The organism is Nocardia sp. NPDC051981 (assembly GCF_040680715.1).
In the GTDB taxonomy this organism is placed as follows: domain Bacteria; phylum Actinomycetota; class Actinomycetes; order Mycobacteriales; family Mycobacteriaceae; genus Nocardia.
Genome location: NZ_JBFAXK010000022.1, coordinates 56198 through 113138, shown reverse-complemented (window position 1 = coordinate 113138; position 56941 = coordinate 56198). Strand labels below are relative to the sequence as shown.

53 protein-coding genes, 2 tRNA genes and 2 pseudogenes (2 of these 57 cut by a window edge) are annotated in these 56941 nt (G+C 67.8%); 21 read left to right on the top strand and 36 right to left on the bottom strand.

The window, feature by feature from the left end; genetic code table 11:
* Positions 1–612 carry the 5' portion of a hypothetical protein gene (locus AB0L60_RS31115; protein WP_364621149.1) on the bottom strand. Its footprint begins 309 nt before the window's first position, so only the first 612 of its 921 coding nucleotides appear in the window; its start codon is at positions 610–612; its stop codon lies off the left edge, out of view.
* Positions 609–1649, bottom strand: coding sequence for a 3-oxoacyl-[acyl-carrier-protein] synthase III C-terminal domain-containing protein (locus tag AB0L60_RS31110; protein ID WP_354834250.1), 1041 nt, complete (start codon positions 1647–1649; stop codon positions 609–611). The genes AB0L60_RS31115 and AB0L60_RS31110 overlap by 4 nt, the downstream gene beginning before the upstream one ends.
* A gap of 392 nt (positions 1650–2041) precedes the next feature.
* Between AB0L60_RS31110 and AB0L60_RS31105 the strand changes: the two genes are divergently transcribed.
* From AB0L60_RS31105 to AB0L60_RS31095, 3 genes are read left to right on the top strand one after another with little or no spacing between them, the layout of a single operon-like run.
* Positions 2042–3415, top strand: coding sequence for a cytochrome P450 (locus AB0L60_RS31105; protein WP_364621145.1), 1374 nt, complete (start codon positions 2042–2044; stop codon positions 3413–3415).
* Positions 3416–3417: 2 nt separating this feature from the next.
* Positions 3418–5610, top strand: a complete 2193-nt coding sequence (locus AB0L60_RS31100) for an MMPL family transporter (protein WP_364621142.1) — start codon at positions 3418–3420, stop codon at positions 5608–5610.
* A 48-nt stretch (positions 5611–5658) separates the two neighbouring features.
* Entirely contained in the window at positions 5659–7134 is a 1476-nt protein-coding gene (locus AB0L60_RS31095; RefSeq protein WP_364621139.1) for an NAD(P)/FAD-dependent oxidoreductase, read from the top strand.
* Between the two features lie 193 nt (positions 7135–7327).
* Here AB0L60_RS31095 and AB0L60_RS31090 read toward each other — a convergent pair.
* Positions 7328–7403 (bottom strand) — tRNA-Lys (locus AB0L60_RS31090).
* A 321-nt stretch (positions 7404–7724) separates the two neighbouring features.
* Between AB0L60_RS31090 and AB0L60_RS31085 the strand changes: the two genes are divergently transcribed.
* Positions 7725–8927 (top strand): Ig-like domain-containing protein, encoded by a 1203-nt coding sequence (locus AB0L60_RS31085; protein WP_364621135.1) that lies wholly within the window; start codon positions 7725–7727, stop codon positions 8925–8927.
* Positions 8928–9021: 94 nt separating this feature from the next.
* On the opposite strand, the gene AB0L60_RS31080 is transcribed toward AB0L60_RS31085, so the two are convergent.
* Positions 9022–9459, bottom strand: coding sequence for a hypothetical protein (locus tag AB0L60_RS31080; RefSeq protein ID WP_364621132.1), 438 nt, complete (start codon positions 9457–9459; stop codon positions 9022–9024).
* A 135-nt stretch (positions 9460–9594) separates the two neighbouring features.
* Positions 9595–10242 carry a cyclase family protein gene (locus tag AB0L60_RS31075; RefSeq protein ID WP_364621130.1) on the bottom strand — a complete coding sequence of 216 codons (648 nt, stop codon included), beginning with the start codon at positions 10240–10242 and terminating at the stop codon, positions 9595–9597.
* 111 nt (positions 10243–10353) lie between these two features.
* Between AB0L60_RS31075 and AB0L60_RS31070 the strand changes: the two genes are divergently transcribed.
* Entirely contained in the window at positions 10354–11058 is a 705-nt protein-coding gene (locus tag AB0L60_RS31070; RefSeq protein WP_364621127.1) for a hypothetical protein, read from the top strand.
* Positions 11059–11109: 51 nt separating this feature from the next.
* On the opposite strand, the gene AB0L60_RS31065 is transcribed toward AB0L60_RS31070, so the two are convergent.
* The gene (locus AB0L60_RS31065; RefSeq protein WP_364621124.1) at positions 11110–11943 is read right to left on the bottom strand and encodes a methyltransferase domain-containing protein; all 834 of its coding nucleotides are present in this window, start codon (positions 11941–11943) and stop codon (positions 11110–11112) included.
* An 87-nt stretch (positions 11944–12030) separates the two neighbouring features.
* Here AB0L60_RS31065 and AB0L60_RS31060 point away from each other — a divergent pair, with 87 nt between their 5' ends.
* A complete protein-coding gene (locus AB0L60_RS31060; RefSeq protein ID WP_364621121.1) occupies positions 12031–12453 on the top strand; it encodes a helix-turn-helix domain-containing protein in 423 nt (140 codons plus the stop codon).
* A gap of 50 nt (positions 12454–12503) precedes the next feature.
* Here the strand turns inward: AB0L60_RS31060 and AB0L60_RS31055 are convergent, their stop codons facing one another.
* Positions 12504–12986, bottom strand: a complete 483-nt coding sequence (locus AB0L60_RS31055; RefSeq protein ID WP_364621118.1) for a MarR family transcriptional regulator — start codon at positions 12984–12986, stop codon at positions 12504–12506.
* Positions 12987–13091: 105 nt separating this feature from the next.
* On the opposite strand from AB0L60_RS31055, the gene AB0L60_RS31050 reads away from it, so the two are divergent.
* Positions 13092–13712 (top strand): DUF4386 domain-containing protein, encoded by a 621-nt coding sequence (locus AB0L60_RS31050; RefSeq protein WP_364621115.1) that lies wholly within the window; start codon positions 13092–13094, stop codon positions 13710–13712.
* A gap of 431 nt (positions 13713–14143) precedes the next feature.
* Positions 14144–14488 carry a hypothetical protein gene (locus tag AB0L60_RS31045; protein WP_364621113.1) on the top strand — a complete coding sequence of 115 codons (345 nt, stop codon included), beginning with the start codon at positions 14144–14146 and terminating at the stop codon, positions 14486–14488.
* Between the two features lie 27 nt (positions 14489–14515).
* Here the strand turns inward: AB0L60_RS31045 and bla are convergent, their stop codons facing one another.
* Together bla and AB0L60_RS31035 are read right to left on the bottom strand one after the other, a co-directional pair.
* Positions 14516–15430 carry a class A beta-lactamase gene (gene bla / locus AB0L60_RS31040; protein WP_364621110.1) on the bottom strand — a complete coding sequence of 305 codons (915 nt, stop codon included), beginning with the start codon at positions 15428–15430 and terminating at the stop codon, positions 14516–14518.
* Between the two features lie 76 nt (positions 15431–15506).
* Positions 15507–17285: a penicillin-binding transpeptidase domain-containing protein gene (locus AB0L60_RS31035; protein WP_364621108.1), complete on the bottom strand. Its 1779-nt coding sequence runs from the start codon at positions 17283–17285 to the stop codon at positions 15507–15509.
* 154 nt (positions 17286–17439) lie between these two features.
* Here AB0L60_RS31035 and AB0L60_RS31030 point away from each other — a divergent pair, with 154 nt between their 5' ends.
* Positions 17440–18345 (top strand): serine hydrolase, encoded by a 906-nt coding sequence (locus tag AB0L60_RS31030; RefSeq protein WP_364621106.1) that lies wholly within the window; start codon positions 17440–17442, stop codon positions 18343–18345.
* On the opposite strand, the gene AB0L60_RS31025 is transcribed toward AB0L60_RS31030, so the two are convergent.
* The 9 genes from AB0L60_RS31025 to AB0L60_RS30985 all read right to left on the bottom strand — a co-directional run bounded on the left by AB0L60_RS31025 (position 18294) and on the right by AB0L60_RS30985 (position 31104).
* The gene (locus AB0L60_RS31025; protein ID WP_364621103.1) at positions 18294–19247 is read right to left on the bottom strand and encodes a LysR substrate-binding domain-containing protein; all 954 of its coding nucleotides are present in this window, start codon (positions 19245–19247) and stop codon (positions 18294–18296) included. The two genes, AB0L60_RS31030 and AB0L60_RS31025, sit on opposite strands and share 52 nt — an antisense overlap.
* Positions 19248–19280: 33 nt before the next feature.
* Positions 19281–20006, bottom strand: a complete 726-nt coding sequence (locus AB0L60_RS31020; protein WP_364621233.1) for a thioesterase family protein — start codon at positions 20004–20006, stop codon at positions 19281–19283.
* Positions 20007–20272: 266 nt separating this feature from the next.
* Complete coding sequence (locus AB0L60_RS31015) at positions 20273–20755, bottom strand: adenosine-specific kinase (RefSeq protein WP_364621100.1); 483 nt, start codon at positions 20753–20755, stop codon at positions 20273–20275.
* A 110-nt stretch (positions 20756–20865) separates the two neighbouring features.
* Entirely contained in the window at positions 20866–22392 is a 1527-nt protein-coding gene (locus AB0L60_RS31010) for an amino acid permease (RefSeq protein ID WP_364621097.1), read from the bottom strand.
* A 34-nt stretch (positions 22393–22426) separates the two neighbouring features.
* Positions 22427–23497, bottom strand: coding sequence for a Glu/Leu/Phe/Val dehydrogenase dimerization domain-containing protein (locus tag AB0L60_RS31005; protein WP_364621230.1), 1071 nt, complete (start codon positions 23495–23497; stop codon positions 22427–22429).
* A 176-nt stretch (positions 23498–23673) separates the two neighbouring features.
* Positions 23674–27168: an indolepyruvate ferredoxin oxidoreductase family protein gene (locus tag AB0L60_RS31000; protein ID WP_364621094.1), complete on the bottom strand. Its 3495-nt coding sequence runs from the start codon at positions 27166–27168 to the stop codon at positions 23674–23676.
* A gap of 246 nt (positions 27169–27414) precedes the next feature.
* Positions 27415–27897, bottom strand: a complete 483-nt coding sequence (locus AB0L60_RS30995; RefSeq protein WP_354834356.1) for an Lrp/AsnC family transcriptional regulator — start codon at positions 27895–27897, stop codon at positions 27415–27417.
* A 71-nt stretch (positions 27898–27968) separates the two neighbouring features.
* Entirely contained in the window at positions 27969–29654 is a 1686-nt protein-coding gene (locus AB0L60_RS30990; protein ID WP_364621090.1) for a hypothetical protein, read from the bottom strand.
* 4 nt (positions 29655–29658) lie between these two features.
* Positions 29659–31104, bottom strand: a complete 1446-nt coding sequence (locus AB0L60_RS30985; RefSeq protein ID WP_364621087.1) for an MFS transporter — start codon at positions 31102–31104, stop codon at positions 29659–29661.
* 67 nt (positions 31105–31171) lie between these two features.
* Between AB0L60_RS30985 and AB0L60_RS30980 the strand changes: the two genes are divergently transcribed.
* From AB0L60_RS30980 to AB0L60_RS30965, 4 genes are all read left to right on the top strand, one after another.
* Entirely contained in the window at positions 31172–32203 is a 1032-nt protein-coding gene (locus tag AB0L60_RS30980; protein WP_364621084.1) for a LacI family DNA-binding transcriptional regulator, read from the top strand.
* Between the two features lie 292 nt (positions 32204–32495).
* A complete protein-coding gene (locus AB0L60_RS30975; RefSeq protein ID WP_364621082.1) occupies positions 32496–33080 on the top strand; it encodes an LppP/LprE family lipoprotein in 585 nt (194 codons plus the stop codon).
* Between the two features lie 29 nt (positions 33081–33109).
* Complete coding sequence (locus AB0L60_RS30970; RefSeq protein ID WP_364621079.1) at positions 33110–34525, top strand: glycoside hydrolase family 27 protein; 1416 nt, start codon at positions 33110–33112, stop codon at positions 34523–34525.
* A gap of 34 nt (positions 34526–34559) precedes the next feature.
* Positions 34560–35528 (top strand): SDR family NAD(P)-dependent oxidoreductase, encoded by a 969-nt coding sequence (locus AB0L60_RS30965; protein ID WP_364621076.1) that lies wholly within the window; start codon positions 34560–34562, stop codon positions 35526–35528.
* 13 nt (positions 35529–35541) lie between these two features.
* Here the strand turns inward: AB0L60_RS30965 and AB0L60_RS30960 are convergent, their stop codons facing one another.
* Genes AB0L60_RS30960 through AB0L60_RS30950 form a run of 3 tightly spaced genes read right to left on the bottom strand, consistent with a single transcriptional unit; the run spans position 35542 to position 39197 of the window.
* Positions 35542–36552 (bottom strand): SGNH/GDSL hydrolase family protein, encoded by a 1011-nt coding sequence (locus tag AB0L60_RS30960; protein WP_364621074.1) that lies wholly within the window; start codon positions 36550–36552, stop codon positions 35542–35544.
* 31 nt (positions 36553–36583) lie between these two features.
* Positions 36584–38140 carry a glycosyltransferase family 39 protein gene (locus AB0L60_RS30955; protein WP_364621071.1) on the bottom strand — a complete coding sequence of 519 codons (1557 nt, stop codon included), beginning with the start codon at positions 38138–38140 and terminating at the stop codon, positions 36584–36586.
* Positions 38141–38198: 58 nt separating this feature from the next.
* Entirely contained in the window at positions 38199–39197 is a 999-nt protein-coding gene (locus AB0L60_RS30950) for an SGNH/GDSL hydrolase family protein (protein ID WP_364621068.1), read from the bottom strand.
* Positions 39198–39575: 378 nt separating this feature from the next.
* Between AB0L60_RS30950 and AB0L60_RS30945 the strand changes: the two genes are divergently transcribed.
* The 4 genes from AB0L60_RS30945 (at position 39576) to AB0L60_RS30930 (ending at position 42003) form a co-directional block, all read left to right on the top strand.
* Positions 39576–40307, top strand: coding sequence for a DUF4143 domain-containing protein (locus AB0L60_RS30945; RefSeq protein WP_364621066.1), 732 nt, complete (start codon positions 39576–39578; stop codon positions 40305–40307).
* Complete coding sequence (locus AB0L60_RS30940) at positions 40304–40522, top strand: hypothetical protein (protein WP_364621063.1); 219 nt, start codon at positions 40304–40306, stop codon at positions 40520–40522. The genes AB0L60_RS30945 and AB0L60_RS30940 overlap by 4 nt, the downstream gene beginning before the upstream one ends.
* Before the next feature lie 75 nt (positions 40523–40597).
* Positions 40598–41248 carry a type IV toxin-antitoxin system AbiEi family antitoxin gene (locus AB0L60_RS30935; protein ID WP_364621060.1) on the top strand — a complete coding sequence of 217 codons (651 nt, stop codon included), beginning with the start codon at positions 40598–40600 and terminating at the stop codon, positions 41246–41248.
* 59 nt (positions 41249–41307) lie between these two features.
* Complete coding sequence (locus AB0L60_RS30930; RefSeq protein ID WP_364621057.1) at positions 41308–42003, top strand: nucleotidyl transferase AbiEii/AbiGii toxin family protein; 696 nt, start codon at positions 41308–41310, stop codon at positions 42001–42003.
* 63 nt (positions 42004–42066) lie between these two features.
* On the opposite strand, the gene AB0L60_RS30925 is transcribed toward AB0L60_RS30930, so the two are convergent.
* The 3 genes and pseudogenes from AB0L60_RS30925 to AB0L60_RS30915 form a co-directional block, all read right to left on the bottom strand.
* Positions 42067–42429 carry a hypothetical protein gene (locus AB0L60_RS30925; RefSeq protein WP_364621054.1) on the bottom strand — a complete coding sequence of 121 codons (363 nt, stop codon included), beginning with the start codon at positions 42427–42429 and terminating at the stop codon, positions 42067–42069.
* A 514-nt stretch (positions 42430–42943) separates the two neighbouring features.
* Positions 42944–43375: pseudogene (locus AB0L60_RS30920) on the bottom strand (cyclic GMP-AMP synthase DncV-like nucleotidyltransferase); the annotation flags it as partial.
* Positions 43372–43572 (bottom strand): hypothetical protein, encoded by a 201-nt coding sequence (locus tag AB0L60_RS30915; RefSeq protein WP_364621051.1) that lies wholly within the window; start codon positions 43570–43572, stop codon positions 43372–43374. The gene AB0L60_RS30915 and the pseudogene AB0L60_RS30920, both read right to left, overlap by 4 nt.
* On the opposite strand from AB0L60_RS30915, the pseudogene AB0L60_RS30910 reads away from it, so the two are divergent.
* Positions 43562–44311 (top strand): annotated as a pseudogene (locus AB0L60_RS30910) (AMP-binding protein); the annotation flags it as partial. The gene AB0L60_RS30915 and the pseudogene AB0L60_RS30910 overlap by 11 nt on opposite strands.
* A gap of 543 nt (positions 44312–44854) precedes the next feature.
* Here the strand turns inward: AB0L60_RS30910 and AB0L60_RS30905 are convergent.
* The 4 genes from AB0L60_RS30905 to orn form a co-directional block, all read right to left on the bottom strand.
* Positions 44855–45415 (bottom strand): PIN domain-containing protein, encoded by a 561-nt coding sequence (locus tag AB0L60_RS30905; protein ID WP_364621048.1) that lies wholly within the window; start codon positions 45413–45415, stop codon positions 44855–44857.
* A gap of 3 nt (positions 45416–45418) precedes the next feature.
* Positions 45419–45889 (bottom strand): excisionase family DNA-binding protein, encoded by a 471-nt coding sequence (locus AB0L60_RS30900; protein ID WP_364621045.1) that lies wholly within the window; start codon positions 45887–45889, stop codon positions 45419–45421.
* Between the two features lie 260 nt (positions 45890–46149).
* Positions 46150–46222: transfer RNA gene (locus AB0L60_RS30895), tRNA-His, on the bottom strand.
* A 66-nt stretch (positions 46223–46288) separates the two neighbouring features.
* Positions 46289–46912 carry an oligoribonuclease gene (gene orn, locus AB0L60_RS30890; protein WP_364621042.1) on the bottom strand — a complete coding sequence of 208 codons (624 nt, stop codon included), beginning with the start codon at positions 46910–46912 and terminating at the stop codon, positions 46289–46291.
* A 165-nt stretch (positions 46913–47077) separates the two neighbouring features.
* Between orn and AB0L60_RS30885 the strand changes: the two genes are divergently transcribed.
* Positions 47078–48841, top strand: a complete 1764-nt coding sequence (locus AB0L60_RS30885) for a helicase HerA-like domain-containing protein (RefSeq protein WP_364621039.1) — start codon at positions 47078–47080, stop codon at positions 48839–48841.
* A gap of 6 nt (positions 48842–48847) precedes the next feature.
* Here AB0L60_RS30885 and lysA read toward each other — a convergent pair whose 3' ends face one another.
* The 6 genes from lysA to AB0L60_RS30855 all read right to left on the bottom strand — a co-directional run bounded on the left by lysA (position 48848) and on the right by AB0L60_RS30855 (position 55099).
* Positions 48848–50194, bottom strand: coding sequence for a diaminopimelate decarboxylase (lysA, locus tag AB0L60_RS30880; RefSeq protein ID WP_364621037.1), 1347 nt, complete (start codon positions 50192–50194; stop codon positions 48848–48850).
* Positions 50195–50326: 132 nt separating this feature from the next.
* Positions 50327–51121 (bottom strand): mycolate reductase, encoded by a 795-nt coding sequence (gene cmrA / locus AB0L60_RS30875; protein ID WP_354834405.1) that lies wholly within the window; start codon positions 51119–51121, stop codon positions 50327–50329.
* Positions 51122–51344: 223 nt separating this feature from the next.
* Complete coding sequence (locus AB0L60_RS30870) at positions 51345–51776, bottom strand: DUF4189 domain-containing protein (RefSeq protein ID WP_364621033.1); 432 nt, start codon at positions 51774–51776, stop codon at positions 51345–51347.
* Between the two features lie 130 nt (positions 51777–51906).
* Positions 51907–52497 carry a VOC family protein gene (locus tag AB0L60_RS30865; RefSeq protein WP_364621029.1) on the bottom strand — a complete coding sequence of 197 codons (591 nt, stop codon included), beginning with the start codon at positions 52495–52497 and terminating at the stop codon, positions 51907–51909.
* A complete protein-coding gene (locus AB0L60_RS30860) occupies positions 52497–54524 on the bottom strand; it encodes an NADPH-dependent 2,4-dienoyl-CoA reductase (protein WP_364621026.1) in 2028 nt (675 codons plus the stop codon). The genes AB0L60_RS30865 and AB0L60_RS30860 overlap by 1 nt, the downstream gene beginning before the upstream one ends.
* Positions 54521–55099, bottom strand: coding sequence for a PadR family transcriptional regulator (locus AB0L60_RS30855; protein WP_364621024.1), 579 nt, complete (start codon positions 55097–55099; stop codon positions 54521–54523). The genes AB0L60_RS30860 and AB0L60_RS30855 overlap by 4 nt, the downstream gene beginning before the upstream one ends.
* A 92-nt stretch (positions 55100–55191) precedes the next feature.
* Between AB0L60_RS30855 and AB0L60_RS30850 the strand changes: the two genes are divergently transcribed.
* The gene (locus AB0L60_RS30850; protein ID WP_364621022.1) at positions 55192–55455 is read left to right on the top strand and encodes a hypothetical protein; all 264 of its coding nucleotides are present in this window, start codon (positions 55192–55194) and stop codon (positions 55453–55455) included.
* Positions 55456–55525: 70 nt separating this feature from the next.
* On the opposite strand, the gene AB0L60_RS30845 is transcribed toward AB0L60_RS30850, so the two are convergent.
* Positions 55526–55960, bottom strand: coding sequence for a flavodoxin family protein (locus tag AB0L60_RS30845; RefSeq protein ID WP_364621020.1), 435 nt, complete (start codon positions 55958–55960; stop codon positions 55526–55528).
* Between the two features lie 394 nt (positions 55961–56354).
* Here AB0L60_RS30845 and AB0L60_RS30840 point away from each other — a divergent pair, with 394 nt between their 5' ends.
* On the top strand, positions 56355–56558 hold the full coding sequence (locus tag AB0L60_RS30840) for a cold-shock protein (RefSeq protein ID WP_040813159.1): 204 nt from the start codon (positions 56355–56357) through the stop codon (positions 56556–56558).
* Between the two features lie 74 nt (positions 56559–56632).
* On the opposite strand, the gene AB0L60_RS30835 is transcribed toward AB0L60_RS30840, so the two are convergent.
* Positions 56633–56941, bottom strand: the end of a protein-coding gene (locus tag AB0L60_RS30835; RefSeq protein ID WP_364621016.1) for a hypothetical protein. It continues 435 nt past the right edge of the window; the window shows 309 of its 744 coding nt (coding positions 436–744); its start codon lies beyond the right edge, outside the window — the gene reads right to left on this strand; its stop codon occupies positions 56633–56635.

Below are 56941 nucleotides of genomic sequence, written 5' to 3'. Positions count from 1 at the left end.
GGTGATCACCGTGTCGTAGTCCGGTGCAACCTCGACCGTAATCGTCTGCTGCCCATCGTTTCCCATGGCCTTCAGGTCCAGATATCCGGCGACGCCAGGATTCGCGCCTGCCGCCCGGTCGCGCACCGGGGAAATACGTAGCGGGCCGAAACCCGTCTCGCGATCCACCCCCTTGCTCAGCAACCAGGCCGAGCCGACGGTCGCGTACCGGAAGTCGTTCGGCCGGTGCGTGATTCCGCCCGGGTGCGCATCACTGCCGACGACCAGCACCCGTTGCGCGGTGCCATTGGCCAGCAGCGCGGTCGCGGCGTGCACGGCGTTCAGCACCCCGCACGCGCCATTGCGCAGGTCGAACGAGAAGGTGGAGCGGCCCGATCCCGCCTCGTAGTCCAGGTGCATGCGCAGCCCGAGTTGGATGAGCGCGGAGTTCGCGGGCTCGACGACATTGCCGTCCCGGTAGACGCCGACATTGACCAGCACGTCGATATCGCCGGGCTCGATTCCGGCCCGCTCCAGGCATTCCCGGCCCGCGGCCACGGCATGGTCGATGGATCCCGCGGTGGCCGGGGCGGCGCTGATCGCGGATTGTTCGATGACAACAGACATGCTCATCCCACCAGAGAATCGAGAGTGGCCGACATGACGCCGAAGATCATTCCGGAGGCGGTCGGCACCACGCAGATCTTGGAACCCTTCGGTATTTCGCCGCGCGATATGTAGTCGTATATCGCGAGGAAATGCGTGCTGGCACCCGTATTCGCGTATTTGTGCACGGTCGCCAGCCGCGGCGGCATTTCCGCCTCGTGGATCTTGGCGCCGGATTCGGCCAGCTTCTCGGTGAAGGCCACCCCGAGTTGATGAAAGACGATGAAATCGAACTTCTCATCGGCGAAGGTGGTGCCGCGCTTGACGAGCCGATCGCGGTGCAGTTTCGCCCAGGTTTCTCGGCGCGGCGCCGCCTGCATGGTCATATTGTCGGTCAGCATGATCATGTTCTCGGAGGCGTCGCTGGGCTTGGCGATACACAGCGGCGAGAACTCGGCGCAGGTGATCATGTCCACGTAGTGGATGCGGTCGTGTTCGTCCTCGGCACGGTCCACGATCACCGCGACGGCGGCGTCGGCCAGGGTGAGCGCCGGGAACTGCAGATCGCGCGCGTCCTTCGCCTCGGCGAGTGCGCCCTCGGTGACCGGGGAGATGATCTCCGCCGTCACCACCATGCCGGTGCGCACCAGGCCGGCGCGAATCATGTTCTCCAGCAGGTAGATCGCGGTCATGGTGCCACCGCAGGCATTGACGACGTCGTAGCCCATGGCATGGTCCGCACCGATCCGGCGGGCGATCTCGTGGGCGGCGGCGGGCTCGAACACCATGTGGAATCCATCGTGCACCGTGGTGCCGGCGCTGATGATCACGTCGAGGTCGGTGGCCTCGTACCGCGAGCGCGCCAGGCAGTCCTGCGCGGCGCGGGCGCCGAGCGAGAGGCTGTCCTCGCCCGCGGACCGGTCCACCATGCGCCGGGTGCGGATTCCGGTGATCCGCTCGACTTCGAATTGCCCGCCGCTCGACATTCGGGCCAGTACTTCGTCGGTGGTGTATTCGCGCTGGGGGAGAGCGGCTCCCAGCGCACCGAGGCGCGCGGCACTCACAATGGTGACTCCCGATCGTAATGGGATGGATGGAACTGGCGAGTGGGCCGTCCCTGTGAATCGAACGAGGCGAACAGTGGCTCGGTTCGGATTCCACGGACGCTAGAGACGAGCGCCATACGGTGTCAAGGAGACTCGGTCCCGAGAGCGACAGACATCACCCGGAGGCGGTGTCATATCGAATGCCACTGCTCCCGGAGAACCAATAATGACAATGGATTTTGGCTCCGGAGACAAAGACGAAAGTCCGGTTGCGACGGCATCGAATTCCTGGTTACTCTGGCCGAGACCGGCACCCTTCCGGCAATCGACAGTCGGGCCATCGCCCGCAATTACCAAGAGTCCGCGCGTCGTCGCGCGATCCGGCCCGCCAGATTTGGAGCACCTTCGCGATGACATCCACCGCCACCGTTACGCCGATCGCGCATCGCGCGGCGCCCATCGCGCCCGGTGCGATCCCGCTGCTCGGCCACTGGCCGCGGTTCGGCCGCCGGCCCTACCGATTCCTGTCCACGCTCTCGTCGGTGGGACCGGTTGTGCGCGTGCGGATTCCCGGCTACGACACCTATGTCGTCACCGATCCCGAGCTGGTCCGCGAGGCGTTCGTGGCGCTGTCGGACCAGGGGCTGATGATCGAACGCGCCGAGGCGCTGCTCGGTGAGGGCGTGACCGTGCTCCAGAGCCAGCGGCATCGGCGCGAACGGCGCATGATCGCACCCGCCTTCGCGAAGTCCCGGATCGCGCGCTACGCGGCGGTCATGACACGGCTCGGGGCGGAGCGCGCCGCGTCCTGGCGCAACGGTGATTTCCTCGCGGTCAACGAGCAGATGCACGACCTGGCGCTGCGCACCGTGGCCGGATCGCTGTTCACCGGCGAACTCGGTTCCGAGACGGCCGAACACATCCACCGCCTGCTGCCGCCGGTCATGACCCTGCTCTCCCGGCGTGTCACCCGGCCCGCCTGGATCGACCGGCTGCCGCTGCCCGGCAATCGCCGGTTCGACCGCCTGGTGGTGGAGATGAAGGCGGCCACCGGCACCATCATCGCCGCGTACCGCGCCGAACTCGCCGCGGATCCGGACCTCGATCACGGTGATCTGCTCGACACGCTGCTCAAGGCCCGCGACGAATCCGGGGGTGCGCTCACCGACTCCCAGGTGCACGACGAGCTGATCAACTTCCTGGTCGGCGGCACCGAGGCCATCGGGGCGACGCTGGCCTGGGTGTTCCACGAGCTCGGGCAGAATCCCGAGGTGGAGGCCGCGCTGCACGCCGAGGTGGACGCCGTGTTGCGCACGCAGGGGGACCCGCGGGCCGCGGAGTTCGGCGACCTGGCCGAGCTCGAGCTCACCAAGCGCATTGTGCTCGAGACGCTGCGCAAGTATTCGCCGTGGCTGACGGTCCGGCACGTTTCTACCCCGTACACCCTCGGAGATATCGAAATCCCGGGTGGCAGTATGCTTTTCGTCTGCCCGGTGGCAGTGCACCGAGATCCCGCCGTGCATCCCGATCCGCAGCGTTTCGATCCGGACCGGTGGCTGCCCGAGCGGATGGCGGACATGTCCAAGGGCGCGCACATCCCGTTCGGCATGGGCGCCCGGCAGTGCCCCGGAAACGTGTTCGCGCTCACCGAGATCGCCCTGCAGGTGGCGACCATCTGCGCGCGCTGGCGGCTGCGGCCGGTGCCGGGTATTCCGGTGCGGGAGACTGTGATCGGCGCGCTGGTGCATCCGGAGAAGCTGCTCATGCGGGCGGAGGCGCGCTGACCGTGGTGCGATTCGTAGTGCGCAGGCATCGTGCGGTGCTGGTCGTCGCCGGGGTGCTGGCGGTGCTCGCCGGACTGGCGAGCACCACGCTGTTCGGCAAGCTGCAGGGTGGCGGATACTTCGACCCGAGTGCGGAATCCAGCACGGCCGCCGATGCGCTGCGGGACCACTTCGGGCAGGGCGCGCCGAACCTGGTGTTGCTCGTGGACGCCGGCAGGACCATCGATGATGCCGAATCCACGCATGCCGCAACGGAACTTGTGCGGCGTCTGCAGGCCGAGTCCGATGTCTCCGGGGTGATGTCGTACTGGACCTCGGGGCACCTGCCCGCGCTGCGCGACAAGACCGGCCGTCAGGGCCTCATCGTCGCGACGATCATGGGCGATGAGATGCGGATCGACCACCGGATCGCCGATCTGGCACCGGAATTCGGCGGTACGCACGACGGGATCGAGGTCCGGGTCGGCGGGTACGCCATGATGCTGCACGAAACCGTGCGGCAGGGACAGCGGGACGTGGCCGCCGGTGAGGCCGTGGCGTTTCCGCTGACCCTTTTCGCGCTGCTCGTGGTCTTCGGGACCGTGGTGGGCGCGGCGCTACCGCTCATCACCGGAACCGTCACCACCATGCTCACCATGGGTGTGCTCTGGCTGCTGGCCGAGTTCACCGAATTGTCCTCCACCGCGACCAATGTGGCCTCACTGCTCGGGCTGGGCCTGGCGATCGACTACAGCCTGCTGATCGTCAATCGGTATCGCGAGGAGCTCGCCACGGCCGCCGATCCGCGCGCGGCGCTGATCACGACCATGGGGTCCGCGGGGCGGACCGTGGCCTTCTCCGCGCTGACCGTGGCCGTCGCGCTGTCGTCCATGCTGATCTTCCCGCTGCTGGCGGTGCGGTCGATCGGGTATGCCGGGATCGCCGTGGCGCTCACCGCCGCCGTGGTCTCGCTGACGGTCTTGCCGGCGATTCTGCTGGTGGCGGGCGATCGCATCGACAGGTTCCGGATCGGCCGGAAACGGGTGTCCGGCAGCGACTCCCGCGCGCTGGACCAGGGCTTCTGGCATCGGCTCGCGACAATGGTCATGCGGCGGCCGATTCCGGTCGCCACCGTCACGGTGGCGTTGCTGCTCGCCCTGGGGCTGCCGTTCCTGCGCTTCCACCCCGGTTTTCCCGACTATCGGTCCATGCCGGCGGGGTCGTCCGCGCGGCAGGTGGCCGAGACGGTACAGCGCGATTTCGACGCGCCCGAACTCAGCGGACTGTTCGTGGTGCTGCCGGACAGCAAGACCGGGGTCGCCGACTACGCCGTGGCGCTGTCGTCGCTCGATGATGTCGCACGCGTGGATACCGCGACGGGCAGCTACATCAGGGGCGCGCTCGCGATACCCGCCACCGCCGCCCATCATCGGTTCGAAACCGGCGATGCCGCTTACCTTTCCGTCGTGCCCACCACCACGGACCCGAGGACGGTGGACGCCGTCATCCGCGCCGTCCGCGCCACCCCTGCACCGTCGCGGGCGCTGGTCGGCGGGGTGGACGCGGCCAATATGGACGCCATCCACGCGCTGACCACGCGAGCGCCCTTCGCGCTCGGCTTCGTGGTGATCGCCATGGCGCTGCTGCTGTTCCTGCTGACCGGCAGCGTGCTGGTGCCGGTGCTGGCGCTGATCCTGAGCGCGCTGAGCCTGACCGCCACCTTCGGCGCACTGGTGTGGATCTTCCAGGAGGGCAGGCTGTCCGGGCTGCTCGGGTTCACCCCCACGGGCGACCTGTCGGCGGTGGTGCCGGTCATGCTGTTCGCCGTCGCCTTCGGGCTGGCCATGGACTATCAGGTCTTCCTGCTGGCCCGCATCCGTGAGGAGTACGAGAACACCGGGGACGCAACGGCTTCGGTCGCGATCGGGCTGGAGCGGATCGGCCGCATCGTCACCGCGGCCGCGGTCCTCATCTCCATCGTGTTCCTGGGCTTCCTCGCCTCCGACATCACCTTCATGAAGGCATTCGGCATCGGGCTGCCGCTGGCGGTGCTGGCCGACGCCACCGTGGTGCGCGGATTCCTGCTCCCGGCGGCGCTGCGCCTGGGCGGGCGCTGGACCTGGTGGGCTCCGCGACCACTGCGCCGCTTGCACACCCGATTCGGGCTGCGCGAAAGCAGCACCGCGCCTCCCGAAGTCGCGGCCGTCTCCGCCTGACGATTCGCCGCCCGTCCCTACTTCTCATTCACGAACCGAGGTGCCCGCATGCCCGAGTCCTCCTCCGGCCCCGACCATTACGACGTTGCCATCATCGGCACCGGATTCAGCGGTCTGGCTGTGGCGATCAATCTCCGCCGTCTCGGCATGGACAACTTCGTCCTGCTGGAGCGGGCCGACGCCATCGGTGGCACCTGGCGGGACAATGTCTATCCCGGATGCGCGGTCGATGTGCCCTCGGTGCTGTATTCGTATTCGTTCGCACCGAATACGGAGTGGACGCGCTTCTACGCGCCCCAGCCCGAGCTGCGCGCATACACCGAGTCGGTGGTGGATCGCTTCGACCTGCGACGGCACGTGCAGCTGAACAGCGAAGTGGCCGCCGCGGATTTCGACGAAGCCGCCGCGGAATGGGTGATCCGGCTGAGCGACGGCCGGACGGTGCGGGCACGTGCCGTCGTCATGGGGTACTTCTCACTGCACACCGCCGCGATCCCCGACATCCCGGGCCGCACCGAATTCACCGGACCGCAAATGCATTCGAGCGCCTGGGATCGGGACTTCGAGCCGGCCGGCAAGCGCATCGCCGTGGTCGGTGCGGGCGCGAGCGCCGTGCAGATCGTGCCCGCCCTGGCGCGCACCGCCGGAGGGGTGGTGTCCTTCCAGCGCACCGCCGCCTGGGTGCTGCCCCGCGGCGATCGCCCGATCCCGCCGGCGGTGCGGACCCTGTTCCGCCACATCCCACCGCTGCGACTCGCCGCCCGCGGCTTCGTCTTCGCCTTCCTGGAGGCGCTGCACTTCGCCGAGTTCCATCCCCGCCTGGTGCGACTCTACGAGCGAATCTGCCTGGCCGCCTTGCGGCATCAGGTTCCCGATCCCGAGGTTCGCCGAAAGCTGGTCCCCGACTACCGCTTCGGCTGCAAGCGCCCGATGGTGTCCGACGAGTACTACGCCGCCTTCGCCCGGCCCACCGTCGACCTCGTCACCGAGAAGATCATCGAGATCACCCCCACCGGCCTGCGCACCGCCGACGGCGCGCACCACGAAGTCGACGCCATCGTGTGGGCCACCGGCTTCCACGTCCAGGACTCCATCGCCCGCTTCCCCGACTTCCGCACCGAAACCACGTCCACTCGAAAGAAATTCACCGAGGACGGCTTCACGGCCTACCGCGGCATAGCCTTCGCCGGCCTCCCCAACCTCTTCGCCGTCACCGGCCCCAACACCGCCCTGCCCCACACCTCCCAATTCCTGGCCATCGAACCCACCGCCCGCCTCATAGCGCGCACCATCACCCACATGCACACCCAAGCCGTCCCCCGCTACACGCCTGCGCAAGCCGCCGAACGCGCCTGGGCATCCCGCGCCCGCACTCTCCTCAGCACCCGAATCTGGTCCACCGGCGGTTGCACCAGCTACTTCGTAGACCCCGAAGGCACCAACACCCTCACCTACCCGGGCGGCACCTGGACCCTCCGCCGCGACCGGCGCCACCTCCGCCTCGAGGACTGGCAACACGACTGAGCATGACCACGCTCACCCCGGTGAGACTCCCTATCAGCCTGCCCCAGAACAGAATCTCGCGCAGCGGGCGACGATCTGGGGCAGCGAGCAGGCAGACATCTGTGGCGGTTCATAGGCTGCAGCTGAAGCTGTAGTGCTCATGAAGAAAGCCTCCCCGGATCCAGCGTTCTGTGCTGGTCGGAGAGGCTTTCTTTGGTGCGCCATCAGGGACTCGAACCCCGAACCCGCTGATTAAGAGTCAGCTGCTCTGCCAATTGAGCTAATGGCGCGTGTTACTCCCCAGGGGGCTTGGGCTTTCGCTTGGGCCGCTCTGCGGTGCGAGAAGAACATTAACAGGATGGAGTGCGGAAAGTGAAATCGGGTGTCTGAGCTGCGGGTTTGTGGAGGGTTGGGGAGTTGTTAACGCGGCGGGGGTGAACACGGATGTTTCGGGCAAAGCCCCTGTGGGCGGGACGCTTGGTTGGAAGCCGGGGTGGTTGCGACTGCCAGGGCGGGGTCTCGGCCGGATGGGGTGGTGATCGAACAGGCGTGGTCGGGGCCGGGAGTTGTGCGGTGGCCGGTTGTGCACCGAGACGTAAAGCGGGGTTGTGATGAGGGAAGGTCGGGGGCGGCGACGGCTGCTGGGTGCCGGGGTGGTGGTGTCCGTGCTGGCGTTGGCGCTGGTCGGGTGCTCGTCGGGGGGTAAGGGTCAATCCTCGACGGTGGCAATCGATTCCAATCCCATCGGCGAGCTCATGAAGCCGAAGCTGATCTCACCGGTGAAGGACGGCGACAGAGGGGTGTCGCCGGGGGAGCTGACGTTGAAGGTGGAGGATGGTCGGCTCACGACCGTGGCGCTGACCAATCCGGACGGCAAACCGATGCCGGGTGAGCTGGCGGCGGACGGCCGTTCGTGGCGGCTGACCGAGCAGTTGGCGTTCGGGCGCACCTACAAGTTGAGCGTCGACGCGATCGGCCTTGGCGGCGCGACCAATTCGACTATGAGTTTCACCACTATCTCGCCCAATAACCGCACCCACCCATACCTGTTGCCGGCGGAGAACGACGTGGTCGGTATCGGCCAGCCGGTGGCCGTGCAGTTCGACGAGAACATTCCGGATCGCCGGGCCGCCCAGGCGGCGATCCAGATCACCACCACGCCCGCGGTGGAGGGCGCTTTCTACTGGGTCAACAATCGCGAGGTGCGCTGGCGGCCGCAGAATTTCTGGGCCCCGGGCACCAAGGTCGACATCGCGGTGAACGCCTACGGCCGGGATCTCGGCAACGGCCTGGTCGGCGACAGTGACATCCATTCCAGCTTCACCGTCGGCGACGCCACCGTCTTCACCGCCGACGACGACACCAAGATGGTGACCGTCGAGCGCAACGGTCAGGTGATCAAGACCATGCCGACCTCGATGGGGAAGAGCTCCACACCCACCGACAACGGCGTCTACATCGTCGGCGACAAGTTCGACAAGATCATCATGGATTCCTCCACCTACGGCGTCCCGGTGAACTCGCCGGCCGGCTATCGCACCCCGATCGACTGGGCGACGCGGATCTCCTACTCCGGCATCTTCTTCCACTCGGCCCCGTGGTCGGTGGGCGCACAGGGCTCGGTCAACACCAGTCACGGCTGCCTGAATCTGAGCCCGGCCGACGCCAAGTGGGTGTACGACAACGTCAAGCGCGGCGACATCACCATCGTCAAGAACACCGTCGGCGGCACGCTGTCGGGCCTGGACGGGTTGGGCGATTGGAACATTCCGTGGGAGCAGTGGAAGGCCGGCAACGCCGACGACAACCGCTGATCCCCGACACCCGCTGCTGATCCCGGACACGCGGAAGGGGCATCAGCGTGTTCGCCGATGCCCCTTTGGGACGCGCTCGATCTCGGGTGGGGGGTCAGCCGATGGTCCCCGGCCCGATGCCGCCGCCGCCATTGAGGTTGCCGCAGCCCAGTCCCGCGTAGCCCGCGAGCGCCGCGGCGCTGCCGGCGACGGTACAGCCGTTCTTCGAGGAACCCGTGGTCGCCGAACCGCTCGCGCCGCCGAGCTTGATGGCGGAGGACCCGAAATCGACCTCCGACTCCATCGGGTTGCTGTCCGAGGTCGGGTCGGTCGTCGTGCCCGGAGCGGTGGCCGTGCCCGGTGTGGTGGTGCCCGGGGTGGTGGTGCCCGGGGTGGTCGTCGTGCCGGGCGTGGTGGTGCCCGGGGTGGTCGTCGTGCCGGGTGTGGTCGCGGTCTGCGAGGCGTCGGTGAGAACGATCTCCGCGGACGCGGCGGGCGCGGCGGGCAGAATGGCCGCAACGGCTAGCAGAGTGGTTACGGCATAGCGGTTCACGTGCGAAGTCCTTCGGATCGAGCATGGATCGGGGCCTCGACTCCCCGGTGTCCAGAGCAGTGTACGGAGATCGGGTGACCCGCGCCGCAAAGTGCGACACACTGGTGTTTCTGTCACACTCCGAGACGTGCTGGGTCAGTCGCCCAGAAGCGCCACGGCCCGCACCGGAGCGCCGTCCGCACCGGGCAGATTGAGCGGGAACATCGACACCTCGACCCGCTGCCCGGACTGCTGCGCCGCGAGCACCTCGCTCAATCCGGTCAGATTCTCGGCGATGACCGCGTTCGCCCCACACAGAATCCGGTGCACCGGGATCTCCTCGGTGGGCGTCGGGTCGACACTGAGCGCGTCGATCCCGACCGTCCGTACGCCGGTCGCGATCAGATACTCGGCCGCTTCCACGGTCAGATGCGGATGGTTCAGGTACGCGTGGGTGCCCCAGTGCCGCGACCAGCCGGTGGCGATGAGCACGATCTGCCCCGCCGACACCCGGTCCTCGAAGTACTCGCGCCCGATCGCCCCGCCCGCCCCGGCCGCCCGCGCGTCGATGACCACACCCGGACCGGTGAACCGGTCCAGCGGTAGCTCGTCCAGCGCCGCCAGCGAGTCGTCGATATGTCGCGGCGCGTCCACATGCGTGCCCGTCTGCGAGCCGAGATCCAGGTGCAGCACGTTCACGCCGTCGATGGTCACGGTGAGCGCGGGCCGGATGGTGACCTCCGGATCGCCGGGATACACCTGCATACCGGACCGGATCGGTACCGAAAGATCGATGATGCGCACTTTCCGCCTGCCTCCCTGTGGATTTCACGCGATGATGACAGTCAGCAAGATCGAATACAGTCGCCGATGAGGAATTCGAGAATCGCTATGTCTGCCATACATATTGCCGTGTTGAACCGCAGTACCGTACTGACCGACGCGCAGGTTTCTGCCGTGGTCCCGGCATTGCAGACGCAGGTGCACCGAGATTGGGCCCCGGTGTGGGGGAGTGACGCCGACCTGAGTTTCGTGGCGACCGGCGCGCAGCCTCCGGCCGGCGCCTGGTGGCTGGTGGTCTCCGACGACTCCGATCAGGCCGGGGCGCTCGGCTATCACGACCTCACGAATGAGGGTCTGCCGATGGGAAAGGTGTTCGCGCGCAGCGACATCGATGCCGGGCTGCAGTGGACCGTCACGGCCAGCCACGAGCTGCTGGAGATGCTCGGTGACCCCGATATCAACCTGGCCGCCTACGTGTTCTCCAGCGCCACCGCCGGACGCATCTACGCCTACGAGGTCGCCGACGCCTGTGAGGCGGACCAGTACGGGTACGCGATAGCTGGAATCCAGGTGTCGGACTTCGTGTTTCCCGCCTGGTTCGAGAACTTCCGCAAGGCGGGCAGCACCCGGTTCGACTACGGCAACCACATCAACGCGCCGTTCCAGCTGCTGCCCGGCGGATACATCGGCGTGTTCGACATCAATGGCGGCAGTGGCTGGCACCAGCTGACCGCGGAGAGCAAGCCCGCGCAGTACACCATGCGGGCCCGGGTGGGCAGCCGCCGCGAGCGCCGCCGCACGCCCCGCGACCAGTGGCTGCTCAGCGAAGTGCGATGAGATACGCCAGTTTCCAGAGGTCCGGCCGCGGCAGGGAGCTGTCGCGACCGGTCAGGGAGCCCGGGCGTCGAGCAGCCAGCAGGCGGCGGTGAAGCGGGCCTCGTCGCCGTGCACGAAGGGTTCGAAGGCCGCCCGCACGGTCTCGATGACGCGCTGCCGGGTGGTTTCGTCCACCTCGAGCAGCGCCAGGCCGACCGGTCCCAGCCGCGAGAGGTAACCGACGAGCGCAGGTTCGGGCATGACGCAGTCGACATCGAGCGGGCGGATGTCGATATCGGCCCAGCCGCTCGCCGCCAGCATCCCGGCCACGTGATCGTGGTCGGCGAGGGCGAATTGGCCTGGTGAACCGGGGATTCGGGGTTCGAGATTCGACAGCAGCGGCGCCGCGGCGCGTTCGGCCGCGGTGAAGAACGGATTCGCCTCCGGATCACGCCAGACGATGCAGCCGAGCCGGCCGCCGGGCCGGGTGGCTCGGCACAGGTTGGTGAAGGCGGCGACCGGGTCGGCGAAGAACATCACCCCGAACCGGGAGGTGATGAGGTCGTAGGCGGCGGCTTCGAAAGGCTGGGTCTGGGCGTCGGCGCGAATGAAGTCGACGGGCAGGCCTGCTCGCTCGGCGTTGGCGCGGGCGGCGGCGATCATCGGTTCGGCGATGTCGACGCCGGTGCAGTGCGCGCCGGTTTCCCGCGCGAGGGCGAGGGTGGTGCCGCCGGTGCCGCAGCCGACGTCGAGGACGTCCCGGGCCCCGGTGTCGCGCGCCAGCGTCACCAGGATGTCCTGGAGCGGTCGCATCACCTGGGCGATGAGGTCCTGGGCGTCGACCCAGGCATTGCCGGAAGCGCCGTTCCAGCGGGCGGATTGGTCATTGTCGAGCGGTGTCGTCATGGTCGCTGTCCTTCGTCGGTCGACGGGCCGGAGAGCTACACTGTCCCAATTCAAGTCGGCTCGAGGTCAAGCTCCGAGGTGAATCCCGTGAGCAGTCTGGATATCGCCGAGGTCGTTCGCCGATCGGGCGTCCCGGCCTCGACACTGCGATACTACGAAGAGCGCGGCCTGATCGCCTCGACCGGCCGGCGTGGGCTCCGTCGTCAGTTCGACGAATCCGTGCTGGAACAGCTGGCCCTGATCGCGCTCGGCCGCACCGCCGGTTTCCCCCTCGACGACATCGTCGTCGCCTTCGGTCCCCAGGGCGACCTGCGCGTGGACCGTGCCGTGCTCCTCGGCAAGGCGGACGAATTGGACCGCACCATCACGCAATTGACCGCCGTGCGCGACGGCCTGCGGCACGCTGCCGCCTGCCCGGCCCCGAGTCACGCGGAATGCCCGACCTTCCGGCACCTGCTGCGCGAGGTCATGGCGGGCCGGATCGCAACCATCGACGCGCTGACCCCGTGACAACCCCTGTGCCGCACCGCATCTGAGCGATACCCCGGCACAGCGGGGCGTCACTCCGTCTTGTAGCCCGGATGCACGCCGGGGGTCAGTCCATGGTCGGCGGCCAGGCGAACCAGCAACCCGGACAGCTGTGCTTGTTCCTCCGGCGTCAGCGACCGGCACATGTGCTCCTCGGCCTCTCGGGCGACCGCGCCCAGTTCGACGAGGGTGGTCCGTCCCTTCGCGGTCAGGAACAGCGCATGCTGCCGCCGATCGTCGGGATTGCGTTTGCGCTCGATGATTCCGCGTTCCTCGAGCTTGTCGGCGAATTGGACGAACCGGCTGGGCGGCATGCCCAGTTCGTCGGCGAGTTCGCGCTGGTTGCGGCCCGGCTGCACGATGAGCATCCGGAGCAGTCCGGCCTGCGCCGGCGTCAGGTCCAGGGTGGCCGTGCGCTCGGCGAATCGATTGGCCGCATAGGCGCCGATCTGGGCCAGCAGGAACCCGACGGCCGTCACGGCGCGCTGTGGCGCGACCTCGTCTTTCGCATCCATGTCGCAATAGTAGCAGTGGAAAAATAATAGACGATTGACAATCGTTACAGTTTGTAATCATTATTGGATCAGCACGGTTCGCCCCGAGATTGAGGATCACCGCTGATGAGCACCACCATCGCTGGCACCAACCCCGCAGTTCTCGCCCCCGTCGCCGCGTTCGCGGCACTCACCATCGGCTACGTCGCCACCAATGCCCGCACCCCGCACCCGGACGCGAGCGGTGCGGACGTGCTGGCCTACACCACCGCGCATGCCGGGCTCATCGATGCCGGAGCGCTGCTGCTGGTGTTGTCCGCCGCGGCGCTGGCCATTGCCGCCGGGCTGATCCAGCGGGTGCTGCGGGGTCCATCCATCGCCACCATCGGCGGTGCGCTCGCCGCCGGCGAGCTCACCTTCAGCGCCCTGTTCTCCTGGGCCGGCGGGCGGCTGAACGATGCCGCCGCACCGGAACTGGCACGCGCGATCGCCGATCTGGGCTTCCTGTCCGGCGGCCCGGCCTACGCGGCCGGCTTCGGGCTGCTGGCCGTCGGCATCGCGATTCCGGCGCTGCTGGAACGGAAGCTGCCGACCTGGCTGATCTGGTGCGGACTGGCCGTCGCCGCCGCGGCCGCGCTGTCCACGCTGGCACTGATCGTCTCCGGGTTCACTTTCCTGCTGCCGGTCGTCCGCTTCGGTGGTCTGCTCTGGCTGATCGCCGTGGCGGTCGTGCTGTCCCGGCGCTGAACCGCCCGGCGCTCTGCCGATTGACCTGCCGCTCAACCTGATTCACCGATCAACCCGCCATACCTGATCGAAAGGCCACCCCCCCATGCTCAGCACCTACGCCGACCTCGCCGGAAAGACCGCCGTCCTCACCGGAGCCTCGCGCGGCATCGGGGCCGAGACCGCCCGCCCGCCGAGGTGGCGCAGGCCGCGCTGTTCCTGGCCTCGGATGCCTCGTCCTATCTGAGCGGCATCACCATCGATGTGGCGGGCGGGCGCATCACCAACTGAACCGCGTCCCAACGGAATCGCGTCATCAACCGAGCAGCGCGCCGGCCGAGCGACGGTGGCCCACCCCGGGTCACCGTCTCCCGTACGGCACTTTCGATTTCGAGCTCGCCAACGGCAAGCGGACGCGCGCCGACGCCGCCGACCCGGGCGACGCGGCGCGCTTGTTCACCGGCTCCTGGGCGTACGACCCCACGAATCCCGCTTACCTGAACAACCTCACCTCGCCGGGGTACAAGCCCAAAACCGGTGTGGTGCACATCGATTCGAGCGGCGGACAGCTGACCGCCCATACCGGAGACGGCTGTTCCTGGACCCTGGACGGCCATGGCAATACCGCCGAACTCGCACCCGCGGATCAGACCTGCCGAACGCCCGGCGGCACCGTCATCGTGTCATTCTGGTCGATGGCCAGCGACGGCACCCACCTGATCTCCGTCATGAACAGCACCGACGCGGAGAACGGCGAGTACTTCGTCGGCAGCGGCAGCTCGACGCGACAGCCCTGACCCGCCCGACTCCGTCCGGCCCGCGGGCTAGCGGATGGTGGCGACGGCTTCCTTGGCGAGGGCGGCGACCAGCGGATTGTCCGCTGCGGCAGCCTGATCCGGCTTGGTGGTCAGCACCAGGATCACCAGTGGCGCGGCGCCGCCCGCGGGCCAGGTGACCGCGATGTCGTTGGCGGTGCCGTAGTCGCCGCTGCCGGTCTTGTCGGCGGTCTTCCAGTCTGCCGGGAGCGCGGCGCGAATGCGGGCATCGCCGGTGGTGTTGGCGAGCAGCCACGCGGTCAGCTGTGTCCGTTCGGGTTCGGCCAGGGCGTCGCCGAGTACCAGTTTGCGGTAGTCGTCGGCCAGGGCGGCCGGGGTGCTGGTGTCGCGTTCGTCGCCGGGGATATTGGTGTTGATCTCGGTTTCCCAGCGATCCATGCGGGTGGTCCGGTCGCCGATCGAGCGCAGGAAGGCGGTGACGGCCGGCGGCCCGCCGAGCAGCTCGAGGATCTGATTGCCCGCGGTGTTGTCACTGTGGGTGATGGCGGCGTGGCAGAGTTCGGCCACGGTCATGCCGGTATCGACGCGGGTGCTGGTGATCGGCGAGTTCGCCACCAGCTTGTCGGGGGCGAAATGGATGACCTGGTCGAAGAATCCGCTGCTGAGCGGATGCGCGTGGAGCAGTGCGCCGCAGGCTAGCGGTTTGAAGGTGGAGTCGAAGGCGAACCGTTCGTCCTGCCGATAGCCGATGGTCTTGCCGGTGCCGGTATCGATGGCGACCACGCCCGCCCGGGCCCCGTGCTGCTGTTCGAGCGCGCGCAGCGCCGCGGTGTCGGTGACCGCGCCGGCGGTGGTGGTCGGTCCGCTCACCGCCGCTCCGGTTTTCGAGTCGCTGCCGCAGCCGCCGGCCAGCGGGGCCAGGAGCAGGAGCGAAACCAGTGCACCGTATTTCAGGGTCGACAAAACAAGCCTCTCAATCATTTTCGAGTGCTGAAGTGGGTATTCGGCTCGCGCCGTGTGAAATTGGAAGCGAAGGAAATCAGTGCGGGGCGCGCAGCATGCGGCCCGCGGCCTGCACGGCCGGCTCGGAACTGCCCGCGTCGCTGATGAAGACGGCGAAAGCCAGATCGCCGTCGATGCCGACGAACCAGCCGTGCGCGTGCTTGTCGTCGATGTATTCGGCGGTGCCGGTCTTGCCGAGCAGGCCGGGGATATCGCGCAGTTCGGTGGCGGTACCGCCCGTGATCGTCTCGCGCATCATGGATTTCACCTGATCGGCGATACCCGGCGGCAGCGCGGGCGGCTGCTGGTCGGGCTTGCCGGGCTGCCCCTGGACGACGGTCGGCGACTGGACCGTGCCCTGTGCGAGCGCGGCCGCCAGCAGTGCCATTCCGAACGGTGACGCGGTCACCTTGCCCTGCCCGATGCCCTCCTCCACCCGCAGCGCGGGCGTGTCGGCGGTGGGCACCTTGCCGGTGACGGTGGTCAGTCCGGGCGTCACATAGTCGATGCCGAGCCCGAGCTGGGCGGCGGCATTGGTCAGCCCGTCCGGTGCGAGCTGGACCGCCAGCCGGCCCATCGTGGTGTTGCAGGACTTGGCGAAGGCGGTGTGCAGCGGCACCTGGCCGAGGTCGAAGTTGTTGTCATTGGGGATCTCCCGGCCCTCGATGTTCTCCTTGCCGGGGCAGGCGACCATGGAGTCGGGAGTGACCTGGCCGGCCTGCAGCGCGGCCGAGACGGTGACCGTCTTGAAGGTCGAGCCCGGCGGGTACAGCCCGGTCAGCCCGATCGGTCCCCGCGCGTCACCGGCCGCGTTCTGCGCCATGGCCAGCACGTTTCCGGTCGACGGTTGCACCGCGACAACGGCCGCCGGGGTGGTGATCGGGGCCAGCGCGGCCTCGGCGGCCCGCTGCAAACCGATATCGAGGGTGGTGTGAATATCGGTGACCGGCTTGGGATCCGGGCCGCCCACCCGCTGCGTGCCGTCGCTGCCCTGGGCACGCACAGCCCAGCCGGCTGCGGCGTCGGCCTGCTGCTGCCACAGATCGGAGAGGCCCGAGAAGGTCGGGGAGGACAGGGCCTTGTCCACGGCCAGCAGCCGGGTCTGCCGGGCGGTGGTCACATTCGCGAGGTTCGTGAGGGCGGCTTGGACGGTGGCGTAATCGGATTCGCGCAGAGTGACCGCCGTGATCGGTTTGCCCTGGGCCGCGGCCAGATCCGATTGCAGGCTCGCGGCCGTGACATCCGGCGCGGCCGGTTGCAGGGCTGCCGCGACGGCCGCCGGGTCGGCTCCGGGCGCGACCTCGACCAGCGTCACCACCTGCTGGGTGAGCAGATCGCCGCCGGCGCTGTCGAAGACCTTGGCGGGGTCGGGGTAGACGACGCTGTAGGACAGCGGGCCGACATCGAGGCCGGGCGCGACGGTCGCGGGATCCCACTGGATCTTCCAGTCGCCGCCGGACCGCGTGGCCCGGCCCGAGGTGGTGTACGTCCACTCATTCGTGCCGTCCTTGCCCAGCTTCCAGGTGGCGGCCAGTGTGAAGGTACCGCCGTCGTCGGTCTTCTCGACCTTGCTCGCCGCGAAATGCACCTGCTTGCCCAGGCTGTCGTAGAGCGGGCCGAGCGCGGCGGAGGCCTTGGCCGGGGCGCTGGTGGCGTCGGCGGCCGCCGGTACATCCTCGCGGTTCAGGGCGTCCGCGAAGCCGTCGACCGTCTTGGACAGCCCGGACGTGGCATCCGATCCGGAGCATGCCGTCGCCGTGACCAGCATGGCCGCGGCGCAGACACCGGTGAGGGCCTTCCTGCTGAACTCTGCCATGACAGCCACCCCAACATGGATTACCGGTGGCTGTCCAAGACCAACACGGACGAGAACCGATATAGAAATCGATATCGTCGCAGCGTGTCAGGTGTCGAGCGGCGGCGTCACGGGCGGTTGACGGGCCGATCGGGGCACCGGGAATGCTGGGGGAGTGGACGAGATCTTCCGGACGGCCGGTGTCGAGGGCCGGGTGCATGCCCGCTGTTTCGACTGTGACGGCGAATTCGGCTGGGCCGCAGACGAACCGGTGGTGTTGTCCTCGGTGGTGAAGGTGCCGCTGGTGCTGGAGTTCGCGCGGCAGGTGGCGGCGGGGCAGCTCGATCCGGCCGATCGGGTGCGGGCCACGGCGGCGGACCGGCTGGGCGGGGTCGGCACCGCGGGCTGCCACGACGATGTGGAATTCAGCCTGCGCGACGCCGCCTACTTCGCGCTCACCGTGAGCGACAATACCGCCGCCGACCTGCTGTTCGATCGGGTCGGCGTGGAGAATGTGCGGTCGCTGGCGCGCGAGCTCGGGCTCACCGGCACCCGGATCATGGGCTCGCTGCGCGACATCCTCTACAGCATGGCCGAGGACATCGGTGCGCGTGACCTGCACGAATTCGCCCGGCGCTACCCCGAATCCAGCGCGGCGGAGGTGTTCGGCTCGCGTGCGGTGGATCCACTGCGCACCACGGCCGGGACCGCGCGGGACATGACCCGGCTGCTGTGGCTCATCGGCGGGGATCGTGCGGGTTCGCCCGAGGCGTGCCGGTTCGTGCGGGATCTGATGCGGCAGCAGGTGTACGGGCATCGGCTGCCGTCGGCGTTTCCGCCGGGCACGGACATCTGGTCCAAGACCGGGACGCTGCCCGGGATCCGCAATGAGATCGGGGTGGTCGGGTATCCGGATGGAAGCCGGTACGCCGTCGCGGTTTTCACCGCATCACACAGCCTGGCCGGGCGGCAGCCCGCGGTGGATCGGGCGATCGGCGCCGCGGCGCGGCTGGCCGTCGAGCGCATCGATCACGTCCGGCCCGCCACCACGTCCCAGGGCCGGCGCTGCGGCGTGTCTTGAATCGGGGCCGGCCGGGACGCGCCGTCACCCTGCACGACCGCGACGATGAGGTCGGCGAGTTCCCGGACCAGCGGGTGCGGGGCGGCGGCGGGCCAGGTCAGGGCGAGCCGCCAGCTCAGCGTGCCCTCGGGCAGCGGCCGCCACACCACGCGTGGCTCCTTCTGCGCCACCAGGCCCTGGTCGAAGGCAACGCCACGGCCGGAAAGCACCATGCCGAGCACGAATTCGGGATTGCGGGCGTGCTGCACCGAGGTGGGGCGGAAACCGTGCTCCCAGCAGGTGCGCAGGGTGGCGTCGTAGAGGCCGGGCGCAGCGGCGCGCGGGAAGATCACCAGTCCGTGCCCGGCCAGATCGGCCAGGGTGAGTGCGGCTCGCGCGGCCAGCGGGGAATCGCGCGGCAGCACCACACCCAGCGGGGTCTCCACCGCCGGGCCCGATTCCAGGCCGACCACGTCCACCGGGTACTGCAGCAGCCCCGCGTCCAGTTGCCGATCGGCCAGCAGCCGCACCTGTTCGGCGGTGGTCAGCTCCTGGAGGTCCACCCGCACCTGGCGGCTCTCGAACGCGGTGAGGATGGCGGCCAGCACGCGGCCCGCCAGTTCGGGCGGCACGCCCACCCGCAGTGCGTCGATCTCACCCCGATGCGCCTTGCCGACCAGCGACTTCGCCCGCTCCCAACGCGCGATCAGGTCCCGCGCCTCCACCAGCAGGATCTGCCCCGCCTCGGTGAGCTCCACGCGCCGGCTGTCGCGTTCCAGGAGCCGGGCCCCGATATCGGTCTCCAGCTTGCGGATTCGCTGGCTCAGCGCCGGCTGGGCGATCCGCAGCCGCTCGGCCGCCCGGCCGAAGTGCAACTCCTCGGCCACGGCGATGAAGTAGCGCAACTGACGCAGCGGATCCATCCCACCGACGATATCGGTTTCCTTATCGCCGGGTCAGGCCCGGGCGCGCACCTCGAGAATCTGCAGGCACCGCCCGATCGGCCCGCGCTCGTCGTGCAGCACGGTCGAGCACATCCCGACCCCGTCCGGCCCGATCGACGTCTGCACCGCCAGCCCGATCCACTCGCCCTCCGGTAGCCGGAACAGGTCGATCGTCAGGTCGGTGTTCAGGAACGTCCACTGATACGGATCCAGCTGCGCCCCAATCCCATTGGCCACATCCGCCACCGAGAACACCCGCACCAGCGGTGAGATCTCCTCACCTTCGACCACCTCGACCAGGGGCCGCACCCACACCCGCCGGGTGACGTCGTCACTCTCCACCGCCCGGATGTCCACCGACTTCACATACCCGACATCCCACCCGTCCGGCACGCCCCACCCGATCTCGGATGCCGCCGGCACCGCCGGCAGCGGCGCGTCGGCCGTATGCACCACCGACGAACTGTCCGACGTGGCAATCCGCCACGCTGAAGCCTTCGCCACCGCCCGCCGGCTCCCATCCGCCTGCGTCGCCACCAACTCCGCCCCCACCAACTCGACCCGCCTCCCCGGCCGCTCCACCCACGCCCGCACCTCGACCTCCCCCACCGGCACCGGCCCCAAGATCTCCATCGTCAACCGAGCCACTCGCGCCTCCTCCCGAGGCGCACACCGCTCCACCGCCCGAGCCAGCAACGCCGAAGGCGGCGCCCCATGCTGCATGGAAGCCGCCCACACACTCACCGTCGACCCAGTAGCCCCGAACCGCTCGAACCCCTCATCCCCCACTCCCTGCGCGACGTAATAAGCCTTGGTCCCCGCCTCCTCCAAGTCCGTCCGCTCCACCGCTGTCACGTCATGCGTCTGCGTCACCCAGTCAACGTATCAGCCCACGTCCAACCCACTAGACGCTGTACGACAAACTGCCGATTCCACTCCGCGGTCAGCCCGGTGCCGGCGCAGTGGGAACGCGAGAGCGGCGGTCGATTCCCGAGGTAGTGGGGTCAGAGTTTGTAGCCGATGGCGCGGAGGAGATGGTGGCGGTCGGTGCGGTCGGTCTCGGTTTCGATCCCCAGGGGCGGTGCGCCGTCGACGACGCCGATGATGCCGCGGCCGAGGGAGGTTTCGGCTATGAGGACCTCGACGGGGTTGGCGGTGGCGCAGAAGACGGTGCAGAGCTCGGGGATGTGGCGGATCGCGTTCAGGACGTTGACGGGGTAGCCGTCGCGGAGGAAGACGATGAAGGAGTGGCCGGCGGCGAGGGCTGTTGCGTTCTTGGTGGCGAGGTCGACGAGGTCGTTGTCGTTTCCGGACCAGCGGATCAGGCGGGGGCCGGAGGCTTCGCAGAAGGCCAGCCCGAAGCGGAGTTGCGGGCCGGTGCCGACGAGGGCTTCGTGCATGTCCTCGACGGTCTTGATGAAGTGGGATTGCCCGATGATGACATTGAGCTCATCGGGATTCTCGATGGGCACCGCTGTCAGTTCCATCGGGCTATCGTCCCTCGTCACGCGGCCGGGGAACAAGATCAGGGAGCTGCCGGGGCGGGAATTCGGGCGAATTCCCACGGTGACAGCTCCCTGATCTTGTTCGGGCCAGGTTAGGGGACCGGGTCGGGTTCGGCGGCTGGGATCGATTCGGCGGCTGGGATGGATTCGGCTGCGGGGGCCTTTTGCTTGCCGAGGATCGAGTGGCGGCGGCTGTAGGTGAAGTAGATGACGACGCCGAGGGCCATCCAGATGACGAAGCGGAGCCAGGTTTCGATGGAGAGGTTCAGCATCAGCCAGAGGCACGCCAGGGCGGCGAGGATGGGGATGACGGGGACGAGCGGGACTCGGAAGCCGCGCTTCAGGTCGGGGCGGGTACGGCGGAGGATGGGGACGCCGAGGGAAACGAGGACGAAGGCCACGAGGGTGCCGATATTGACCATTTCCTCGAGGGTGCCGAAGTCGACGAAACCGGCCAGGAGGGCGCAGACGACGCCGACGATGACGGTCAGGCGGAGGGGGGTGCCGTGCTTGCCGGTGTGGGCGAGGCTGCGGGGGAGCAGGCCGTCGCGGGCCATGGCGAACAGGACGCGGGTCTGGCCGAGGAACATGACCATGACGACCGTGGAGAGGCCCGCGAGCGCGCCGATGGAGATGATGTTCTTCACCCAGGTCGCACCGTGCAGGGCGAAAGCGGTTGCCAGGGTGGCATTTCCGCTCGCGAGCTCGGTGTAGGGGACCATGCCGGTGAGGATCAGCGAGACGGCGACGTAGAGCACCGTCACGATGGCCAGCGAGCCGAAGATGCCGCGCGGGACATCACGCTGCGGGTTGCGGGTCTCCTCGGCCGTGGTGGCGACCACGTCGAAGCCGACGAAGGCGAAGAACACCAGCGAGGCCGCGGCCAGCAGGCCGTACCAGCCGAAACTCGTTCCGCCGGAACCGGTCAGGAATGAGAACAGCGACTGGTGCACGCCACCGGCCTGCGCGGAGGGCTGCGACGGCGGGATGTAGGGGCTGAGGTTGGACGCCTTGAAGTAGGTGGCGCCGACCACCAGCACGAGCGCGATCACGGCCAGCTTGATGGCCACCGCGACGGCCGAGACCCGCGAGGACAGTTTGGTGCCGGTGGCCAGCAGCACGCCGACGATGGCGATGATGACCACCGCGCCCCAGTCGAACGAGATGGATCCGACGTGCGCGACCGGATTCACCAGGCCGCCGAGCACCTCGCCGAGATACTGCGACCACCCCTTGGCGACCACCGAAACGGCAAGGGCGAACTCGAGAATGAGATCCCACCCGATGATCCAGGCGATGATCTCGCCGAAAGTGGCGTACGCGAACGTGTACGCACTGCCCGCCACCGGCACGGTCGAGGCGAATTCGGCGTAGCACAACGCCGTCAGCCCGCACGCGATGGCCGCGAACACGAAGGCCAGCGAGACCGAGGGTCCCGCGACCGTGCCCGCGGTCCGGGCGGTGAGCGTGAAAATGCCCGCCCCGATGACCACCGCGACACCGAAGATGGTGAGATCCCTCGCCGTCAGATCCTTGCGTAGCTTGGAATCCGGCTCATCGGTATCCCGGATCGACTGCTCGACCGATTTGGTGCGGAACACTCCGCTCGCGAACGCCACTTGTCGTCTCCTCTCTGAAACTACGGTGCGGCGATCAGAGGGCCCGCGGGATGGCGTCGAGACGCCGCTCCGCGAACCTGTTGGCCGCTGCTCCGGTGCCGATTCCCTCGGCCTTGGATTCCGCGATGATGTCGCGGCAGCGGTCGAAGATGCCCCTCACCGCATCTTCGACCTCGGCCGACGCTGCCTGGCGCAGCTCACCGGCCACCTGAACGAGTCCACCGCCATTGGCCACGAAATCCGGGACCCAGGTGATGCCACGCTCGTTCAGGGCGTATTCCACTGCGGGCGTGGCCAACTGGTTGTTGGCGGCGCCGCAGACGAGTTTCGCCTCGATGGCCTCGGCGCTGGACGCGGTGAGCGTGCCGCCGAGGGCGCAGGGGGCGTAGACGTCGACCGGAGCGGTGGATACGTTGCTCAACAGTCGAACCGACGGATTGTCCATCGAAATGCGTTCCAGCGCAGCCTCGTTCACATCGGTCGCGCAGACCTCCGCGCCGTCGGCGAGCAGCAGCTGGATGAGTTCGCGGCCGACCTTGCCGACACCCTCGACGCCGACGGTACGACCCGCCAGTGTGGGTGCGCCCCACACGGATTCGGCGCCGGCGCGCATGGCGTTGAACACGCCCAGCGCGGTGAGCCGGGCGCTGTCGCCGGAACCGCCCGCCGCGATGCTGCGGCCGGTGACATGGCTGGTGTAGCGGCCGATGGCGTCCAGGTCATCGGTGTTGGTGCCCACATCGCCCGCGGTGATGTAGCGCCCGCCGAGGGATTCGACGAACCGCGCGTAGGCCGCGAACAGCTCCTCGCTCTTGTCGAGGGCCGGATCGCCGATGATGACGGCCTTGCCGCCGCCCAGGTTCAGACCGGCGGCCGCCGCCTTGTAGGTCATGCCCCACGACAGTCGCAGCACATCGTCCAGCGCCGCCGCCTCCGAGGCGTAGGGGTACATCCGGGTGCCGCCGAGCGCCGGGCCCAGCGTGGTCGAGTGAATCGCGATGATCGCCTTGAGTCCGCTCTTGTCGTCCTCGCAGAACACCACCTGCTCGTGGCGTCGAGCGCTCAACTCGTGCGAGCGGCCGAAAACCCCTGCGTCGGTGTGCATTGCGGTCACAATCGATTCCTTTCGTGGACGCCGCTTGTGGCGGCTGGGTGGTGGCCGCTTGGTGGGCGGCCGGGTGTCGTGCCCGGATTCCGGGCACAGGTCACCGCGGTACGGCGGCGGGAACGATGCCGCCGTACCGCGTCGGGTGTGGAGTTGGGAAGGGTGAGCGGCGCGGGTCAGCCGTCGAGGCCGAGCTCGCGCAGGCGGGCGCGGTAGAGCTCGACATTGCCGAGCTTCACGTCCTCGTAGCCGCGGACCAGGTCCGGCAGGGCCGCCGCCTCGGTGGCGGTGGCGTAGCCGTCGGTGGTGAGGCCGGCCGCCAGGCGGTGGACCATATCGGTGTAGTGGGACAGCAACTCCCGCTCCACCTTTCGGACATGGGCGTAGCCGAAGGGGTCGAGCTTGGTGCCGCGCAGGGACTTGCCCTTGGCGAGCAGCTTCAGGGCCACATGGGATTTGGGGGTGAGGCCGATCTTCTTCTTGCGGCCGAGGGCGCGAAGCACCGGGGGATGCAGCTTGTAGGTGAGGTTCTCGCCGCCGGGGACCTGCGCCCGCACCTCGTCGAGTAAGGCCGGGTCGACCAGCAGGCGGGCGACCTCGTACTCGTCCTTGTAGGCGGTGAACTTGTACAGCCCGCGGGCCACGGCCTCGCTGAACTCGGTGCGCTCGGTGACCGCGCGCTCCGCATTCCAGACGGCCTGGACGGTGTCGATGTAGCGGCGGGCGACCTTGGCGTTCTGGTAGCCGATCAGCTCGGCGGCCCGCAGCTCGACCAGTCGCCGGACCTCGCCCTCGAAGTTGGTGCCCGCCAGCAGCTCGGCGGGGACGATACGCGGAGTGCGCTGTGCCGCAGCAGTATCGGTGGCAGCCGCGAAGGCGGCCGGATCCGCGATGGCCACGCGACCCCAGCGGAATGCCGCGATATTGGCCGACACCGCGACCCCGTTGATGGTGATCGCCTCTTCGATCGCCGCGGCGGGCAGCCGCAGGCCGCCGGTCTGGAAGGCCGCGCCGACCATCAGGAAGTTGGCGGCGGCGGTGTTCCCGAACAGCTGCTGCGCGGCCGTCAGGGCATCGAGGCGGAACTGCGAATCCGATACCGCCGCAAGCCGATCCAGCAGCGGCCCGGTCTCCGGGTAGGTGACCGACTTGTCGTAGACCATGTCGCCGGTCGGGGTCTGGCTGGTCGAGGCGACCACGACCGTCGCAGCCGGATTGCCGTACTGCAGGTTCTTGGGATCGGCGGCGGTCAGCAGATCGATGGCCATGATGCAGTCCGCGCTGCCCGGGGTGAGCCGGTTGGACGGCTCCAATTCCGTTGTGGAGAACCGCAGGTGGGACAGCACCGGCCCGGCCTTCTGGCTGAGCCCGATCTGGTCCAGGCTCTCGACCGCGTACCCGGCCCGCAGTGCGGCGGTGGCCAGCACCTGGTTCACCGTCACGATGCCGGTACCGCCGATGCCCGCGATGAGTACGTTCTGCGTGCCCAGCGGCGCGCCGAGCCCCGGATCGGCCACCATGGGCGGCTCGGCCGCCTTCCGGCGCTTCGGAGCGACCGACTTGGCGCCCTTGCGCCCCTTGGCATCCGGGTTCAACTCCACCGTCACGAATGACGGGCAGTCGCCGTCCATGCAGCTGTAATCGGTATTGCAGGAGGTCTGGTCGATGCGCGTCTTGCGCCCGAACTCGGTCTCCACCGGCTGCACCGACAGGCAGTTCGACTTGGTGCCGCAGTCGCCGCAGCCCTCGCACACCGCCTCGTTGATCACCACGCGGGTATTGCGCACCGGCAGCGTGCCACGCTTGCGCTGGCGGCGGGCGTCGGCGGCGCAGTGCTGGTCGTAGATCAGGACGGTGACGCCCTCGATCTCGCGCAGCATCTTCTGCGCTTCGTCGAGCCGGTCGCGGTGCCACAGCAGTGTGCCCTTGGCCAGCGCTTTCCTATTGTGCCGCTTGGGATCGTCGGCGCAGATGACGATCTGCTTCACGCCCTCGACGGTCAGCTTGTGGGTCAGCTTCGCAACAGTCAGCCCGCCCTCCACATCCTGCGCGCCGGTCATGGCGACGACCTCGTTGTAGAGCAGCTTGTAGGTGATGTTCACCCCCGCCGCCACGCACGCCTGGATGGCCAGCTGCCCGGAGTGGAAGAACGTCCCGTCGCCGATGTTCTGGAACAGGTGCGGCACATCGGTGAACGGCGCCTGCCCGATCCACTGGCTGCCCTCACCGCCCATCTGGGTCAGGCCGGTGACCGCGCTGTCGCTGCGCCCGGACAGGGTGACCAGGGTGTGGCAGCCGATGCCGCCACCGCCGATCGAGCCCTCGGGCAGGGCGGTGGAGCGGTTGTGCGGGCAGCCGCTGCAGAAGTACGGGGTGCGCTTGGCGGACAGCACCTCCAGCGAAAGCGCCGGCGGCGGAGCCTTCTTCAGCTCGACCCGCTCGCGCAGCACCCGCCGCAGCGGGGCCAGCAGCCGGCCCGCGGTGAGTTCACCGTCGAACGGCATGAGCGGCAGGCCGTTTCCGTCCAGCTTGCCGAGGATCCGCGGGGCATCGACGGTGCCGTACAGGATTTCGCGGATCTGGGTCTCGATGAACGCGGTCTTGTCCTCGACCACGATCACCTGCTCCAGACCCCGGGCGAATTCGGTGACCCGCTGTGCCCCAACCGGATACGGCATGCCGATGCGGAGCAGGCGAATGCCCGCGCGGTGCATGGCCGCCTCGTCCACGCCCAGATCGACCAGCGCCTGACGCACCGCGTCGAAGGTGGTGCCGGTGGCCGCGATGCCGATCCGCGCGTGCGCCGGATCCACCTCGATGACGTCGAGATCATTGGCCGAACCGAAGGCGCGCACGGTGGCCCAGCGCGGCCCGTACAGGTCGGCCTCGGCCAGCACACTGTCCGCGGGCGCCGCCATCGGCCGCTGCCGATAGGCGAAAGTCTTTCCTTCCCACTGCACTTCGGGTACCGAGATGGGGAGCTCGGCGACCGAGGAATCCACCGTCCACGCGCCGTCGGCGACATCCGCCACGATCTTCAGGGCCACGATGCAGCCTGAGGCCCGCGACAGCGCCACCCCCTGCATGCCCATGGTGATGATCTCGCGGGCATTGCGCGGGAACAGCACCGGCACACCCATGGCCGCCAGCGACCGCTCGCTCACCGCGGGCACGGTCGAGGACTTCGAGGCCGGATCGTCGCCCACCAGCAGCAGCACGCCGCCGCGCGGATTCACCCCGTACATATTGGCGTGCCGGATGGCGTCGGTGGCCCGGTCGACGCCGGGCCCCTTGCCGTACCACACACCGACGACGCCGTCGTGCGTCGCCGTCCCGGCGGGCAGATCCGCCTGGCTACCCCACACCGAGGTGGCGGCGAGCTCCTCATTGAAGCCCGGCACGAAGGCGATGTCGTGTTCGGACAACACATCCGGCATGCCCAGCAGCATCTTGTCGACCCCGCCCAGCGGGCTGCCCTGATACCCGGACACGAAGGTCGCGACCCGGTGGCCGGCGCGCATATCGCGGACATGCTGTTCCACCAGCATGCGGGCGATGGCCTGCACACCGGTGAGAAGGACCGGGCCTGCGCCGGACCGGTAGCGGTCGGCGAGGTCGTAGGGCGTAGCCGGTTCGGCCTGTCGAACAGGCGCGCAGGCAACGTCGGTCATGAACAGTCACCACACTCTCCACAGCCCAGATCGTGGGCTGCAAACCAAGGGACCAAAGCGATCGGTGCAGCGAAATCTGCCGTGATGAGTGATCTGTGTCAACAGATGCTCGAAAAGTTGATCAGACTGCTCAAAAGTGATCTGGAACACTGTGACGTACGCAGCATTTTGCTCGAGCGTCCACGCGGAAGTCCGCTCGAGTGACCTCGGCCCCCGGCCCATCTCCTGAGGCACGGGGCCGGTTCGTCATTCGGCGGGCTGGCTCGTCAGATGCTCGACGAGCGGCAGCGACCGGTACTCGACCGGAGTCGCGAGGGCCAGCATGGTTTCGGTGTGCTTCACGCCGGGAATCGCGTGCACGCGCTGGATGATGGACAGCAGATCCGGCTGCGACCGGGCCGCGATCCGCACCAGCAGATCTCCGCGCCCGGTCGTCGCGTGCACCTCGAGCACGTTCGGGAACTCCCGCAGTGCCTCGACGATGTCGTTCATCTTGTTCTGGTTCAGCTCGATGCCCAGGAACGCGTGCACCGCGAACCCGATGGCCTGCAGATCCACGTCCGGCGGATACCCCCGCACCGCGCCGGACGCCTCGAGCCGCTTCATCCGCGCCTGCACGGTGTTGCGCGCGATCCCCAGCCGCTGCGCCAGCTCCAGAATCGGCACCCGCGGATCGGCCGCCAACTCCGCGAGCAGCGCGGAATCGAGACCGTCGATCTTGATGCTCATGCCGCATTGTCGCACAGTGGCAGGCCGGGGCCGGTGGACCGGAACCGTCGCTCCGCCCCGCCCGCCGTGGCTCAGTTCGGGCCCCGGACCACGGCATTGCCGTCGTGATCGCCCGTCGAGGGCCGTTCGCTATGTGCGATTGCACCGCGCAGGGAGGTGAGCAGCGCGGGGGATACGGGGACGATCAGGTCCACGGTGCGATCGGCCGGGCTGCCCGCGGAGTGCGGTCCGCCGACCCGGGTGGGCTCGTTGAACGACAGCTCGCGATGCAGGGACGCGAGGTCGAGCAGCTCCAGGGCACGGCCGGGGCGTTCGGAGGCCGAGTGATCGATCATGGTGGAGCGGATGATCAGGTGATTCGAATCCTGCTGGGGGAGAGTCAGTTCCAGTAGACGGGTCTGGCAGGGCCATTTGCACAGGCCGGAGGTGAGTACGTGCCAGAATCCGCCCGCGGGGTCCTCCTGCGGATCGGGACGGTGGCGCGGGGTCACCTCGTTGCGGTGCTCGTGCCCAGCGATCCACAGCACCACATTGCCGAAGCGGTGCAGCAACGACTCCAGATCGGCGGCGAGGTAGCGGGTTTCGCCGTCCGGGTCGGGTGTCGTATTGGTCAGCATGCCCAGACCGTGGTGGGAGGCGATGATCACGACGCGGTCCCGGTTCCCGGTCCGGACGATCGCGCCGTCCTCGCCGCGATACGACGAGTGCGCCGCGATCAGCTGATCGACCAGCCAATCCCATTGGCGTGCACCGATGCTTCCGGTGACGTGCCCGGCGGGGTGGGTGGAGTCCAGCACGATCATCCGCACGCCCGGGACCGCGTCGTAGCCGTAGTAGGTGGTGCCCTCGATCAGGTTCTGCTCGGTGAAGCCGTGGCCGCGCGGCTCGGTGGGGCTGTCCAGATGGGCGCGCACGTATTCGGCCGGGCTGATGACCCGGCGGTCGGCCCGGGCCGCGATGGGTACGGCCGGACCCTGCGAGAGCACGGTCGGATCGGGCAGGTACCGCCGCATCGGATCGGCGGGCGGCTCGATGCCCAGCGCCGTGGGCGCACTGTCGCCGGTGACCAGCGCCTGGTATTCCGGAGTGACGGGCGCGCGGCCCTGGACCAGGCAGTCGTGGTTGCCGAAGCAGGCCAGCCAGGGCATGCCCAGGCCGCGGGTGCGGAAGGGGCGGGCGGCGGCCGCCAGCAGGCCCGGGACGTCGGGGAATCCGTGCTCGCGCTTGTAGACATCGCGGGATTCCGGTTCCGGGTTGTAGAACTCGGCCGAGACGGCGTGCGCGGGCAGCGTTCCGGTCTCGGTCGCACCGAAGTTCGGGTCGAGTACGGTGTCGCCGTCCAGCAGGGCGAACAGGGCCGACAGCTCGTTGGACTGCGCGCTGTCGATATTGTCTCCGGTGGTGACGACGAAATCGATGGTGCCCGTGCCGAGTTCGCGCAGTGTGCGAATGGTGGCCTCGAAGGCATGCAACGCCACCGGTTCCTGCGGGCGGTAGGCCGGGAACATGAACTCCCACCCGGGCCGGCCCGCCAATCCGTGCAGAAAGGTGAGACGGCCGGGGGAGACGGGATCGGCGATCTGGAAGTCGGTCAGCTGGATGAATCGCGCCACGGTCGCGCCCGGGTCGAGGGTGGCGCCGGGGGCGAGTTCGGTGCGGGCCGACCGCGGTTCGGCCGGACCGCGTTCCAGGCCCCGATACCGGCCGTCCGCGTCGAGTGCCGCGCCCGGCCGGATCGTGTGATCGGGAAAGGTCACCGGTTCAGCCCACGGATTCCGGTGCGGCCGAATCGGATCGCGCTCGGCCGGAGATCTCCGCCGAGAGCTGTTCCAGCGTGCGGCCCTTGGTCTCCGGGGCCAGCGTGGCCGCGATGGCCAGGCCGATGACACTCGCGCCCACGAACAGCCAGAGCACGTGGTGCAGGCCCCACGACTTGATCAGCGTGGGCAGCCACAGGGTGCCGATGATCGCACCGATCCGCGACACCGCGGTGCCCAGGCCATTGGCGGTGGCGCGCACGGCGGTCGGGAAGACCTCGCTCGGATAGACCAGGTTCACGATGCCCGGCCCGGAATTGGCGAACAGCACCGCCGCGCCGAGCAGTACCACCAGGCCGGTCAGCCCCGGGTTCTGCCACAGCGCCAGCACCGTCAGCGCGACGAACATGCCGATGAAGCCGACGATCAGCAGCGGACGGCGGCCCACCCGGTCCACCAGGGCGACACCGGTGAACGCGCCCGCGACGCCGACCAGGGCGATGATCAACGAACCCGTGTAAGTGCCGGTCGTACTGGTGGTGACCTGCTTGAGGATGGTCGGCGTGTACAGCGTGATGCCGTAGTACGACAGCGTGTACATGAACCAGAACCCGCAGCAGAAGAACGTGTAGCGCAGCAGGGGCATGGTCAGCAGTGTGCACCACGGCGAATCATGCTGCGGCGCAGCGGGTCCGGGCAGCCGTGCGGTGGCGTCGCCGAGTCCGGTGAGCACGGCGTTCGCCTCCTCGCCGCGGCCCTGGACGGCCAGCCAGCGCGGGGATTCCGGGATGCCGCGCCGCATCCACAGCACGATCAGCGCGAACACCGCGCCCAGGACCAGCATGACGCGCCACATGGCGTCGCCGAGCGGGAGCAGGGCCAGCGCGAAGGCATAGGTGGTCGCCGCGCCCACGAACCAGGTGGCGCCGAGGCGGCACATGAGGCTGCCGCGGCGTTGGGCGGGCGCGTATTCCGCGAGCAGTGAGGTGGAGATGGTGTAGTCCGCGCCCAGGGCCAGGCCCAGCAGGAAGCGGCAGACCAGCAGCTGCCAGGCGTCCTGGGCCAGCGCGGCGACCAGGGCGAAGAAGACGAACCCGATGAGGTTCACCAGGTACATCTTCTTGCGGCCCAGTCGGTCGGTGAGGCGGCCGAAGACCAACGCGCCCACGAACATTCCGACCACCGCGGCCGCGGAGAGCGCACCGGCCATGAAGGTGGACAGGTGCCACTGCTTGGTGACGGTCGGCAGCGCGACCGCGATCACCGTGATGTCGAAGCCGTCGAGGAACATGCCGGCGGCCGAGAGGATGGTCACCTTGCGGTGGAAGGTGGTCAGCTCGGTGGAGTCGAGGACTGAAAAGGCATCGCTGGACACGATGGTCCTTCCTGGGGAGATCGAATTGCTCAATCGTTTTAGCAAAGGTAGAGGCGTTGAAGCGAGCATTCGCACGGGACGTTGTCGAGAGTTCAGAGCGCGGTCATCCGAGTTCAGCCTCCGTTCGCTAGTGTTTCTCTCCGTGGTAGCCGGGAGCGAACCGATCACGCAGCGCGATGTGGCGATATCGCTCGGAGTCTCCGTTTCGGCGGTCAGCCTGGCACTCGCCGGGCGGCCCGGCGTCAGCGACCAGCTGCGAGAGCGCATTCTCCAACGCGCCACCGAACTCGGCTACCGGCCCAATGCCTCCGCGGTCGCCCTGCGCACCCGGCGCACCCGGGTACTGGGACTGCTCATCCGCAACCTGCGCAACCCGCACTTCCTGGATGTGATCGACGGCTTCGACGAAACCTGTTCCGCCGCGGGCTACGACGTCATGGTCGGCTCCTCGCGCTACGACGCCGGCCGGGAGCGGCAGCTGCTCGACGCCTTCCAGCATCGGGCCGTGGACGGGCTGGCCATCGCGCCCATCGGCACGAGTCCGCATGCGCGGGAATGGCATTCGGTCACCCGGCGGCCCGTGGTGCTGCTCGACACCGCCGACCGCGAGCATCCCGGGCTCACCATGAGCGTGCGCTCGGACCAGGAGACCTCGGTCGATCTCGCGGTGCGGCATCTGCTCGGACTGGGACACCGGCGGCTGGCCATGGTGGTGGCGCCACCGGAGAAGTCCCCGGATCCCGAACGGCTGGAACGCTTCCGGCGGCTCGGCGCCGAACTCGGCTTCACCGCCCTCCCGGTGACCACCGAACTTTCCGCCGATGCGGCCCGCCCCGCCGTCACCGCGGCCCTGCGGGCCCACCCGGACGAGCGGCCCACCGCGTTCATCACCAACAGCGACTACATCGCCCACACCGTCTACCTGTCCGCCGCCGACTGCGGGCTCCGTGTACCCGAGGACGTTTCGGTCATCGGCCACGACGACCTCCCCACCTCCCCCTCCCTGTCTCCGGCCCTGACCACCCTGGCCGTGGACCGCCACGCCATCGGCTGCCGCGCCGCCACCCTCCTGATCGACGCCCTCCACTCCCGCCCGATCGACCAGCCCAACATCGTCGTCGCGGTCCACCTCGAGATCCGATCCTCAACCGCCCCACCACCCCGCACCACCTAGATCGCACCGCGCCCCCGGCTGGGCTGGCAGCCGCCACTGACCCGGATCGGATCGGTCTGTTTCGGCGACCGCATGGCCTAGATCAAACCCGACGAATGCACCGACTGCGGCGCCTTCCGATTCGGCACGGAGGGTGTCGACACGCCGTTTGTGGCGGCGTATCAGAGGTAGGGCGGGGGCAGCCCGGCGAATCCCTTGTGGCAGAACGCGGTACCCGCCGACGGCATGTCGGCGACCCCCGTATCGGGACCCTGCCGCTAACGCGAGTTCCCGGCACCCCGATGATCTAGAGGTGACACGTGCGCGGCGGGATGCCATGAAGACCAGGTCAGTGGCCATTCTCGCGATGGGCGCTGCCCTCGCGGCGGTGGCGACCGGCTGCGGGACCACCACCACCTCCACGGGCCCCGGTTCCACGGCCCCCACCTCGGCTCCCGCCGCCGCCCAGCAGTCCGACGCCCCGGCGGGCAGCGGCCACGGGCTCTGCCTCGACATCAATTCCGACCTGGCCCGGGAGGCCGTCGCGCGGCTGTCGCCGCCGCCGGTCGGCGGGTGGAAGACGGGTCAGGCCGCCGATGATCAGATCTCGGCGGGTTGTGCCGGGGTGCTGTCCTGGATGACGGTGAATTCCGACACCAACCACCCGTACACCCACGTTCTGTTCTTCACCAACGGCATGTATCTGGGGACGGCCACCCCCAACCCGTACATGTACACGATGGTGACCGGTAAGACCCGCACCTCGCTGTCGCTCACCTACCACTGGCTCAACGGCAACGACCCCATGTGCTGCCCCCAGGGTGGACCCAGCGTGGTCACCTTCACTCTGACCGGCACCACTGTGAAGGCCGACGGCCAGCTCCCGCCGCACAATTGAACCGTCCGTCACCCGAGGAGACATCCCGCGTGCGAGTTGGAATCCTGTCGTTCGCGCTGGTTGTCGCCACTGCCCTGCTGACCGCCGACACCGCGGCCGCGCCGCCGCGTCCCGCCCCGATCGCGGCGGTCGGTGGCCGGCTCACTCCGCCCATGGGCTGGAATTCGTGGAATTCCGGAATTCCGCTGACCGAGCAGAACATCCACGAGGTCATCGACGCCATGATCGGCTCCGGCATGCGCGACGCCGGATACCGCTACGTGAATCTGGACGCCGGATGGGCGGCGCCGAAACGCGACGCCGCCGGGAACCTGCGGGCCGATCCGCGGCGGTTCCCGCACGGCATGGCCGCGCTCGCCGACTACGCGCACGCGCGCGGCATGTATCTGGGCCTGTACTCGAGCCCCTACAACGAGACCTGCGGGCAGACGCCCGACAATGCCGGTCGCGGGCACGAGACCGCGGATGCGCGGACCTTCGCGGGCTGGGGCGTCGACTTCCTCAAATACGACTGGTGCCGGGCCGACACCGACCTCGCCGAGCAGGTGCCCGCCTTCACCGCCATGCGGGATGCCCTGCGCGCCAGCGGGCGGCGGATCGTCTACAGCATCAACCCGAACAGTTCCGGCAACCTGCACGCGGGCGGGGACTACGACTGGTCGACCATCTCGGATATGACCCGAAATACCGCGGATCTGATTCCGCTGTGGCACAACGGGTCGCCGGATCAGCACCTGGCCACCCGATCCGGGCGCGGCCTGATCGGTGTCACCGACGAGCTGGGGGCCGCCGAACCGCTGGCCACCCGCACCCGCCCCGGCTACTGGAACGATCCCGACATGATGGTGGTCGGGCTGCCGCTGACCGAGTTCATCGGCGCACATCTGGCGGGCTTTCCCGCCAATGTCCTGGCCGGGCCGTTGACGACCCGCCAGATTCTGGAACTCGAGACGTCGTTCGATCTGTCGCCCGAGGTGGTCGGCCGCCTGCGCGATCCGCAGTTCAGCCTCGATCCCGAGGAGCAGCGCGCGCACTTCTCGCTGTGGGCCATGCTCGCGGCGCCGCTGATCGCCGGCAACGATGTGCGCGCGATGTCCGAGCAGACCCGCGCCCTGCTGACCAATGCCGATGTCATTGCCGTGGACCAGGATTCGCGGGTGGCGCAGGCGACGCCGCTGCCGGGGGACGGGCGGATTCTGGTCAAGCCGCTGGCCGGCGGCGCGGTGGCGGTGGCCGTATTCAATCCCGGCGATCGGGCGGCGACCATCGAAACCGGGCTGGCCGCAACCGGATTGCGGCAGGCGGAGTGTTACTCGGTGCGCAATCTGTGGACGCACACCGACACCACGACCACTGGTGCGCTGCGCGCCGCCGATATTCCGGCGCACGGTGTGGCCATGTTCGAGGTCGGTTCCGGCTGCACGGCAATTCCATCCGGAGAGTAGACAGTAAAACTATCCGATAGTTACGCTATCCATTATGGATGCCAGCACTGAGCCCGAATCCGCCGCCGAACCCGGTCCCGCCTCGGGGGTCAGCAGGCGACGGCTCCTCACCACCACCGGAGTCGCCGCGACCCTCACCGCGGCGGCGGGCGCGGCCGGCGGCATCGCCCTCGTCCAGGGCGGGGCGCCGACCCCCGTGGTAAAGCCTTCCGGCGCACGGCGTTTCGACCGAAAGGTAGTGTTGATCACCGGCGCCACCTCCGGCATCGGCCGCTCGGCCGCCCTGATGTTCGCCGCCGAGGGCGGGCACGTCGGATTCTGCGGCCGCAGAGAACAACTCGGCCGCCAGGTCGAGCAGCAGATCCGGGCGGCGGGCGGGGAAGCCACCTACGTCCGGGCCGATGTCCGGGTGGAATCCGATGTGCGCCAGTTCGTGGACGCGGTCGCCGACAAGTACGGCGGGCTCGACGTCTGCTTCAACAACGCGGGCATCACGCTGCAGAAAGCCTTGCACGAGTACAGCTCCGCCGAATGGGACGACGTCGTCGACACCGACCTGCGCGGCAACTTCCTGGCCTTGAAATACGAGATCCCGCACCTGATCGCCCGCGGCGGCGGGGTCGTGGTCGTCACCTCCTCGTCCAACGCCATCGCCACCACCGAGGGCCGGGCCGCCTACACCGCCGCCAAACGCGGGCTGGTCGGCATGGTCCAAGCGGCGGCCTACGATTACGCGGACAAGAACATTCGCATCAATACCCTCGTCCCCGGCACCACCGACACCGAGCTGGTCCGGCGCGCGGCAGGCGCGATGAACCTGCCCGACGAGGTATGGAAGACCATGACCGAGGTCTACGGCAAACAGCACGTCCCCGGCCTGCGCCGCATGGCCACTCCCGACGAGATAGCCGCCTTCGCCCTGGCCCTGGCCTCCGACGACTTCCCGTACATGACCGCCGCCCAGATGGTGATCGACGGCGGCAAAACCGCCTACGCGGGATAGCGGTGACCTCGGATCAACGGGTCTGCGTGATGCGGCTGTGGACCTCGGCGGCTACCGCGGCGTCGCCGCGGGGAGTGGGGTGGAAGGGGAGGCCGACGAGGTTCACCTTGGGGTCCAGGACGGAGAGGAGCCAGGGGTCGGGGGAGCAGAGGCCGTGGCCGGCGGTGGGGGTCCGGGCGTCGACGAAGTCGATGGAAAGGGCTTGGGCGGCATCGCGTTCGGCGTCGTCCAGGCGGTTCCAGAATTCGTTGATGGCGGTGGCTCGGGGCTGGACGTAGCGGAAGACGCCCAGGACGTCGAGACACCAGGCGGTCGAGTTCGCCGGGGCCAGTTCGGGATAGCCGACCAGTTCGATCTTGGCGTTGGGGGCGTAGTACTTCACGTAGTCGACGACTTTGCGGATGCGGTCGGCATAGGCCGGTCCGTTGACCGTGTCGAGGTCGGGCCATCGGCCCTGGGACACCGCGTCGGCGTCGCAACCCTGAGAGATGTTGAACGCGCAGGTCAATTGGGCGGGAGCATCGGCGGTGGTCGCCGAATCATGCGGCCACTCGTCGTTGGCTCCCAGCTGGATCGCCACCACCTGGGTGCGTGGCCCGAACGCCCCGTTCTTGGCGGCCTTGATCGCCAGCTGCGCCAGGGTGTAGCCGTCGCGGCCCGGAACCTCCTGGCCGGACGAGGTCACCGGGCCGCTGTCGATCGACGCGTTGGTGCAGGTGGCGTTCTCGAAGTCCGCGGTGCCGGCGACGCCCATGAGCGCGCTCAGCTGGACGGGCCAGGACGTGTCGCGGTGCAGGCATTCGTGTGCCGCGACGTCGTTGTTGCCGTCGCATTTCACCAGGACCCCGTCGCACGGCGGGTTCGCGGCGAACGAATCACCCATGACCACAAGCGTTTTGCCCTCGACCGGAGCCGGTTCGTCGGCGGCGGCGGTGCCCATCGAGCCGGCCGCGGCGAGAATGGCGACGGCGGCGGCCAGCCTGAGCGGAAGCACGGCCCCGCTGCTGGTCCTGAAACTGATCAATGCAAATCCTCGATGACGTCGGCACTCTCGCTCAAGAGGCCGGTGGGACAACCATATAGGTCAACTTCGGCCAGGCGACGGACATGGGAACCAGGGGCTCGCGGCAGATCCACACGGTCACGTGGTGATTCTGTCCGGCGATGCCGAGCGGGTTGTCCATCTGCAGAGCCGGTGTGGTGTGGGCGAAATTGGCCAGGAAGGCCCGCAGCTCCGGTCCGTCGTTGTAGCCGACGTACATGACGGTCGTGGCCGAGTCCGGCGGCGGACCCCATTCGGCGAAGCCACGATTGGGGCTGTAGACCGGCGGAATCCATTGGGACCGACCGTAATGGTCGAGCGCCCCGGCCTCGTTGTAGGCCTCGGTGACGACGACGGCACCGGCCTGTTCCTCGGCCGGCAGGCCGATCGCCACCTTGTGTACCGCGTCGGCCAGATCCTCCCAGTTGTCGTTGCCGTAGTGCTGCAGAAAGCCCCAGTAGCTGGTGTCCGGCACGTCGATCCAGCTCTTGGGGTAGGGGAGCAGCGCCAGGCAGGCGGTCAGCACCGCCGAGAGGACGGTGAGGCCGGTGAACAACCGCCGCAGCAGCAGGGCGCGGGTACCCGCGACGTCCAGGAAACCGGACAGGATCGACGCGCCCGCGCCGAAGATCGCGGGAACGATTCCGGCGACGTAATAGGACCGGCCGTGCCCGGCGACGACCAGAACCACCATCAGCAAGGCGGCGATCAGCACGAACCGATACGGCCGCAGCTTCGGCTCCCGAGCCAGGCCGTACAGGCCCAGCACGCCCAGGCCACCGCCGAGGAATCCGGTGACCACCATGATCGCCACGACCGTCCCCAGCTGTCCGCCGTCGCTCCCCGCCGTTTCCTGGGCGATGGCGCTGTTGGTCGCCAGCTGTGGCCAATGGTGGGAGGCCTGCCACAGCAGGGCGGGCGTCATGGCGGCCGCGAAGACCGACAGCCCTGCCCACAGTGCGGGGCGGCGCAAGACCTCGCGGGGTCCGACGGCGAGAACGCCGAGGGCGATACAGGCCCCCAGCATCAGCACCAGCCATTTGTCCTGCACGTCGATCGCCGCCGCCACGCCCGCGGCGATGAGCAAGCGGTCCTGGCGGGTGCGCACCCAGCGCACCAGCAGCCAGATGATCAACGCCTGGAACGCCACGTCGAACGCGACGCTGTCCAGCACGGTGTAGGCGACGACGAATGGTGAGACGGCGTACCCCGCCGCGGCGAGCATCTGGTAGCGCGGCCGCGCACCGCATTCGCGGGCCACCGCCGCCGCGAGGACGGACACCGCGATCAGCAGCAGCAACCCCGGGATCCGCAGCGCGAGAACCGATTCGGGGGCGATCACGTCGGCTGCCCGCGCGATCAGCGGTATCACCGGTCCGTTGTCGACGTAATCGACCGCCAGTCGCCGGCCACACGCGAGGTAGTACAGCTCGTCACCGGCGAGCTGGAACCGGGCCGCGGAGACGGACCAGACGAGCGTGATCAACCCCGAGACCAGCAGGACGCCCCGCCACGCGAATTCGGGTGGTGCCGAGGTCGATTCGGATTCTGGGGTGTACGTGAGCGTCATTGCTTCTCCGATGGATGCGCCACGGCGGTACTCGTCCGGCTGGCAGGGTGAGGCCGTGTCAGTGCGCGACGTGGCTGTAGACGGCGGCGGCCACGGCGGCGTCCCCGCGGGGTGAGGGATGGAACGGCAAGCCGGCCAGGTTGATCTGCGGATCGAGGAAGCCGTTGAACCACGGATCGGCAGAACACAATCCGTGGCCCGCGGTCGCCTGCTTCACGTCGACGAAGTCGATCCGGAGCATCCCGGCCGCGTCGCGTTGCGCATCCTGTAGCCGGTTCCAGTACTCGACCATGGCGCGCGCCCGCGGCTGCACCCAGTGGACGAGGCCGAGGAAGTCGAAGCACCACTCCGAGGTGCTCTCCGGCGCCACCTCGGGATAGCCGATCAGTTCGATCCTCGCGTTGGGCGCGTAGTACTTCACGTAGTCGACGACTTTGCGGATGCGGTCCGCGTAGGCCGCTCCGGTGATCGCGTCGAGCTCCGGCCACCGCCCCTCCGCCACCGCGTTCTCGTCGCAGCCGTCGAGAACGTTGAACACACAGGTGAACACCCGGGTCGCGTCCGCGGTGACCGCGCTGTCCTTAGGCCACGCGTCGTTGAAGCCCAGCTGGATCGCCACCACCTGGGTCCGCGGTCCGAACGACCCGTCCCGAGCGGCTTCGAGCACCTCCTGGGTCAGGGTGTACCCGTCCCGGCCGGGAACCTTCTCCCCGGTCGATGTCACCGGACCGGTATCGATGGTCGCGCTGGAGCACGAGTTGTTCTCGAAGTCCTCGGCGGCGATGCCCATCAGCCCACTCAGTTGAACGGGCCACGAGGTGGGACCGTGTAAACAGGCCTGCAGACCGGTGCTGTTCTCGTCCGCGCATTTCACCAGCACCGCATCGCACGGTGGGTTCGCGGTGTACGAGTCACCGAGCACGACGAGCGCGCGGCCCGGTGCCGGTGCGGGTTCGGCGTCGGCCGTGCTCACCGACACGGCCGCGGCGAGCACGCCGGCGGCGGCGCCCAGCCGGAGCCGGAGCGCGGCCCGGCCTGTAGTCCAGGAACTGGTCAATGCAAATCCTCATCGGGCCACGGTCAGCCCGCATAGGGTGTCGACCATGACGCAGGTCACAGCGTCTGACAGATAAAGCAAAGTATCTCCTTTTCACTTTCTCGGCAAGCAAGTGGCTGGTGGACCGCTGGACTCGCCGGGTGGTTGCTCGGGCTCACAGGGTGGGATGACCCGAAATTTCACTCAGTCGACGCCTGACTCGGGTTTCGGGCAGCGAATCTGCTTTCCTCATACTGCTTTTCGCCTCGTGGCAGCCATGTGAACCGGCTGGGTGATGCCTGCGGCGTTCGGTGCTCAGGCCTCGTAAGTGATTGGTGGAGTGGTGAATTCGGACAATTTGTCCATCGATAGGGGTCTCAGGGTTGCGGCGACACACCCGTGCGAAAGTCCAGCGCCGAGAACTACCTCCGCCTGCTCGAAGCGGTCTTCCTCGTCCACCGACTTCCTGCCTGGGGAACCGCCCTCGGCTCACGCATCGCCCGCCAGCCCAAGCTGCACGTGGTCGACTCCGGCGTCGCGGCCTGGCTGCTCGGCCTGACACCGGCCAAGATCGCCATGGCAGACCCGGCAGTCCTCACCCAATACGGCCACCTCACCGAAACCTTCGCAGTGGCGCGTGAGAAGTTGGTGAACCGGCGCTCAGGCGTGGTGAGAAGTTCGACAGCTCGAGTCGCAGAGCGGCCCAGGCAAGAGAAAGTCTCTGGCCTGGGCCGATTGGGGTGGCTGACGGGACTCGAACCCGCGACACCCAGGCACAAGATCGCAGGATTTCTGGGGGTCCCGAGATGTCCCGTGGTGGCCCGGATTGGCGCGAAATCCACAGTTGCGGAGTGTATTTCGGAGGAGGTTTCTGTCCCGGGGTGTCCCTGGCCGACCCAGGGTATCGGCGCTCAGAAGTTGGTAATGAGTTGGAAGGTTCGAGTCCTGGTCCCGGGTGGTCCCTGTGGTGGCCAAGGATGGGCGTCGGCGTGTCGTGGACGCGACGCGCGGACGATCTTCAACGCTGAGCGAACAGTTGGCTACTGCACGATTCTCGAACGTTTTCGAGGCGGGAGGCAACGCCTACCAGGTGTTTGTACGGACGGTGGATGCGGTTCGGGGCGGCCATGAATGATGCCGACCGCGACATATTGATCCGGAAACACTTCCTCGAGTACGGCCGAGTTATCGAAGCTGGCGAGAAGGCGAAGGATGCCCGGCTTCAACTTCTCCTGCGACTGCGCGCCGCGGACCCGGAGTACTACACGCAGACGCGGCTGGCCAGCCTGTCCGGCATGTCGCAGCAGAATGTCTCATATCTGCTGTCGAAGCCTGCCGCGTCATAGAGTCTTGAAGGTTTAGTATTGGATTCGTAGCCTTTTCGCGGACGAATCCTATACTGAACCGAGGCTGGTGCGAGGATGGCGACGGACAATGCTCGGGGCGCGGAGTTGCTCGCGCAGCTGGCTCGACAGCCGTTGCGAACTGTCGGGTCGGCGGCGGCTGCCGCGGTCTCGCGCCATCCTCGACAGCAGCTGGCTCGGCTCGTCGATCGGGGTGTGCTGCGTCGGGCCGCGCAGGGGTACTACGTCGTGGTTCCTCAGGAGTATGTCGGGACTGCGTGGCTGCCGGGGTTGGAAGCGGTGGCGGCGGGGATCGGCAGCGTGATGTTCGGTGCCGACGACGCGATCCTGATGGGCGTCAGTGCCGCACGGCTGCACGGCGTGATCCCGCGTTCGCTGGGGGTCGCGGTGGTCGCGGCGCCGCGCCAGCGCGCTGCGTTGCAGTTGGTTGATCGGGATGCCTTGGTGCGGTTCGTCGCGCGTGATACGGCTCGGCTGGATGCGGAGCTCATTCGAACGGAATTGGGTGAGGCGCTGGTGACTACGCCGGAGCAGACGGTGCTGGATCTGGCTCGCCGTCCGGATTTAGGGGACGCGTCCGTGGATGTGCCAGCCGCGATCCAGGCGTTGTATCAGCGATGCGATCGGGAGAGATTGGCCGAACTGGCAGCCGAGCAGCGCATGCGAGCCACGTTGGAACGTGTGACCGCGATGGCCGGTGAACGATGAGTTCAGGATTCGACGACCGCGTCACCATCGCCTCCCGGTTCGGTGTATCGCCTGCCCAAGTGCAGCGTGACTACCTGATCTCACTTGTGCTCGCACACTTGGCCGAACGGCATGCCGACAGCGTGCTGTTCATCGGCGGCACCGCGTTGGCTCGCACCCATCTGCCCGACGGTCGCCTGAGCGAGGACATCGATCTGATCGCGCAGGGCAGAAGAACAGAGATCGCCGATCGGCTGACCCGCGATCTGCCGCGCGCGGTGCAGCGCCGATTCGGCAGATTGAAATGGCGACCCGCTCTGACCGAGGTATCGGGATCCGACGCCGCCTATCTCATAAGCGAGGACGAGACCATCGTCCTGAAGATCCAACTGCTGTCACAGACTGGGATGCCGCCGTGGCCCACCGAGTCGAAGGCGCTTGTTCAGCGCTATCGGGACGCTCCCGAAGCCGTGCTCCGGGTACCGACGCGCTCCGCCTTCGTAGCCGGAAAAGCCCTGGCGTGGTGCGATCGCGGCGCCGCCCGAGACCTGTGGGACCTGTGGGCTCTCGCGAACATCAACGCGATCGACCGCGAGGCCGCCGAGTTGTTCCGCCGCTATGGCCCGACCAACAAGGTGCCTCAGCCATGGCAATTCGCCACCCCGCCGACCGAGCAGCAATGGCACGCCCAGCTCGCAGGCCAAACCCGCCTGACCGTCTCTGCGCAGGAATCGCTCGAAATCGTAAGTGCAGCATGGGAACAGGTGACGGACTGAACGCTCGCTTCCATGTCGAGTCGGATTGTGTCGGTTCACGCCGACGGCCCGACGCATGTGATGTCACTGATATTTCGGAGTGATAGTCACATCCTGGCGTGCGGTCGCGACGGCCACGCCGTTCTTGACCGCCCAGACCTGGACCCAATGTTCTCCGTCGAAGGACGTGGTCTCTTCGATCGTCCGGCCGCGGTCGCGGATTTCGCCGCGCTCGGCGTTGCGGCGCACGGCCTCGGGTCCTGTATTGCGAACCTTCCAGTAGAACGACACGGGCGGCGCCACGCTGCAGGCATCGACCTTGAACACCAGAGTCTTGCCGATCGGCACCATGTTCCCCGCCCGCGGCAATGGACGTGGACGCCCGGCGAGCTTCTTGGACCGGACTCTGCCCACCATCGTGAGAGTGTGCGCGGTGTCGATCCGCACCGGGATTCCGAAGTCCTTGTCGAGGGTCCTGCGGTGCGCTGGCGGTGGTCACAGCTGTGACCGTCTCAGGGAATTGGTCACCGAAAACATTGCGCCACTTGGGGATGCTTTCACCGTAGGGTGCATCGTACGCGGCACGGATCCCGGTAGCCCAACTACTGAGCTGGCTCTTGTAGTTGAGGAACTCGGTGGTGGTCCACCGCTCTGCGAGATTCTGTCCGGTACGGTCGTCAACCCATGGCGGGGCGTAGTGGGATGCGAGTTGGTCGTGCAGCGTTTCCACCAGCGCCACCAGCGTTTTCGGCAGTGTGGTGTAAGCGTCGGCGGGAGCGAAGTCCTCAACACAGCCCGCCAGCAGCGCATTGAGCACGGCGGAGGGAATATCGGCGCTGCACCGGTCACGTAGGTATTTCATCAGTCGGATGACTTTGACCAGATGGCGATTGCTGCGCTGATTGCGCTCGTCGAACCAAGCGGTGAGCTGGGTGGGGTCTTCGGGGATGAATTCGTTGTTGGTGCGGTGGGTGATGTAGGTCGTCCTGTCGGGGGCGGTGACGAACGGGACGAGGTCGATATGGAATCCGCCAGCGTAATCCATTCGCGCGCAGCGTTTCTTCACCGTCGATTTACCCACATACCGGCCGGAGGCTTCGAAGATCTCGTGCAGCCGCTCGACGTGTCGGCAGGGCTGCCAGCCGTCGACCAGGTCCATCGGGACCAGCACGTCGGCATCGTAGTCGTTGCCGACGAGCGGTTTGATGATCGTGTGGCGTGCGTACGAGCCTTGGGGGTTGAGATCGCCGGTCACGATATCGGTGAGTTCGTCGTGATCGAGTAGGAAGTCGTTGACCGCGTCGACGTGGACCCGCAGTTTCGACAGCCGGGTGACGTTGAGGTTGACGTGGGAATCGAGAAAGGATGCGAAGTGGTTGTGGCAGGGGCTCATTCGGTGATCTCCACAGCGGCTTCGAAGGTGTCGGTGTCGGTGCGCTGGTACATCACCAGCGTCGGGCTGATCGTGCGAGGTCGGCAGCGGCCCATGTTCACCGCCGCTGGGGCCGGAACTGCGGCGAGGACATGAAGTGTGCAGACCCGTGGGAGGCATTGTTCGACCAGTGCGAGCAGCTGCCGACTGTCACGCATCCTCGCGCTGGGGCCGGACGTGCACGCCGCCTACGACACCTCCACCCTGAAAACCGTGCTGGTGGCGGGCTCCGCACTCTCACCCGAACTGGCGGTGCGCTGGCAGGACACCTTCGGCGACAACCTCTACAACCTCTACGGCTCGACCGAAGTCGCCGTCGCCTCGGTCGCGACCCCACAGGACCTGCGCCGCGCTCCCGGCACCGTGGGCCGCCCGCCGGTGACCGCCCGGGTCGCGCTCTACGACGCCGACGACCGCCGCATCGCGAATCCGAACGTGCGCGGCCGCGTCTTCGTCCGCACCGGAGCCCCTTTCGAGGGCTACACCGACGGCCGCCACAAACAGATCATCGACGGCTACATGTCCACCGGCGATATGGGCCACTTCGATTCCAGCGGACTGCTTTTCATCGACGGTCGCGACGACGACATGATCGTCTCCGGCGGCGAGAACGTCTACCCCCTGGAGGTCGAGAACCTCCTCGCCGAACACGAGGCCATCGCCGACGCCGCCGTCATCGGCGTCCCCGACCCGGACTTCGGCCAGCGCCTGCGCGCCTTCATCGTCCCCGAACCCGGATTCGCCCCCACTGCGGAAGAAGTCAGGGCCTACGTCAAGGCGAACCTGGCCCGCTACAAGGTCCCTCGCGACGTCATCTTCCTGGAGGCCCTGCCGCGCAACCCCACGGGGAAAGTGCTCAAACGCGACCTCCGAGACCACCTCGGCCACACCGCTTGAATCTTGCTTCTGGATCGACACGCTGACCAGTCACATCTCCGAACACGCCTGTGCGCAAACGGGTCAGGTGTCGTGAGGATGGTTACGGCCCCGCCGTCTTCCAGTTTCGCCGACATCGCAGACGGCCCCCGACGACGGGGTGTGGGTGGCCATCAACACAGCGGTCTGACGTCGAAATGCGACCCTGCGGAATGTTGAAAACACCCTCACCAGGATTCAGGACGGAACTCGACCTTGAATGGACCGGTCAAAATGTCACCTGCATCGACAAGAACGGCAGCATCGTGAAAGGCATGTCCAAGCCCGACTCGTACGCGCTGCCCTAACTTGTTGCCAACGACGGCCTTCGACAACGGATCGGTTCTCCGGGCTACCGACTCATGTGGGAGTTGACCGTGCTCGGCCACCGCGACTATGCGCTGGACGCGGACAGCAAGCGTCGATGTTGGCTCGGCCCCGAAGGGAAGATCTGACAGCGTGGTTTTGGCCCGTGCCCTGGTGCCGGACCACTGTGCCCCCGCTTCCTGGTCTTCTGCCTTCGATTCAGTCGAGGTGCCGACGCACTTCGGCGGCGAAGCCCGATACTCCGGATCGGTCGAGCACGTCGAGCAGTCCTTGGAGGTGCTTCGGGGGTCGTTTGTGTTGGGCGACTTGGGTTTGGAGCAGTCGGAGGACCTGGCCGGGGGCCAGGTCCAGCATGTCGAGCAAGAAGTCGTCCGGGTGGATCAGTTCGGGGAATCCGTCGCCGATGGGTCTGACCTTGAAGTCTTTGAGGTTGAAGGTCAGGAGTACGTCGGCGTTTCCTTGGAGCGCGGCGGCGAGGACGTGTCTGTCCTTGGGGTGGTTCTCCATTCGTTCGGTCAGCTCTTCGTAGCCCTCGACCATGGCGTCGGGGAAGAACGTCCGCATTGTGTGGACCAGCCGGTCAACCTGTGCGATCCTCTGCGCGTCATCGCCGTACGCCGCTGCGAGGTTGCGGTGCAACTCGGCCAGGACATCGGCTGACCAGAGCGGCTGGATGAGATCTGCTTCGGCCAGGCGCAGCACCGTGTCGCGCAGATGTGCCGGAAAGAGGACGCAGGTGTCGAGGAAGACTCGCTGCATGGCTCAGTGCCGTTTCAGTGGCTCCGGCGGAGTCTCGTCGTACAGTCCTAGATCTTCGGAGATCCTGGTGAGCTCGGACAGTCCCGCGGCGCGTTCGGCGCGTCGGTATTCGCGAAAGGCCAGGACGTCGGTGAGTCGTACCCTGCGGTGTCGGCCTGGCCGGGTGAACGGGATCGTGCCGGAGTCCAGCAGTTTCACGAACGTCGGCCTGCTCATACCCAGCAATTCGGCCGCCTCCTGTGTGGTCAGGGTGGTGTGCAGCGGTGCGACGGTGACGGCCTTGCCTTCCGACAGGGCGTGGGCTACCAGGCGCAATGCCTCGAGGACCTCGGTCGGGAGGGCGACAATCGCACCTTCTGGAGACCGCAGGATCGCTGCCTCGATCGAGGGGGACGTGTCGAGGAATCGGCGCAGTTCCGCGATCTGATCCGGATGTTCCGGCAGCAGCGTGCGCTCGTTCAGTGTCTCGGTCATCGTGTCGGCCTCCCGCGGTCGGCCTCCATTATGCCGACCTTTCGAATAATTCGAAAGGGAGACGATCGGCCGGGGTGAAAAGTTGGAAGACCAGTGGACCGGTTGACATGGCCTTCGTGAGCTGGAAGATGAAGTGTCCAAACAACTTCGACGCGCCGCACGGTTGCATAGCTGCGCCCAGAACTTGGTGAAAGTTGGAAATACTCAAGTCCAAGAGCTCGGGCCAGGTCAGAAAATGCTCTCTGACCTGGCCCGATTAGGGTGGCTGACGGGACTCGAACCCGCGACACCCAGGATCACAACCTGGTGCTCTACCAGCTGAACTACAGCCACCATTGCCGGTAACTTCCGGCGCGGTAGAGCTTAACCGGTCCGCGCCGTGAGTACCTAATCGGCTGTTCAGGATGGGTTTGCGCGGGGTTCGGCGGGGGTGGAGAGTTCGGCGGCTACGGCGGCGATCTCGGCGGTGGAGGGGCCCGGAGCGGGGACGAAGGCGGTGCGGCGGTAGTACTCGAGCTCGCGGATGGATTCCTTGATGTCGGCGAGGGCGCGGTGGGCGAGGCCCTTCTCGGGCTGACCGAAATAGATGCGCGGGTACCAGCGGCGGGCCAGTTCCTTGATGGAGCTGACGTCGATCATGCGGTAGTGCAGGTGGGCGTCGAGGGCCGGCATGTCGCGGGCGATGAAGCCGCGGTCGGTGGCGATGGAGTTGCCGGCCAGCGGGACCGTGCGCGCGGTGGGGACGTACTGCTTGATGTAGTCGAGGATCTGCTGCTCGGCCTCGGCGACGGAGACGGTGGAGCGGCGGACCTCCTCGGTGAGCCCGGAGCGGGCGTGCATCTCGGCCACCACCGGCGGCATGGCGGCCAGCGCGTCGTCGTCGGCATGGATCACGATGTCCACGCCCTCGCCGAGGATATTGAGGTCACTGTCGGTCACGAGTGCGGCCACCTCGATCAGCTTGTCGCTGTCGAGCTGTAGGCCGGTCATCTCGCAGTCCATCCACACCACGTACTTGTCCACCCGCCAAACACTAACGCTTCGGCGTTCCGCGACCCGGAGGCCCGGCCGCGTCGAGCCCGCTCGGCCGCCCGACCGGGCAGTATCGTTCACACCAGTCCCGCATAACGAGCGGTCGGCATGTTGGTTGGGCAGTTCCCAGGGCAGCAGTTCACAGGGCAGTCGCAGTTGGCAGAGCAGACGGAGGATGCGCTAGTGACCACCCCGCAGGAGAAGGCAGCGGCAGCACGGAAGGCGGCGGAGGAGGCGGCGCGGATCGCGGCGGAGGCGGCGGCCGCCGCCGAGGCCGCGGAAAAGGAAGCCGCCGATCAGGAGGCGGCGGCCAAGGCGGCTGAGACGGCTCCGCCGGGCAACGGCGTGACGAAAACCGCTGCGGCGGAATCTGATCAGGCCGCCGAGGACGAGGCCGCCGCACAGGAGATCGCGGCGGGATACGCCATGGAGGGTCTGGCGCTGGAGCTTGGCACCGTGATCGTCGGCGACACCGTGCACCCTGATGCGCGGGTGCGGATTCCGATGAAGACCATGAACCGCCACGGCCTGGTCGCGGGCGCCACCGGTACCGGTAAGACCAAGACCGTGCAGGGCATCGCCGAGCAGCTCTCGGCGGCGGGCGTGCCGGTGGTGCTGGCCGACATCAAGGGCGACCTGTCGGGTCTGGCGCAGCCGGGGCAGGCGAACGACAAGCTGCTGGCCCGCGCCCGGGAGACCGGTGATCCGGACTGGAGGCCGCAGGGCTTCCCGTGTGAGTTCGTCTCCCTCGGCACCGGGGGGATCGGTGTGCCGATCCGCGCCACCATCACCTCGTTCGGCCCGATCCTGCTCAGTAAGGCGCTGGGGCTCAACGAAACCCAGGAATCCACCCTCGGCCTGATCTTCCACTGGGCCGACCAGAACGGCTTGGCGCTGCTGGATCTGAAGGATCTGCGCGCGGTCATCCAGTACCTCACCAGCCCGGAGGGTAAGGAAGATCTCAAGGGCATCGGCGGCGTCTCCGTGCAGACCGCGGGTGTGATCCTGCGCGCACTGGTGAATCTGGAGGCCGACGGCGGCGACACCTTCTTCGGCGAGCCCGAGCTCGAGCCCGCCGATCTCATGCGCACCGCGGGCGGGCAGGGTGTCATCACCCTGTTCGAGCTGGGCGCGCAGGCCGCGCGGCCGCAGATGTTCTCGACCTTCCTGATGTGGGTGCTGGCCAACCTGTTTCAGACGCTGCCCGAGGTCGGCGACATGGACAAGCCCAAGCTGGTGTTCATCTTCGACGAGGCGCACCTGCTGTTCAACGACGCCTCCAAGGCGTTCCTGAACCAGGTGGAGCAGACGGTGAAGCTGATCCGCTCCAAGGGCGTCGGCGTCTTCTTCTGCACCCAGCTGCCCACCGACATCCCGAATCCGGTGCTCTCCCAGCTGGGTGCGCGAATCCAGCACGCGCTGCGCGCGTTCACGCCGGAAGATGAAGCGGCACTGTCGAAGACGGTGCGCACCTATCCCAAGACCGCCACCTATGATCTCGAAAAGGCGCTCACCTCGCTGGGTACCGGTGAGGCCGTGGTGACGGTGCTGTCGGAGAAGGGCGCGCCCACGCCGGTCGCGTGGGCGCGCATGCAGCCGCCGCGCTCGCTCATGGACACCATCGGAGATGACGGAATCCGTTCCCGCGCACAGCATTCCACGCTGTACGGCAAGTACGGGACCACCATCGACGCGGAATCGGCCTACGAAATCCTGACCGCGAAGATTCAGGCGACCGCGCAGCGGCAGGCCGACGAGGCGGCGGCCAAGGGCTCCCGCGCGGCCAGGCCCGCCCCGCAGGAGGATTCGATGGCCGAGAAGATCGTCAAGAATCCCGCCTTCAAGAACTTCCTGCGGTCGGCGGCCACCGTCGCCGGGCGCGAGATCAGCCGCAGCATCTTCGGCACCCGGAAACGGTAGCTCAGCTCAGCGCCCGACATCGCGGCTGAGCAGATCGTCGATGGTTTCGCGGCGGACCAGCTCCCGGCACCCGCCGTCGCGGACCGCGACGATCGGCGGGCGGCCGACGCCGTTGTAGGACGAGGCCAGGCTGTGGTGGTACGCCCCGGTGCAGGGCATGGCCAGCACCTCGCCGGGGCGCAGGTCGGCCGGCAGCCGGACGTCGCGGGCCAGGATGTCGCCCGCCTCGCAGTAGCGTCCGGCGATGGTGGCGGTCATGTGCGGGCCGGTGGGATGCCGGTTGGCGACCACGGCGTCGTAGCGCGCGCCGTAGAGGGCGACCCGCGGGTTGTCGCTCATACCGCCGTCCACGGTCACGTAGGTGTGGCCGTGCTCGACGTGTTTGACCGACAGCACGCGGTACAGCGTGACGCCCGCCCGCGCCACGATGGCGCGGCCGGGTTCGAGGGCGATGCGGGGCCGCGGGAAGCCGTGCCGCGCGCAGGCGGCGTCCAGCGAATCCTCGATGATGTCGGCCAGTTCGGACAGGTTCAGCTCGGCGTCGCCGCTGCGGTAGGCCACCGCGTGCCCGCCGCCGAGGTCCAGGTCGGTCAGGGTGACGCCGAATTCGTCGCGGATGCGGGCCATTTCGGCGATCATGCGCCGCACCGCCTCGCCGTAGGGGAAGGTGTTGTAGATCTGCGACCCGATATGGCAGTGCAGCCCGGCCAGGGTCAGATTCGGTTGCCGCACAATGCGATCCACCGCATCCGTCACCGCCCGCCCGCCGATCGGGAAACCGAACTTCTGATCGGTGACGCCGGTGCGGACCGCTGGGTGTCCGTCGATGCCGATATCGGGGGTGACGCGCAGCAGCACCCGCTGCGGCCGCTCGGCCAGCGCCGAGAGCAGCGTGATCTCGGTGAGCGAGTCGATCACGATGCGCCCGACCCGGCAGTTCACGGCCGTCTCCAGCTCGGCGAAGGGTTTCCCGTTGCCGTGCAGCACGATCCGCTCCGGATCGGCCCAGCTGGACAGCGCCACCGCCAGTTCTCCGGCCGAGCACACGTCCAGCGACAGTCCCTCGTCGGTGATCCATTCGGCCACCGCGCGGGTGAGCAGGGCCTTGCCCGCATAGATGATCTCGGCGTCGGGGAACCGAGTGCGGTAGGCCTGACAGCGGGTGCGCACCTCGCCCTCGTCGAGCACGTACGTCGGCGTGCCGTACTGATCGGCGATATCGGCCAGCGCCACGCCGCCGACGGTGATGCGCCCGTCGGCGTCGTAGTGGGTTTCGCGTGGCCAGACCGCCGGATCGAGCCGGGGGACCATGCCCCCGTCACGCAGCGACGGGAAGATCTCGAGCAGCGTCAAGACGTCTCCTGGTGAGAGCTCCCCGCTTTCTCTCATGCGGGGCCGACACCAGGACTACGCCCGATTCCGGGGGCCGGAATGTCCGGCAACATCCCCTTTACGAGCGTCCCGCCGATCTTGACGGTTTGCTGATCAGCTGCCGAGCTTCTTGTAGGCAGCGCCGGCCACCACCGAGGTGATCGAGCGCGGGCCGAACTGCCCGGCCAGGCTCATACCCTTGCTGATCAGGCCCGGGACCACGCGCATCTTGTTGCGGGCGAGCGCGTCGATGGTGATCTTGGCGGTGTGGGCGGCGGTGACCCAGATGAACTCCGGGATCTTGTTGCCCATCTCCTCCTGGTCCGGGTTGTCGGTGCGGACCGGGCCGGGAGCCAGCAGGGTGACATTGATGCCGGTGCCCTTGAGCTCACCGCGTAGCGACTCGGAGAAGGTGTTCACGAACGCCTTGCTCGCGGAGTAGGTGGTGTTGTTCGGGATCGGCATGTTGCCCGCCGCCGACCCGGTGACGAGGATGCCGCCCGCCCGGCGCTCCAGCATGCCCGGCAGCACCGCCAGCGTGAGATCGTGCACGGCAACGGCATTCAGTTCCATGATGTCGCGCTCGTAGTCCAGGTCCAGCTTGGCCAGCGGGCCGAAGGTGGAGACACCGGCGTTATTGCAGAGGATGGCGATGTCCCGCGCGGCCAGCTCCTTGGCGAGCGGCGCGCGTTGATCGCGGTCGGACAGGTCCACCGCGCGCACCTCGGCGGTGATGCCGTACCGCTCGGTCAGCCGCTGTGCCAGCTCGGCCAGCAGATCGCCGCGGCGGGCGACGAGGATCAGCGAGTAGCCCCGCGAGGCAAGCTCTTCGGCGAGGGCGGTGCCGATCCCGGAGGAGGCTCCGGTGACGACGGCACGATTGTCGGCGGTGGGTACAGGCAGGCTCACGGGACCCGAGCCTACCGATGTTCACGCGGATGGTGCGCTCGGCGTGCGGGTGGGGTGGACGAAAGGGAAACCATCCCACCCGCACGCCCGCGTTAACGCCGTTCAGCGCGTGTCCGGCGGGCGGATCAGGAAGTGCCTGCCGAGATCAGGCGGTGCGCGTCCAGATGGGGACGCTGGCCTGGGCAGGATCCGCGCTGCCCAGGCTCACCATCAGGGGTTCGGGTCAGCCGGCGTTGGCAGTGCACGCCGAGTGGCGGACCGCCGCGGTGCTCGCCTCGGCGCTGCCCAGGCTCACCAGCAGCGGGTTCGGGTCGGGACCGGCGGCGGCGAGGGCATTGCGCTCGGCCTCGGCGCGGGTGGCGCCGAGGGCCCAGAACAGGTTGTTGTCGCGCCGTGAGTAGGCGGCGCAGCCATTGGACCAGCGGAGCTTGATCACGCAGTTGGAGTAGCCGCACTCGGCGAGCGCGGAGGCGTCGGCCGAGGCCTGGTCCGGGAAGTTCCAGCGGCCCACGATGTGCGTGGAAGAGTCGAGTTCGGCGACGGCGAACGCGCCGTACAGGTCGCCGTCGGCGTGGGCGGTGCCCATGGTGCCGGTGAGCAGCGCGCCGGTGGTGCAGGCAACCACACCCAGTGCGGCCTTACGAGTAAAGGACATAGAGAATTTCTCCCCCAGGATCGTTGAAGCAAGTGCTCCGCGATCATGGCAGGGTGGTACGACATTCCCGACCATCTGAATCGGTTGGTGTATCGGTCATTTCGGATTCCGGCGGAAATGTCGTGACCGGTCACTTGCGGGGCTTGGGCTCCATGAAGGCGATGCCCCAGTTCAGGTGACCGTGCCACACGCTGGCTATGCGGCCGCCCTGGACAGCGGGTTTGGGGTCGCCGATGGGGCCGCCTGCGGCGCGGACGGCGGCGACGGTGGCGTCCAGGTCGGGGGACAGGAAGGCGACGCCGGTCAGGGCGGGCGCGCGGCCGGAGGACACGGCCTCGATGAACGGTTCGCCGACCCGATAGAAGGCCATTTCAGGTCCTTCCGGGCCGCGCGGGAAGAAGCGCCGGCGCGGCGGGACGCCCAGGACGGCGGTCAGATCGGCGACGGCGTCGTCCAGATCGGGCACCCAGTAGACGACGTGATCGACGGTGGTCACGCTGTTCGGATGCACCGGCATGGAATCAGCTTCGGGCGTAGTCGATTCCAGGTACGGGATGCCGAGTGATTCGGGGGCGGCATGGGTTTCGTCGAAGCCCCAGGCGGGCTCGCCCAGGGTGCAGGCGACGCGGCCGATCTGCACTCGGCCGCCGCTGACGGTGAAACCCAGTGCCGCCCAGGACTGCTCGTCTCCGGGCAGTCCCAGGCGAGTGAGGTTCGGCATTACAGGGCCGCCGCCAGCCGGGTGCCCTGGTTGATGGCACGCTTGGCGTCGAGTTCGGCGGCCAGGTCGGCGCCGCCGATGAGGTGCACCTTCACGCCCGCGTTCTGCAGCGGCTCGTGCAGGTCGCGCACGGATTCCTGGCCCGCGCACAGGATCACGTTGTCGCACTCGATGATCTGCGGGCGCTGGCGCTTCTCGCCGAAGCTGATGTGCAGGCCGCGGTCGTCGATGCGCTCGTAGTTGACGCCGCCGATCTGCTCGACGCCCTTGGCCTTGACCGCGGCCCGGTGCACCCAGCCGGTGGTCTTGCCCAGTCCCTTGCCGAAGGAGGACGACTTGCGCTGCAGCAGCACCACTTCCCGGGCGGCGGGGGAGGGCCTGGGGGTGGTGACGAAGCCGGGGACGGTGGGATCGTCGGAGACGCCCCACTCTTCCTTCCACTCGTCGAGCTTGAGGCTGGGATGTCCTTCGACGGTGAGGAATTCGCTCACGTCGAAGCCGATGCCGCCGGCGCCGATGACCGCCACCTTCTTGCCCACCGGCTTGCCGTCGCGCACCAGCTCGGCGTAGGTGAGCACCTTCGGGTGGTCGATGCCGGGGATATTGGGGATGCGCGGCTTCACGCCGGTGGCCAGGATGACCTCGTCGTAACCGCCGGCGATGAGCTGCTCGGCGGTGGCCCGGGTCTCGAGAAGCACACGCACACCGGTGATTTCGAGCTGCCGGGTGTAGTAGCGCAGGGTCTCGTTGAACTCTTCCTTGCCCGGGATCCGGCGGGCGATGTCGAATTGCCCGCCGATCTTGTCGTCGGACTCGAACAGGTCCACGCGATGCCCGCGCTGGGCCAGGCTGACCGCGGCCGAGAGTCCGGCCGGGCCCGCGCCCACGACGGCGAACTTCCGGGTCCGGCGGGTGGGCAGCAGCTTCAGCTCGGTCTCGTGCCCGGCGCGCGGATTCAGCAGGCACGACACGGTTTTGGCCTGGAAGGCGTGGTCCAGGCAGGCCTGGTTGCAGGCGATGCAGGTATTGATCTCGTCCCCCCGCGCGTCCTGGGCCTTGCGCGCCCAGTCCGGGTCGGCGAGCAGCGGGCGGGCCAGCGACACCAGGTCGGAGTCGCCACGGGTGAGGATCTCCTCGGCGGTCTCCGGCATATTGATGCGGTTGGACGCGCACACCGGAATGTTCACGAGGTCCTTGACCTTCGCGGTCCACTCCACGAACGCCGCACGCGGCACCGAGGTGACGATGGTGGGCACCCGGGCCTCGTGCCAGCCGATGTCGGTATTGATGATGGTGGCGCCGGCGGCCTCCACATCCTGTGCGACGGCGGCGATTTCGTCCCAGGTCTGGCCCTTCTCCACGAAGTCGGCCATGGACAGGCGGAAGACGATGATGAAGTCCGGTCCGACCGCCTTGCGCACCCGGCGCACGATCTCGCCCGCGATGCGGCGGCGGTTCTCCGGCGAGCCGCCCCACTTGTCCTTGCGCTTGTTGGTGCGCTCGGCCAGGAACTGGTTGATGAAATAGCCTTCACCACCCATGATTTCGACGCCGTCATACCCGGCGAACTTGGCCAGGTAGGCGCAGCGCGCGTAGTCGTCGATGGTCTCCTCGACGCCCTTGGACGAGAGCGCGCGGGGCTTGAACGGGTTGATGGGGGCCTTGATGGCGGAGGCGGACACGCTGGTCGGCATGTAGGAGTAGCGGCCCGCGTGCAGGATCTGCAGCGCGATCTTGCCGCCCTCCGCGTGCACCGCCTTGGTGATGGCACGGTGCCGGTAGGCCTCGGTCTTGTTGGTCAGCTTGGCGCCGAAGGGCAGCAGCCAGCCGGTGCGGTTGGGGGCGTAGCCGCCCGTGATGATCAGTCCGACACCGCCTTTGGCCCGCTCGGCGAAGTAGGCGGCCAGCCGGTTGATGTGCCAGGCCCGATCCTCGAGGCCGGTGTGCATGGAACCCATGACCACGCGATTGCGCAGCGTGGTGAATCCCAGGTCCAGGGGTTCGAAGAGGTGCGGGTACGCGCTCATCGCTGAGAGCCTTTCGGTTCGGACGCCTGCGACCGGGCTGAGTCGCGCTCGAGGGCGTCGAGTACTTCCTCGCACCAGTCGACGATTCCCTCCTCGACGCGGATGCCGCCGCGCAGGACGAGGTACTGATGCAGCTTGGGGCCGGTGAGCTGGTCCGGCGCGGGGTAGTCCTTCTTCTCGAAGGTGCGGTACAGGTCGAGCCGGTGCGCGTGCTGGTCGCGGTGGCGCTGCACCTCGGCGGTGAGCGCGCCGACATCACCGAGGGAGGCGGCTCGCAGCTTCACGCCGAGTTCGTTGCGCATGGGTTCCAGATCGGCGGGTTCGGCGATCCAGCGGATCAGTTCGGCCCGGCCGGCGTCGGAGACGGTGTAGACCTTCTTGTCCGGGCGGCCCTCCTGGGCCACGGTCTCCGCGATGACCCAGCCCTGCTCGTCCATGCGCTTGAGCACGCGATAGATCTGCTGGTGGGTAGCGTTCCAGAAGAATCCGATGGATTTGTCGAAACGGCGCGCGAGGTCGTATCCCGAGCTGGCACGTTCGGTCAGCGATACCAGCAGCGCGTGTTCGAGGGCCATCCCGCCAGGGTAACTGGGACGAGTCGTATTATGCAATTCAGTGCATAAGATGTCGCTGTGGCCCGGACTCGCCGGTCGCCCTGCGCATCAAGTTGGTCGGCGGCTCCGGCATCGCCGCGGGCGGGCTGAACGTCTTCTACGAGTACTTCGGCATCAAGGCGCCGGACGGCCAGAGTGCGGTGGCCGATATCCGCGGCCCCATCGACGAATTGCTCAACCGCAACCAAACCATCGACAAGGCGGACAATGTCGTCGTGTTCGTGGTCCCCGCGTCGACAACCGGCTCCTATGCGGTCAGCTACGACGCGACCAAGGGGGCGGGCGCCGCACCCACCTTCTCCTTCGCGGTCAGCTGAAAAGCCCTGCGCGCCCGGGTCTTTCCGGATCCAAAACAGACTCGAGCGCGCTTGTTCGGCGTCGTCGTGCTCACAGTCCGCGGGCGAAGGCCCGCGCCGCCTCGAGATCACCGGCATCCGGCCGCCCCTTGTTGACGCCGCCGACCACTCGCAGTGGAGCCCAGGTGTCGAACGCGCGAACCGAGAAGGTGTCGACCATGTCGAACCCCGCGCGCCGGACCAGCCGTGTCATCGGCCACAGTTGCGGCGGAAACCCGCTGGTGGCGAACACGAATGCCCTGCCGCGCTCCGCTTTCGGCAGCGACCGTACGAACCCGCGCAGCCGGGGGTGGAACATCTGGTTGAAGATCCCCGATCCGAACCCGACCAGGTCGTACTCCCCGAGTGAGCTCACCTCGACCTGCTCGGGTTCCAGGACCGTGGCCTCGAGTACCTCGCCCATGGCCTCCGCCACCCGCCGCGTATTGCCATGTGACACCGAAACACACACGATCAGGGCCTTCATCACAACGCTCCTTCGCTACCCGCATCGATCGGACATGCACGGAGACGCCACCCGCGTCTCGACCGTGACATCGAAGCGGTGTGTCAGCCGTCATAGGGCTCGCACTCTTGGGCTGGTGCCGGTGTGGCGACGGCCAATTCTGGTGGTCATGGTTCCGTCGATCACTTTGAAACTATGGCATTTCATATATGCCGGGATGTCAATTCGGAGCAGACCGCAGGTCGAGTGCACTGCCATGTTGCTTCCCGTGCCCGGTGCGGAGGCCGTCGCCGTCGGCACGTGGGACGCCGCTGATCGGGGCGTTGCTGACCAGCTTGCGGGAGTGTGACATGCTGGTAGCGAGCACGGGTTGTTGATGTGATCGCTCGGCTCGCAACAGGGAGATTTAAAAAGAATGTCGCAAGGCAGTGTGAAGTGGTTTAACGGCGAAAAGGGCTTCGGGTTCATTGCGCAGGACGGCGGCGGCCCCGACGTTTTCGTCCACTACTCCGAGATTGCCGGCTCCGGTTTCAAGTCCCTCGACGAGGGCCAGCGGGTCGAGTTCGAGATCGGCCAGGGCCAGAAGGGTCCGCAGGCGCAGAACGTCCGCGCCATCTAGGAGCCGACACAACACCTAACCCGCGCCGACCGGCGCGGGTTTCGTGCTTTTTTCGAGGCGTTGCGCTGCTGAAGTCAGAAATCTCTGCGGCGCAGGGTCTCCCATCCGGCCCATATCGCGGCGGCCGCCCAGACGCCGGTGACGGCGAGGCCGGTCCAGGGGCCGAGGGTTCCCGAGGGGGTATGGACGAGTGCCTGCCTGCCCGCCCGGTCGGGGAGGAACTGGATGAGGCCGCCGTCGCGGGTGACGTCGCCGAGAGTGAACGACAGCAGCAGGACCACGGGTACGAGAATTCCCATGGCGGCCATAGCGTTTCGGAACACGGTCGCCAGGCCGGCGGCGAACAGTGCGATCAGTGCGAGATAGAGTGCGCAGCCGATGAT

Bases quoted from the DNA above. Each gene is read 5' to 3' on its own strand.
- AB0L60_RS31105 (WP_364621145.1), top strand. From the start codon at position 2,042: ATGACATCCACCGCCACCGTTACGCCGATCGCGCATCGCGCGGCGCCC.
- AB0L60_RS31095 (WP_364621139.1), top strand. From the start codon at position 5,659: ATGCCCGAGTCCTCCTCCGGCCCCGACCATTACGACGTTGCCATCATC.
- AB0L60_RS31085 (WP_364621135.1), top strand. From the start codon at position 7,725: ATGAGGGAAGGTCGGGGGCGGCGACGGCTGCTGGGTGCCGGGGTGGTG.
- AB0L60_RS31065 (WP_364621124.1), bottom strand. From the start codon at position 11,943: ATGACGACACCGCTCGACAATGACCAATCCGCCCGCTGGAACGGCGCT.
- AB0L60_RS31055 (WP_364621118.1), bottom strand. From the start codon at position 12,986: ATGGATGCGAAAGACGAGGTCGCGCCACAGCGCGCCGTGACGGCCGTC.
- AB0L60_RS31050 (WP_364621115.1), top strand. From the start codon at position 13,092: ATGAGCACCACCATCGCTGGCACCAACCCCGCAGTTCTCGCCCCCGTC.
- AB0L60_RS31035 (WP_364621108.1), bottom strand. From the start codon at position 17,285: ATGGCAGAGTTCAGCAGGAAGGCCCTCACCGGTGTCTGCGCCGCGGCC.
- AB0L60_RS31025 (WP_364621103.1), bottom strand. From the start codon at position 19,247: ATGGATCCGCTGCGTCAGTTGCGCTACTTCATCGCCGTGGCCGAGGAG.
- AB0L60_RS31015 (WP_364621100.1), bottom strand. From the start codon at position 20,755: ATGGAACTGACAGCGGTGCCCATCGAGAATCCCGATGAGCTCAATGTC.
- AB0L60_RS31005 (WP_364621230.1), bottom strand. From the start codon at position 23,497: ATGCACACCGACGCAGGGGTTTTCGGCCGCTCGCACGAGTTGAGCGCT.
- AB0L60_RS31000 (WP_364621094.1), bottom strand. From the start codon at position 27,168: ATGACCGACGTTGCCTGCGCGCCTGTTCGACAGGCCGAACCGGCTACG.
- AB0L60_RS30995 (WP_354834356.1), bottom strand. From the start codon at position 27,897: ATGAGCATCAAGATCGACGGTCTCGATTCCGCGCTGCTCGCGGAGTTG.
- AB0L60_RS30965 (WP_364621076.1), top strand. From the start codon at position 34,560: ATGGATGCCAGCACTGAGCCCGAATCCGCCGCCGAACCCGGTCCCGCC.
- AB0L60_RS30955 (WP_364621071.1), bottom strand. From the start codon at position 38,140: ATGACGCTCACGTACACCCCAGAATCCGAATCGACCTCGGCACCACCC.
- AB0L60_RS30940 (WP_364621063.1), top strand. From the start codon at position 40,304: ATGAATGATGCCGACCGCGACATATTGATCCGGAAACACTTCCTCGAG.
- AB0L60_RS30935 (WP_364621060.1), top strand. From the start codon at position 40,598: ATGGCGACGGACAATGCTCGGGGCGCGGAGTTGCTCGCGCAGCTGGCT.
- AB0L60_RS30915 (WP_364621051.1), bottom strand. From the start codon at position 43,572: ATGCGTGACAGTCGGCAGCTGCTCGCACTGGTCGAACAATGCCTCCCA.
- AB0L60_RS30905 (WP_364621048.1), bottom strand. From the start codon at position 45,415: ATGCAGCGAGTCTTCCTCGACACCTGCGTCCTCTTTCCGGCACATCTG.
- AB0L60_RS30900 (WP_364621045.1), bottom strand. From the start codon at position 45,889: ATGACCGAGACACTGAACGAGCGCACGCTGCTGCCGGAACATCCGGAT.
- AB0L60_RS30870 (WP_364621033.1), bottom strand. From the start codon at position 51,776: ATGTCCTTTACTCGTAAGGCCGCACTGGGTGTGGTTGCCTGCACCACC.
- AB0L60_RS30865 (WP_364621029.1), bottom strand. From the start codon at position 52,497: ATGCCGAACCTCACTCGCCTGGGACTGCCCGGAGACGAGCAGTCCTGG.
- AB0L60_RS30860 (WP_364621026.1), bottom strand. From the start codon at position 54,524: ATGAGCGCGTACCCGCACCTCTTCGAACCCCTGGACCTGGGATTCACC.
- AB0L60_RS30855 (WP_364621024.1), bottom strand. From the start codon at position 55,099: ATGGCCCTCGAACACGCGCTGCTGGTATCGCTGACCGAACGTGCCAGC.
- AB0L60_RS30845 (WP_364621020.1), bottom strand. From the start codon at position 55,960: ATGAAGGCCCTGATCGTGTGTGTTTCGGTGTCACATGGCAATACGCGG.
- AB0L60_RS30840 (WP_040813159.1), top strand. From the start codon at position 56,355: ATGTCGCAAGGCAGTGTGAAGTGGTTTAACGGCGAAAAGGGCTTCGGG.